The organism is Janthinobacterium sp. SUN033 (assembly GCF_030397595.1).
In the GTDB taxonomy this organism is placed as follows: domain Bacteria; phylum Pseudomonadota; class Gammaproteobacteria; order Burkholderiales; family Burkholderiaceae_D; genus Janthinobacterium; species Janthinobacterium kumbetense.
Window position 1 is genome coordinate 1,538,410 of the sequence record NZ_JAPQNV010000001.1, and the last position, 54,305, is coordinate 1,592,714.

56 protein-coding genes (2 of these 56 only partly in view) are annotated in these 54,305 nt (G+C 66.5%); 23 read left to right on the forward strand and 33 right to left on the reverse strand.

The features are described 5' to 3' along the window. The 3 genes in view from OX460_RS06940 to OX460_RS06950 are tightly spaced (at most 8 nt apart) and all read right to left on the reverse strand, a layout consistent with a single transcriptional unit that may run on beyond the window. On the reverse strand, positions 1-668 hold the 5' portion of the coding sequence (locus OX460_RS06940) for a FecR domain-containing protein (RefSeq protein ID WP_289898187.1). Its footprint begins 310 nt before the window's first position; the window shows 668 of its 978 coding nt (coding positions 1-668); the start codon lies at positions 666-668; the stop codon falls past the left edge of the window. 8 nt (positions 669-676) lie between these two features. After that, positions 677-1,252 carry an RNA polymerase sigma factor gene (locus OX460_RS06945; protein WP_289898188.1) on the reverse strand — a complete coding sequence of 192 codons (576 nt, stop codon included), beginning with the start codon at positions 1,250-1,252 and terminating at the stop codon, positions 677-679. After that, a complete protein-coding gene (locus OX460_RS06950; protein ID WP_289898189.1) occupies positions 1,249-1,992 on the reverse strand; it encodes a hypothetical protein in 744 nt (247 codons plus the stop codon). The genes OX460_RS06945 and OX460_RS06950 overlap by 4 nt, the downstream gene beginning before the upstream one ends. Before the next feature lie 209 nt (positions 1,993-2,201). Between OX460_RS06950 and OX460_RS06955 the strand changes: the two genes are divergently transcribed. From OX460_RS06955 to OX460_RS06965, 3 genes are read left to right on the forward strand one after another with little or no spacing between them, the layout of a single operon-like run. After that, a complete protein-coding gene (locus OX460_RS06955) occupies positions 2,202-3,218 on the forward strand; it encodes a M14 family zinc carboxypeptidase (RefSeq protein WP_251349043.1) in 1,017 nt (338 codons plus the stop codon). Beyond that, complete coding sequence (locus OX460_RS06960; protein WP_289898190.1) at positions 3,215-4,030, forward strand: alpha/beta hydrolase; 816 nt, start codon at positions 3,215-3,217, stop codon at positions 4,028-4,030. The genes OX460_RS06955 and OX460_RS06960 overlap by 4 nt, the downstream gene beginning before the upstream one ends. Next, positions 4,021-5,070, forward strand: a complete 1,050-nt coding sequence (locus tag OX460_RS06965; protein ID WP_289898191.1) for a serine hydrolase domain-containing protein — start codon at positions 4,021-4,023, stop codon at positions 5,068-5,070. The genes OX460_RS06960 and OX460_RS06965 overlap by 10 nt, the downstream gene beginning before the upstream one ends. A gap of 3 nt (positions 5,071-5,073) precedes the next feature. On the opposite strand, the gene OX460_RS06970 is transcribed toward OX460_RS06965, so the two are convergent. Then, on the reverse strand, positions 5,074-6,204 hold the full coding sequence (locus tag OX460_RS06970; protein WP_289898192.1) for a YbfB/YjiJ family MFS transporter: 1,131 nt from the start codon (positions 6,202-6,204) through the stop codon (positions 5,074-5,076). Continuing rightward, on the reverse strand, positions 6,201-7,073 hold the full coding sequence (locus OX460_RS06975) for a LysR family transcriptional regulator (RefSeq protein WP_289898193.1): 873 nt from the start codon (positions 7,071-7,073) through the stop codon (positions 6,201-6,203). Before OX460_RS06975 ends, OX460_RS06970 begins: the two co-directional genes overlap by 4 nt. Before the next feature lie 87 nt (positions 7,074-7,160). Between OX460_RS06975 and OX460_RS06980 the strand changes: the two genes are divergently transcribed. Further along, positions 7,161-8,222: a nitronate monooxygenase gene (locus tag OX460_RS06980; RefSeq protein ID WP_289898194.1), complete on the forward strand. Its 1,062-nt coding sequence runs from the start codon at positions 7,161-7,163 to the stop codon at positions 8,220-8,222. 20 nt (positions 8,223-8,242) lie between these two features. Here OX460_RS06980 and OX460_RS06985 read toward each other — a convergent pair whose 3' ends face one another. Beyond that, positions 8,243-9,331, reverse strand: a complete 1,089-nt coding sequence (locus tag OX460_RS06985; RefSeq protein ID WP_289898195.1) for an agmatine deiminase family protein — start codon at positions 9,329-9,331, stop codon at positions 8,243-8,245. Positions 9,332-9,341: 10 nt separating this feature from the next. Next, positions 9,342-10,499 carry an agmatine deiminase family protein gene (locus OX460_RS06990; RefSeq protein ID WP_289898196.1) on the reverse strand — a complete coding sequence of 386 codons (1,158 nt, stop codon included), beginning with the start codon at positions 10,497-10,499 and terminating at the stop codon, positions 9,342-9,344. Between the two features lie 124 nt (positions 10,500-10,623). Here OX460_RS06990 and OX460_RS06995 point away from each other — a divergent pair, with 124 nt between their 5' ends. After that, positions 10,624-11,508 (forward strand): LysR family transcriptional regulator, encoded by an 885-nt coding sequence (locus OX460_RS06995; RefSeq protein ID WP_289898197.1) that lies wholly within the window; start codon positions 10,624-10,626, stop codon positions 11,506-11,508. Here OX460_RS06995 and OX460_RS07000 read toward each other — a convergent pair whose 3' ends face one another. From OX460_RS07000 to OX460_RS07025, 6 genes are all read right to left on the reverse strand, one after another. Further along, on the reverse strand, positions 11,509-12,060 hold the full coding sequence (locus OX460_RS07000) for a phospholipase D family protein (RefSeq protein ID WP_289898198.1): 552 nt from the start codon (positions 12,058-12,060) through the stop codon (positions 11,509-11,511). A gap of 239 nt (positions 12,061-12,299) precedes the next feature. Next, positions 12,300-12,833 carry a hypothetical protein gene (locus OX460_RS07005; protein WP_143451323.1) on the reverse strand — a complete coding sequence of 178 codons (534 nt, stop codon included), beginning with the start codon at positions 12,831-12,833 and terminating at the stop codon, positions 12,300-12,302. 229 nt (positions 12,834-13,062) lie between these two features. Next, on the reverse strand, positions 13,063-13,917 hold the full coding sequence (locus tag OX460_RS07010; RefSeq protein WP_289898199.1) for a hypothetical protein: 855 nt from the start codon (positions 13,915-13,917) through the stop codon (positions 13,063-13,065). Positions 13,918-14,064: 147 nt separating this feature from the next. Then, entirely contained in the window at positions 14,065-15,114 is a 1,050-nt protein-coding gene (locus OX460_RS07015) for a hypothetical protein (protein ID WP_289898200.1), read from the reverse strand. Between the two features lie 21 nt (positions 15,115-15,135). Further along, positions 15,136-15,933: a hypothetical protein gene (locus OX460_RS07020; protein WP_289898201.1), complete on the reverse strand. Its 798-nt coding sequence runs from the start codon at positions 15,931-15,933 to the stop codon at positions 15,136-15,138. 47 nt (positions 15,934-15,980) lie between these two features. Next, on the reverse strand, positions 15,981-17,513 hold the full coding sequence (locus OX460_RS07025) for an MFS transporter (RefSeq protein ID WP_289898202.1): 1,533 nt from the start codon (positions 17,511-17,513) through the stop codon (positions 15,981-15,983). A gap of 123 nt (positions 17,514-17,636) precedes the next feature. Here OX460_RS07025 and OX460_RS07030 point away from each other — a divergent pair, with 123 nt between their 5' ends. Beyond that, complete coding sequence (locus tag OX460_RS07030; protein ID WP_289898203.1) at positions 17,637-18,497, forward strand: LysR family transcriptional regulator; 861 nt, start codon at positions 17,637-17,639, stop codon at positions 18,495-18,497. On the opposite strand, the gene OX460_RS07035 is transcribed toward OX460_RS07030, so the two are convergent. After that, positions 18,477-19,874 (reverse strand): MFS transporter, encoded by a 1,398-nt coding sequence (locus tag OX460_RS07035; protein WP_289898204.1) that lies wholly within the window; start codon positions 19,872-19,874, stop codon positions 18,477-18,479. The two genes, OX460_RS07030 and OX460_RS07035, sit on opposite strands and share 21 nt — an antisense overlap. A gap of 93 nt (positions 19,875-19,967) precedes the next feature. Here OX460_RS07035 and OX460_RS07040 point away from each other — a divergent pair, with 93 nt between their 5' ends. Both OX460_RS07040 and gstA read left to right on the forward strand, forming a co-directional pair. Beyond that, entirely contained in the window at positions 19,968-20,864 is an 897-nt protein-coding gene (locus OX460_RS07040) for a LysR family transcriptional regulator (protein WP_289898205.1), read from the forward strand. Between the two features lie 108 nt (positions 20,865-20,972). After that, positions 20,973-21,587, forward strand: coding sequence for a glutathione transferase GstA (gene gstA, locus OX460_RS07045; RefSeq protein ID WP_289898206.1), 615 nt, complete (start codon positions 20,973-20,975; stop codon positions 21,585-21,587). A gap of 22 nt (positions 21,588-21,609) precedes the next feature. On the opposite strand, the gene OX460_RS07050 is transcribed toward gstA, so the two are convergent. Further along, complete coding sequence (locus OX460_RS07050; protein ID WP_289898207.1) at positions 21,610-22,062, reverse strand: PaaI family thioesterase; 453 nt, start codon at positions 22,060-22,062, stop codon at positions 21,610-21,612. Positions 22,063-22,213: 151 nt separating this feature from the next. Between OX460_RS07050 and OX460_RS07055 the strand changes: the two genes are divergently transcribed. Continuing rightward, a complete protein-coding gene (locus OX460_RS07055) occupies positions 22,214-22,786 on the forward strand; it encodes a DUF4337 domain-containing protein (protein WP_251349074.1) in 573 nt (190 codons plus the stop codon). 11 nt (positions 22,787-22,797) lie between these two features. On the opposite strand, the gene OX460_RS07060 is transcribed toward OX460_RS07055, so the two are convergent. The 3 genes from OX460_RS07060 to OX460_RS07070 all read right to left on the reverse strand — a co-directional run bounded on the left by OX460_RS07060 (position 22,798) and on the right by OX460_RS07070 (position 25,484). Continuing rightward, positions 22,798-23,418: a ParB-like protein gene (locus OX460_RS07060; protein ID WP_289898208.1), complete on the reverse strand. Its 621-nt coding sequence runs from the start codon at positions 23,416-23,418 to the stop codon at positions 22,798-22,800. Positions 23,419-23,466: 48 nt separating this feature from the next. Continuing rightward, positions 23,467-25,128 carry a SulP family inorganic anion transporter gene (locus OX460_RS07065; RefSeq protein ID WP_289898209.1) on the reverse strand — a complete coding sequence of 554 codons (1,662 nt, stop codon included), beginning with the start codon at positions 25,126-25,128 and terminating at the stop codon, positions 23,467-23,469. Positions 25,129-25,190: 62 nt separating this feature from the next. Continuing rightward, positions 25,191-25,484: a hypothetical protein gene (locus OX460_RS07070; RefSeq protein ID WP_289898210.1), complete on the reverse strand. Its 294-nt coding sequence runs from the start codon at positions 25,482-25,484 to the stop codon at positions 25,191-25,193. A gap of 119 nt (positions 25,485-25,603) precedes the next feature. Between OX460_RS07070 and OX460_RS07075 the strand changes: the two genes are divergently transcribed. Then, positions 25,604-26,710, forward strand: a complete 1,107-nt coding sequence (locus OX460_RS07075) for an acyl-CoA dehydrogenase (protein ID WP_289898211.1) — start codon at positions 25,604-25,606, stop codon at positions 26,708-26,710. A 27-nt stretch (positions 26,711-26,737) separates the two neighbouring features. Here OX460_RS07075 and OX460_RS07080 read toward each other — a convergent pair whose 3' ends face one another. From OX460_RS07080 to OX460_RS07090, 3 genes are read right to left on the reverse strand one after another with little or no spacing between them, the layout of a single operon-like run. After that, complete coding sequence (locus OX460_RS07080) at positions 26,738-27,229, reverse strand: cupin domain-containing protein (protein WP_289898212.1); 492 nt, start codon at positions 27,227-27,229, stop codon at positions 26,738-26,740. A 36-nt stretch (positions 27,230-27,265) separates the two neighbouring features. After that, positions 27,266-27,652, reverse strand: coding sequence for a carboxymuconolactone decarboxylase family protein (locus tag OX460_RS07085; protein WP_289898423.1), 387 nt, complete (start codon positions 27,650-27,652; stop codon positions 27,266-27,268). A gap of 20 nt (positions 27,653-27,672) precedes the next feature. Beyond that, positions 27,673-28,758 (reverse strand): alpha/beta hydrolase, encoded by a 1,086-nt coding sequence (locus tag OX460_RS07090; RefSeq protein ID WP_289898213.1) that lies wholly within the window; start codon positions 28,756-28,758, stop codon positions 27,673-27,675. Positions 28,759-28,964: 206 nt separating this feature from the next. Here OX460_RS07090 and OX460_RS07095 point away from each other — a divergent pair, with 206 nt between their 5' ends. From OX460_RS07095 to OX460_RS07105, 3 genes are all read left to right on the forward strand, one after another. Then, entirely contained in the window at positions 28,965-29,831 is an 867-nt protein-coding gene (locus OX460_RS07095; RefSeq protein ID WP_289898214.1) for an HDOD domain-containing protein, read from the forward strand. A 92-nt stretch (positions 29,832-29,923) separates the two neighbouring features. Next, positions 29,924-30,355 carry a hypothetical protein gene (locus OX460_RS07100; protein WP_099664287.1) on the forward strand — a complete coding sequence of 144 codons (432 nt, stop codon included), beginning with the start codon at positions 29,924-29,926 and terminating at the stop codon, positions 30,353-30,355. Further along, positions 30,352-31,278 (forward strand): DUF2145 domain-containing protein, encoded by a 927-nt coding sequence (locus OX460_RS07105; protein ID WP_289898215.1) that lies wholly within the window; start codon positions 30,352-30,354, stop codon positions 31,276-31,278. Before OX460_RS07100 ends, OX460_RS07105 begins: the two co-directional genes overlap by 4 nt. A gap of 20 nt (positions 31,279-31,298) precedes the next feature. Here the strand turns inward: OX460_RS07105 and OX460_RS07110 are convergent, their stop codons facing one another. The 4 genes from OX460_RS07110 to OX460_RS07125 all read right to left on the reverse strand — a co-directional run bounded on the left by OX460_RS07110 (position 31,299) and on the right by OX460_RS07125 (position 35,190). Then, positions 31,299-32,579, reverse strand: a complete 1,281-nt coding sequence (locus OX460_RS07110) for a nucleotide disphospho-sugar-binding domain-containing protein (protein ID WP_289898216.1) — start codon at positions 32,577-32,579, stop codon at positions 31,299-31,301. A gap of 159 nt (positions 32,580-32,738) precedes the next feature. Then, positions 32,739-33,188 (reverse strand): GNAT family N-acetyltransferase, encoded by a 450-nt coding sequence (locus OX460_RS07115; protein ID WP_099664290.1) that lies wholly within the window; start codon positions 33,186-33,188, stop codon positions 32,739-32,741. A 45-nt stretch (positions 33,189-33,233) separates the two neighbouring features. Continuing rightward, a complete protein-coding gene (locus OX460_RS07120; RefSeq protein ID WP_289898217.1) occupies positions 33,234-33,863 on the reverse strand; it encodes an NAD-dependent dehydratase in 630 nt (209 codons plus the stop codon). A gap of 46 nt (positions 33,864-33,909) precedes the next feature. After that, the gene (locus tag OX460_RS07125; protein WP_289898218.1) at positions 33,910-35,190 is read right to left on the reverse strand and encodes an arsenic transporter; all 1,281 of its coding nucleotides are present in this window, start codon (positions 35,188-35,190) and stop codon (positions 33,910-33,912) included. A gap of 257 nt (positions 35,191-35,447) precedes the next feature. Here OX460_RS07125 and OX460_RS07130 point away from each other — a divergent pair, with 257 nt between their 5' ends. The 3 genes from OX460_RS07130 to OX460_RS07140 are packed head-to-tail and all read left to right on the forward strand — an operon-like array spanning position 35,448 to position 36,895. Beyond that, positions 35,448-35,735: a DUF6150 family protein gene (locus OX460_RS07130; RefSeq protein ID WP_251349087.1), complete on the forward strand. Its 288-nt coding sequence runs from the start codon at positions 35,448-35,450 to the stop codon at positions 35,733-35,735. A 22-nt stretch (positions 35,736-35,757) separates the two neighbouring features. Further along, positions 35,758-36,351, forward strand: a complete 594-nt coding sequence (locus tag OX460_RS07135) for a type VI secretion system tube protein Hcp (protein WP_289898219.1) — start codon at positions 35,758-35,760, stop codon at positions 36,349-36,351. A gap of 4 nt (positions 36,352-36,355) precedes the next feature. Then, a complete protein-coding gene (locus OX460_RS07140; protein WP_289898220.1) occupies positions 36,356-36,895 on the forward strand; it encodes a contractile injection system tape measure protein in 540 nt (179 codons plus the stop codon). Positions 36,896-36,938: 43 nt separating this feature from the next. Here OX460_RS07140 and OX460_RS07145 read toward each other — a convergent pair whose 3' ends face one another. From OX460_RS07145 to OX460_RS07155, 3 genes are read right to left on the reverse strand one after another with little or no spacing between them, the layout of a single operon-like run. Further along, the gene (locus OX460_RS07145; RefSeq protein ID WP_289898221.1) at positions 36,939-38,327 is read right to left on the reverse strand and encodes an efflux transporter outer membrane subunit; all 1,389 of its coding nucleotides are present in this window, start codon (positions 38,325-38,327) and stop codon (positions 36,939-36,941) included. After that, positions 38,327-41,473, reverse strand: a complete 3,147-nt coding sequence (locus OX460_RS07150) for an efflux RND transporter permease subunit (protein ID WP_289898222.1) — start codon at positions 41,471-41,473, stop codon at positions 38,327-38,329. Before OX460_RS07150 ends, OX460_RS07145 begins: the two co-directional genes overlap by 1 nt. A gap of 33 nt (positions 41,474-41,506) precedes the next feature. Beyond that, positions 41,507-42,664, reverse strand: coding sequence for an efflux RND transporter periplasmic adaptor subunit (locus OX460_RS07155; RefSeq protein WP_289898223.1), 1,158 nt, complete (start codon positions 42,662-42,664; stop codon positions 41,507-41,509). Between the two features lie 133 nt (positions 42,665-42,797). Between OX460_RS07155 and OX460_RS07160 the strand changes: the two genes are divergently transcribed. Together OX460_RS07160 and OX460_RS07165 are read left to right on the forward strand one after the other, a co-directional pair. After that, positions 42,798-43,547, forward strand: a complete 750-nt coding sequence (locus OX460_RS07160) for a response regulator (protein ID WP_289898224.1) — start codon at positions 42,798-42,800, stop codon at positions 43,545-43,547. After that, the gene (locus OX460_RS07165; RefSeq protein WP_289898225.1) at positions 43,547-44,632 is read left to right on the forward strand and encodes an ATP-binding protein; all 1,086 of its coding nucleotides are present in this window, start codon (positions 43,547-43,549) and stop codon (positions 44,630-44,632) included. Before OX460_RS07160 ends, OX460_RS07165 begins: the two co-directional genes overlap by 1 nt. Here OX460_RS07165 and OX460_RS07170 read toward each other — a convergent pair whose 3' ends face one another. Continuing rightward, positions 44,633-45,520: a LysR family transcriptional regulator gene (locus tag OX460_RS07170; protein ID WP_289898226.1), complete on the reverse strand. Its 888-nt coding sequence runs from the start codon at positions 45,518-45,520 to the stop codon at positions 44,633-44,635. A gap of 103 nt (positions 45,521-45,623) precedes the next feature. Between OX460_RS07170 and OX460_RS07175 the strand changes: the two genes are divergently transcribed. Continuing rightward, entirely contained in the window at positions 45,624-46,622 is a 999-nt protein-coding gene (locus OX460_RS07175) for an aldo/keto reductase (protein ID WP_289898227.1), read from the forward strand. Between the two features lie 120 nt (positions 46,623-46,742). Then, positions 46,743-47,381 carry an NAD(P)H-dependent oxidoreductase gene (locus OX460_RS07180; protein WP_099664303.1) on the forward strand — a complete coding sequence of 213 codons (639 nt, stop codon included), beginning with the start codon at positions 46,743-46,745 and terminating at the stop codon, positions 47,379-47,381. Between the two features lie 61 nt (positions 47,382-47,442). Here the strand turns inward: OX460_RS07180 and OX460_RS07185 are convergent, their stop codons facing one another. The 3 genes from OX460_RS07185 to OX460_RS07195 form a co-directional block, all read right to left on the reverse strand. Further along, entirely contained in the window at positions 47,443-48,753 is a 1,311-nt protein-coding gene (locus tag OX460_RS07185; RefSeq protein WP_289898228.1) for an ATP-binding protein, read from the reverse strand. After that, positions 48,747-49,412 (reverse strand): response regulator transcription factor, encoded by a 666-nt coding sequence (locus OX460_RS07190; protein WP_289898229.1) that lies wholly within the window; start codon positions 49,410-49,412, stop codon positions 48,747-48,749. Before OX460_RS07190 ends, OX460_RS07185 begins: the two co-directional genes overlap by 7 nt. Before the next feature lie 77 nt (positions 49,413-49,489). Then, the gene (locus OX460_RS07195) at positions 49,490-49,666 is read right to left on the reverse strand and encodes a hypothetical protein (RefSeq protein WP_289898230.1); all 177 of its coding nucleotides are present in this window, start codon (positions 49,664-49,666) and stop codon (positions 49,490-49,492) included. 249 nt (positions 49,667-49,915) lie between these two features. Here OX460_RS07195 and OX460_RS07200 point away from each other — a divergent pair, with 249 nt between their 5' ends. Further along, on the forward strand, positions 49,916-51,781 hold the full coding sequence (locus OX460_RS07200; RefSeq protein WP_289898231.1) for a LodA/GoxA family CTQ-dependent oxidase: 1,866 nt from the start codon (positions 49,916-49,918) through the stop codon (positions 51,779-51,781). Further along, positions 51,778-52,878, forward strand: a complete 1,101-nt coding sequence (locus tag OX460_RS07205; protein ID WP_099664307.1) for a tryptophan 7-halogenase — start codon at positions 51,778-51,780, stop codon at positions 52,876-52,878. Before OX460_RS07200 ends, OX460_RS07205 begins: the two co-directional genes overlap by 4 nt. A 52-nt stretch (positions 52,879-52,930) precedes the next feature. Here OX460_RS07205 and OX460_RS07210 read toward each other — a convergent pair whose 3' ends face one another. Next, the gene (locus OX460_RS07210; RefSeq protein WP_289898232.1) at positions 52,931-53,509 is read right to left on the reverse strand and encodes a TetR/AcrR family transcriptional regulator; all 579 of its coding nucleotides are present in this window, start codon (positions 53,507-53,509) and stop codon (positions 52,931-52,933) included. A gap of 92 nt (positions 53,510-53,601) precedes the next feature. On the opposite strand from OX460_RS07210, the gene OX460_RS07215 reads away from it, so the two are divergent. Continuing rightward, positions 53,602-54,305, forward strand: the 5' portion of a protein-coding gene (locus tag OX460_RS07215) for an SIP domain-containing protein (RefSeq protein ID WP_289898233.1). It continues 145 nt past the right edge of the window; 704 of the gene's 849 nt are visible here — the first part of the coding sequence; its start codon is at positions 53,602-53,604; its stop codon lies off the right edge, out of view.

Below are 54,305 nucleotides of genomic sequence, written 5' to 3' on the forward strand. Positions count from 1 at the left end.
GTCTGACGCCGCTGCTGCCAGACCACGTCCACGGCGCCCGCCAGGCAGGTGACGCAGACGGCGTCGTCCGTGTGGCGCACGTTGAAGCGGGCCGACTGCGCCAGCAAGCGCCCCGCGCCTGCCACCACTGTGACGGGCTGGCGCGCGCCGCTGGCGAGGATTTCCGCTTCGCCACCCAGCAGTTCGATGGCTTCCGGCGCCCGCACATCGATGCGCGTCTGCGTATTCATCTGCACCGTCATCTGCTGCGACACGGCCACCTGCCGCTGCTCGCCCGTGCCCGTGCGGTAATCGGCGCTCCATTCCTGCAGCGACGGCCAGGCGCCCAGGGGCGGGCGCAAGGCCAGCACGGCCACGCCGGCCGCCAGCGCGCCGCCCAGGAAAGCCCGGCGCCCGGGGCGCGCCGGGAACGCCAGCACGTTCGCCCGCTGCGGCGCGGCGGCGCGGCTCAAGGCGGGATCGAGCGCCTGCCACACTTGCTGGAGTTCGCGCCAGGCGCGCGCATGCGCGGAGCTGCGCGCGCACCAGGCGCGCAAGGCGTCGGCGTCCGCCTGCGTGAAATCGTCGCCGCGCAGCCGCGCCCACCAGGCAGCGGCTTGCCGGCCGATGTCAGCGTCGCTGTCGGCGGTATGGGAAGGGGCGCGTGGATCGCGGTCAGGAGCAGTCATGAGATTCATCAATATTTACGGCGGCCCGACACATCGCTACGCTGGGCGGCGTCGGCGTCGGCCATGCACGTTTTACAGTGTTGCATGGCGGCCTGCAATTCTTTCTTCACCATCGCCACGGAAATGCCGAAGCGCTCGGCAATGTCCGCATTGAGCAAACCATCGACCCTGGCGGCCGTCAGGATGGCGCGGCGGCGCGGCGACAGACCCGCCAGCGCCGCGTCGAGCGCCTGCACGTCGAGCCGCGCCGAGACGATGCGGGCCGGGTCGCTGATGTCGTCGCCCACCTCGTCGGCCATGTGCATCAGTTCTTCGCGCTCGCGCTCGGTGACGATGATGCGGTCGCGGCGGTAGGCATCGGTAGCGATATTGGCCGCCATGCGCAGCAGATAGGCGTCCGGGTTGTGGACGGGCGCGGCGGCGGGACCGGGCGCCACCATCACTTCGAGGCGCAGCCACGTTTCCTGCAGCGCATCGGCCGCATGGTGCTTGCAGCCGACCACGCGCTCCAGGCGCCCGCGCAGCACGGCGTAGCGCGAACTGAGGTGGCGTTTCAGCTTGGTGCGCAGGTCGGGCATGCTCATGGCGCGAGCCTTCCCATTGTTCCGGGGGCGCAATCGACTTCGCTGCCCGGCCCTTGCGGCAGCAGCAGGATGGAAACGGGTTGCGGCATCGAGGGCTGCGGCGCCGCGCCCACGCGCATGCCCAGCACCAGGCGCGCGATGGCCGTGTCGCGCGCGCGCAAGCCCGTGCTGTCGAGCAGGTGCACGCGGTCCACCACGCCGGCGCGGTTCAGATACAGTTGCAGCGCCAGCCGGTAGCCGCCGGGACGCGTCTGCGCCGCGCGGCACAGCAAGCCCAGCAGCACGTGCTGCAAGCGGCTGACATAGGCCGCATGGTCGCCGCCGCCCTGCACGGCGCCCGGGATGTCGGCGGCGGCCACGACGGCGGCCTGTGGCAGCTCCGCCGTGGCGGCAGCGCCAGCGCCGGCCGGGGCGTACACGATGACGGCTTGCGCGTCGGACAGGCGCGATTGCAGGCCCGTGCCTTCCAGCAAGGCTTGCAGGGCCGCGCCGGCCGCATGGGCGCCGCGCACGGCCCCCGACTGGCGCTGCGCGTAGCGCTGGTCCATCAGCACGGCGATGCCCGTGCGGCGGCTGTACAGGTCCAGCGCGTCGCCCAGGTTTTGCGCGGCGATATCGAACTGCAGCACGGGGCCGTCGGCCGGCTGCGCCCGCACGGGCCCCACCGCGGCCAGGAAACCCAGCAAAACCAGGTATCCTGCCAGCGCAAGCACATGGACGGATGCCGGGCTGCCTGTCATATCGCTATCGAGTCGCTATCGTGTGAGGGGGGAATTGCGTGGAAACAAGGCATTGCCAAGTAACAACTCTTGCATCAACTGCAATAGCCTACACAGAAAAAATGACGGCTTCGTGACATCGTCAGCGTGCATAAATTTCGCCATGCGGGACGTCCGGCGCGCCACCTATTTCGGCTACACTGGCTGTCACTTTCCCTTTCAGACGCCTGATGATCGAAAAGAATCTGCCCGAGCTGGTCATGCTGAAGCGCCTCATCGACGAGGGCGGCAGCCACCTGGAAGTGGCCGCGCCCTGCAGCATCGCCATGGATGGGCGCGAGTTTCCCGTGTACTCCATCGCGCTGGGCAATCCGAGCCCAGACGTGCCCGTGCTGGGCTTTTTCGGCGGCATCCATGGCCTCGAGCGCATCGGCACGCAAGTCATCCTGTCTTTCCTGGAAAGCCTGGTCGCGCGCCTGCGCTGGGATGCCACCCTGCACCAGCAGCTGGAAAGCATGCGCCTCGTGTTCATGCCGCTGGTGAATCCGGGCGGCATGTGGCAAGCCACGCGCTGCAATCCGCGCGGCGTGGACCTGATGCGCAACGCGCCGCTGAGCGCGCGCGAAAAAGTGCCGTTCATGCTGGGCGGACAGCGCTACAGCGCCCGCCTGCCCTGGTACCGGGGCGCGGCCGGGGGGCCGATGGAGCTGGAAAGCGCCGCCGTGTGCGACCTCGTCGAGCGCGAACTGCTGTCGCGCCAGTTCAGCATCGCCCTCGATTGCCATTCCGGCTTCGGCTTGCGCGACCGCATCTGGTTTCCCCACGCGCACACCAAGGTGCCCATCGAACACCTGGCCGAAATCGGCGCGCTGGAAGAGCTGTTCAGCCAGAGCTACCCCAACCACAACTATGTATTCGAGCCGCAAAGCCGGCAATACCGCACGCATGGCGACCTGTGGGACTATCTGTACCTGAACGGCACCAGCTATACCGGGCGCGTGTTCCTGCCGCTGACCCTGGAAATGGGTTCATGGCTGTGGGTCAAGAAAAACCCGCGCCAGCTGTTCAACCGGGTCAGCATCTTCAACCCCACGGCCGCGCACCGCCTGCAGCGCGTGCTGCGGCGGCATCTGGTGTGGTTCGATTTCCTCATGCGCGCCGCCAGCAGCCACGGCCGCTGGATGCCGGAAGGCTTGCTGCGCAAGGCACAGCGCCGGCGCGCCCTGGCGCAATGGTATGAATCATGACGCAGATCAACACGCACGATAACTGGGTCTTGCTGCGCGGCCTGATGCGCGAACAGCGCCACTGGGGCAGCTTCCCCGCCACCCTCGCGCGCGCCCTGCCCGGCGCCCGCATCGTCACGCCCGACTTGCCCGGCAACGGCACGCGCCATCTGCAAACGAGCGCCACCCGCGTGGCCGACATGGTGGAAGACTGCCGCCGGGAGTTGCTGGCGCGGGGCATCCCGGCGCCCTACCACTTGCTGGCCCTGTCCCTGGGCGGCATGGTGGCCGTCGAATGGGCCAGCCGCTATCCGCAGGAAATCGCCCGCTGTGTGCTCATCAACACCAGCATGCGGCCGTTCAATCCCTTCCATCAACGCCTGCGCTGGCAAAACTACGGCGTCCTGCTGCGCCAGCTGCTGCTGGGCGATGCCGCCAGCCAGGAAGCATTGATATTGCGCCTGACGAGCCGCCGGCATGCTGGCGGCACTCCCGCGCTGGTGGCCGACTGGTTGACTTATCAGCAAGAGTACCCGGTGAGCCGCCGCAACGCGCTGCGCCAGCTGCTGTCGGCCGCCCGCTACCGCGCCCCCCTCGTGCGCCCCACCATGCCCGTGCTGGTGATGGCCGGCGCGCAAGACCAGCTGGTCGACCACCGCTGTTCGCAGCGCCTGGCCCGCGCCTGGCAAGCCGATTGCCTGATCCACGGCGATGCCGGGCACGACTTGCCGCTCGACGAGGGAGAATGGCTGGCGCAGTCGGTGGCACGCTGGCTGGGGGTGGCAGCGGCAGGCGATGAGCAGACCAATACGGCACAATCATCATGCCGATAGCCCATAGCACGGAGCAACTGACGGCGCTGGCAAATACTGGGGTGCGCGAACACATTTTTCCAGGCGCGGCGTGGGCCGTCGGCACCGTCGACCACGGTGTGGCGGGCGCGGCCGGGCGGCTCACGCCGGAGCCCGCCAGCGCCGCGATGCAGGTCGACACCCTGTTCGATATCGCTTCGCTGACCAAGATCGTCAGCGTCTGGTCGCTGATCGGCAGGCTGATTGGCCAGCAACGCCTGCGCCTGGACGACCGGCTGGACGACCTGCTGCCCGGCACGGCGGGCTACGCGCTGGCGCCCATCACGATTTTCCAGCTGCTCACGCATACGGCCGGCTTGCCGCTGCGCGCCCGCCTGCGCGCCAGCTATGGCGAGGTATACGACGATATCGTGCGCGGCGTGCTGCGCGAGCCGCTGGAAGGCACGCCGGGCCAGGCTGTCGAATACACGGACCGCGCCGCCCTGATCCTCGGCTTTGTCATCGAGCGCCTGCTGGGCCAGCCACTGGAACAGGCGCTTGCAGAGCATGTGCTGCAGCCGCTGGGCATGACCGCCACGGGTTACGGGCCGCTGGCGCCACGCCACGGCCAGTTAATCGCGCCGACCGAGTATTGCGAACAGGCGGGCGCCCACCTTGCCGGCGTGGTGCATGATTTCTCGGCCCGCCTGCTGGGCGGCGTGTGCGGCATCTCCGGGCTGTTTTCCAACGTGCCCGACTTGCAGCGCTTCCTGCAGGCGATGCTGGCGTCGGGCCTGCATGGCGCAGGCCAGGTGTTTGACGCCGGCTGGGTGCACGCTTCGCTGACGGTGCAGACGGGTTCGTTAAATCCCTCGCGCGGCCTGTTCTGGCACCCGGCGGCAGGCACCGGGCCGGCAGACGACGTCTGGTGCCACCAGGGGTTCACCGGCACGGCCATGTGGCTCAGCCCCCGGCGCGGCCGCTATGCCGTGCTGCTGACGAACAAGCTGTATTACACGCGCGATTCCGCCCGGGTCAACGCGCTGCGGGGCGACTTCATGCGCTGCGCATTCGGCCTCTGAGGTTTACAGGCGCAAGCTCACCGCGATGGCCAGCAGCAGCGCGCCGGCCGCCGCCAATAATGCACCGTTGAAATTGTGCGACTGCGCATACAGGCTGCCGGCCAGCACGGGGCCGATGATCTGTCCGATGCCATATACCACCGTCATGATGGCCATCATGCTGGCGCCCGCCTTGACTGCTGCCCGCTGCGCGGCCGGCATGGCGATGGTCACCGTGCCGACAAACGTGCCGCCGACGAGGATGGCGCTGAGCAGATAGCCGGCGGCCGAGGGCGCCAGCACGGGCAGCGCCACGCCCAGCGCCTGCAGCAGCAAGTTCAGCCGCAGCGCCTGGCGCGTGCCCAGGCGCTCGTGCAGCCGGTGCCACAGGAAACACGAAGGCGCCGCGCCCAGGCCGAACACGGCCCACACGTGGGCGGAATTGAGATTGGGCAAGGCCACACCCACCAGCACGGGCAGATACGTGGCCGTGACGATGTAGCCGAGTCCCGCCAGTCCATAGATCAGCACCAGCGGCCAGGGCGCCACGGGCGCCAGCGCCGGCGCGGCGGATGCAGGCGGCGCATCCGGGGTCGCCTGGCCGCTCACGGCAAGCGCTGGCGCGGCCGCCAGCCCCGCCAGCGCCGTGACGCCGGCCAGCAGCAGCCACATGCCGGCGCTGCGCCAGCCCAGGTGCGATGCCAGCACCAGCAATTCGGCCGAGACGGCGATGCCGGCGCCCACGCCCGCGTACAGCAGCGGCGCGCCGCGCGCCTGCCCGCGCTGCACCAGCAGCCACAGCGACGCCGCCACCATGGCCAGCGCGCTGAAGACGCCCGCCACGCCGCGCACCGTCACGATGAGCCAGACGGGCATGGACAAGGCCAGCACGCCCAGGCACAGGGCCGTGCCGGCCACCGACCATAAACACAGCCGGTGCGCGCCATTCGCCCGCGCGCGCATGGCCAGGATGGCGCCCAGCAAGTAACCGGCATAGTTAGCCGAGGCGGCGAGGCTGCCGTCGCGCAAGGTCAAGACGCCTTCCTCGAGCATATGCGGGTAGATGGCCGTGAAGGCGAAGCGGCCGAAGCCCATGCCGATGGCGAGGATGACGGCCGCAGCGATGGCCGCGCGCAGCCTGGCCGGCCCGCTCACGCCGCCTCGCCGAGCTGCGCCAGCAAGTGCTGGAACGCGGGTACGTCGAATCCCGCGCGCCACACCAGCACGGTGTCAATTTGCCCTGCGGAAATAGTCGCCAGGGTGGCCGGCGCGCCGGACAGCGCCAGCACGCTGGCGGGCAGCAGGGTCACGCAGGCGCCGGCCGCCACGCAGGCGATCATGCAGTGATACGAACTCATTTCCTGCACCCGCCACTGCGTGCTGCCGGCCACGCCCAGCACCTCTTCCGCGATGCCGCGGTAGGTGCAGCCCTGCGGAAACGCCGCCAGCGAGCGCGTGCGCACATCCATGGCGCGGCGCGCCTGCGCTTCGCTGGCCGGCAGCAGCAGGCACAGTTCCTCGCGCCACACGGGCCTCGATGCCAGGCCCAGCTCCGCCAGCGCGGCGGCGCCGCCGAATGCTGGCGGCAAGGCCACGAAAGCGCAGTCGAGCAAGCCCGTGCGCACTTGCTCGATCAGGGGCCGCGACGGCCCCGTGCCCAGCGCCAGGCGCGTCGCCGGATAGCGCGCGTGATACGCGGCCAGCAAGGCCGGCAAACGGCTGGCCGCCGTGCTTTCCATGCTGCCGACGCGCAAGGTGCCCCCCTCGCGCCCGCCCGTGACGACATGCCGCGCTTCGTCCGCCAGCGCCAGCAGGCGCTGCGCATACTCGAGAAAGCGCTCGCCCGCCGCCGTCAGGGCCATGCGTTTATTGGTGCGCACGAACAGTTCCGCGCCGATATCGGCTTCCAGCTGCTGGATGCGCGTGGTGACGCTGGACGGCGCGCGGCCCAGTCGCGCTGCGGCCTGGGTGACGCTCAGTTCACTGGCGACCGAGCAAAAAATCCGCAATGATTCCGAATCCATCGCATTCTCTTTTTGAAAATGATTATGCTATTATATTCTTAAAATACGAATCAAATGCAGCATCCTCAACTTCATGAAGGAATCATCATGACGTCAATCCAGCGTTTCCTCGACCGTCTCGGCTTGCAATTGCCCATCATCCAGGCGCCGATGGCGGGCGTTTCCACGCCGCGCCTGGCCGCCGCCGTCTCGAACGCGGGCGGCCTCGGTTCGCTGGGCATCGGCGCCGGCACCGTAGCGCAGGCGCGCCAGATGATCGCCGACACGCGCGCGCTGACGGACAAGCCCTTCAATATCAATGTGTTCTGCCATGCGCCTGCCGTCAGGGATGCGCGGCGCGAAGCGGCTTGGCTGGCCCATCTGGCGCCCCTGTTTGCGGAGCTGGGCGCGGCCGCGCCAGAGGCGCTCGACGAGATCTATCAGACGTTCATCGGCGACGAGGCGGCGTTTGCCCTGTTGCTGGAACAGCGTCCCGCCGTCGTCAGCTTCCATTTCGGCTTGCCGACGCAGCAGCAGATCGCCGCCCTGCGCCAGGCCGGCATCTACACGATGGCCACGGCCACCAATGTGCGCGAAGCAGCACTGATCGAACAGGCGGGCGTCGACGCCATCGTGGCGCAAGGCGTGGAAGCGGGCGGGCATCGCGGCGTCTTCGACCCGCAAGCGCCGGACGAGCGCCACAGCACCACCGTGCTGCTGCGCCTGCTGGCGGGCCGCACCGCCCTGCCCCTCATCGCCGCCGGCGGCATCATGGATGGACAAGGCATCCGCGCCGCGCTGGATCTGGGCGCCGTGGCCGCGCAGCTGGGCACGGCGTTCGTGCTGTGCCCGGAATCGTCGGCCAATGCGGGCTACCGGGCCAACCTGAAAAGCGAACGGGCGGCCAGCACCCGGCTGACCAGCGTGCTCTCGGGCCGCCTGGCGCGCGGTATGGTGAACCGTTTGATCGAACATGGCGAAGCGCCGGGCAGCCCGCCGCCGGCCGACTATCCCGTCGCCTACGATGCCGCCAAGCAATTGAACGCGCTAGCCAGCCAGCATGGCGACAGCGAATTTGCCGCGCAGTGGGCCGGCCAGGGCGCCCCGCTGGCGCGGGAAATGGGGGCGGAGGAATTGATTGCCACCCTGGCGCGGGAAATGGCGGCCTGACTTTTCCGGGGCCATCCGCCTCACGCCGGCTGCTGCTGCGTGGTGCAATGGATGCCGCCGCCACCAGCCGCGATGGCGTCGATGTTCAGTTGCACGATGTCGCGCCCGGGGAATTGCTCGCGCAGGATGGCCTTGGTATTGCGGTCGGCTGCCGCATCGCCGAATTCCGGGCACAGCACGGCGCCGTTGCAGACATAGAAATTGATGTAGCCGGCGGCGAAATCCTTGTTTTCATAGCGCGGGCGGACTGACCCAGGGGCCGGCAAGACCACCACCTGCAGCGCACGGCCGCGCGCATCCGTGGCCTTGCGCAGGATGTCGAGGTGGCGCTGGGTGACGGCGCGCTCGGGCGAAGCGGGGTCGTTTTCAAAGCCAGCCACGACGACGCCGGGGGCGCAGAAGCGCGCATAGAAATCCGTGTGGCCATCGGTGATGTCCTGGCCGGCGATGCCGGGCAGCCAGATGACTTTCTCGATGCCCAGCAGCCGGCGCAGCTCCCGTTCGCATTGCGCCTTGCCGACGCCGGGATTGCGGTTGGCGTTGAGCACGCAGCTTTCCGTGATGATGGCCGTGCCCTGCCCATCGACTTCGATGCCGCCCCCTTCCAGCACCAGGCTGCTTTCCAGCACGGCCACGCCGGCGCGTCCGGCAACAAAAGGGGCCACCCGTGCATCGTCGTCGCAGTCCTGCTTTTCGCCCCAGCCATTGAAATTGAAGTTCACGCCGGCCAGCGCGCCGCCCGCCTTTTTCACGAAGACGGGGCCCGTATCGCGCATCCACAGGTCGTCGATGGGCTGCACCAGCAGCTTGACCTTGTTGCCGCACAGGCGAGCGGCTGCGTCGTAATCTTCCTCGTTGACGAGCATGTGCACGGGTTCGACGCTGGCGATCGCTTGCGCGATGCGCGCCAGGTCCGCCTGCGCGCCCGCCTTCAGGCGCTTGCCCCAGACGTCGTCATTCGCGCCGAAAGCCATCCACGTGGCCGCGTGGCGCTCGCCTTCGTCGGGCATGCGCCAGCCGGCTCCAGCCGCCAGCACGGGCAAGGCTGGTAAAGCGGCGGCGCCTGCCGCCAGGCCCAGGGCGCTGGTCAGAAAATGTCGTCGTTGCATGCTGTTCTCCTTATGCCACTTCCTGCTGCGTGGTGCAATGGATGCCGCCGCCACCGGCCGCGATGGGGTCGATATTGATCTGGATCACGGCGCGTCCCGGATACAGCTGCGCGTACTGCGCCCTGGCGCTGGCGTCCGCTTGCGCGTCGCCGAATTCTGGCAGGAAAATGGCGCTGCTGGTGGCATAGTAATTGATGTAGCCGGCGGCGAAGGTGTTCGGGTTGTTTCCAGGCCGAATTTTCTCGGGGCCATCGATGACGACGATCTGCAGCGGCTGCCCATCCGCATCGGTGGCGCTGCGCAGGATGTCCAGGTGGCGCCGGGTCAGCGCGTAATCGTACGATGCCGTGTCCATCTCGCGGTGCGCCACCACCACGCCGGGACGCACGAAGCGGGCGTAGAAATCCGTATGGGCATCCGTGATGTCCTGGTTCTTGATGCCTGGCAGCCAGATCACCTTGCGGACGCCCAGCAGGCGTTGCAATTCCGCTTCGCAGTCGGCCTTGCTCCAGCCCGGATTGCGGTTGCTGTTGAGCACGCAACTTTCCGTGATGATGGCCGTGCCCTTGCCATCGACTTCCAGGGCGCCCCCTTCGAGCACCAGGCGCGTGGCCAGCAGCGGCACCCGGGCCTGGGCGGCGACCACGTCGGCCACCTGGCCATCCTTGCCGGACTGCTGCTTGTTGCCCCAGCCATTGAAGTTGAACTTCACGCCGGCCCGCTCGCCATTCGGCTTGCGCACGAAGACGGGCCCCGTGTCGCGCATCCAGACATCATCCATCTCGGCGGGAATCAGGTTCACGCGGGCGTCCAGCAACTGCCGCGCACTGGCCAGCTCGGCAGGACGCACCAGCATGTTGACGGTTTCATACGCGGCGATCGCGTTGGCGATGCGCACCAGCGCCAGCTGCACTTGCGGCACTTGCGCGCGCGTCCAGACGGCGTTCGAGGCGCCATACGCCATCCACGTCGCCTTGTGGGCTTCGGCCTCGTCGGGCATGCGCCAGCCGTCGGCCTGGTTGACGCCACCGCCGCTATTGATCGGAGGCAATGGCGCCACCGGGCCCGTTTCCGGCGTGCCGCCGCCACAAGCGGCCAGCATGCCGCCCATGGCCAGCGCGCTGCCGCCCAGCATGCAATGACGCAAGAAATATCGACGTGTGTTCATATCCATCCTTGATTAGTTAGTCAGAGCGCCGCGCAGTCGATGCGCTGGCATGGACGGCATTGTGGAGCGATCAAGATATGAAAACAAATGATATGATTTACACCAATTCATTAGGTTTTCTCATATGTCAGAACATCGCATTCCCTCGCTGAAGTTATTGATGGGCTTTGAAGCGGCCGCCCGCCACGGCAATTTCTCGCGCGCGGCCGACGAGCTGCACGTGACGCAGTCGGCCATCAGCCACCAGGTGCAATTGCTGGAAGAACAGGTCAAGCAGCCGCTGTTCCGCCGCGCGGGACGGGGCGTGGAGCTGACGGTGGCGGGCGAAGTGCTGCTGCGCAGCGTGCAGCGCTCGATGACCGTGCTGCGCAGCGGCCTGGGGCGCATCGCCACCTATCTCGATCCGGGATTGGTCGTGCTGGTGTGTCCGGCGCCCGTGCTGCACGGCTGGCTGCAGCCCCGGCTGCGGGCACTGGAAGCGCGGCTGCCCGAGCTGTGTCTGCTTTTGTCGGTCGATGAAAGCGCCCGCTTCGTCGATGAAATCGACGTCGATATCGCCATCGGCGAGCGCCCCATCCTGCAGCCGGACTTGCAGGAAATCCCCCTGCTGCGCGATGAATGGGTGATGGTCGCCAACAGCGGGCTGGCGGCGCGCCTGGCCGGCGTGCCGCAGGATGCGCATCACCTGCACGCGGATCTGGTTTGCCTGGAAGAAAGCTTGACGGGCGACACTACGGCGCCATTGTTCCTGGGGCCGCTGGCACGCTTTCGCAAGCGGGCCATCTATGACGATGCGCGCCTGTTGCTGGACGCTACGCTCGACGGGCGCGGCATCGCCTGCCTGCCGCGCCTGCTGGTCGATGCCAGCCTGGCGCGCGGCCTGCTGCACATCCTGCCCGATTATCCGCGCGTGCCCGGCGCCACGTGGTGGCTGTCGGGCGTGGCGGAACATCCCCGTTCGCCCATCGTCGGGCAAGTGTTCGACTGGCTGCGCGCGCAAGGGCAATGATCAGGGCCGCGGCACGCGCGCATAGTCGATGCCGCTGGCCCAACGGTTTTCCCAATGCGCCAGGTACGACTGCGCCAGGCGCTCGCTGTGCCACACGACGAGCACGTTTTCGCTGTTGGCGGTGGCTGCATCGGCCGTGTAATTGAAGCTGCCGTTCTGCACGGTCACGCCATCTGCCACGATATACTTGTCGTGATGCAAGGCGTAGCGGGCAATCAGGCGCGTGGGAATGCCAGCGCCGACGAGCCGGTCCAGCGCGGCCCGGCTGTTCTTGCGCGCGTTGCGCCGCGCATCGACCAGCACCCGGACATCCACGCCCCGCTGCCGCGCCCGCAGCAAGGCCTCGACCACATGGGACGAGCTGAACGAATAGGCGGCCAGCCGGATGCTCGACGCCGCGCTATCGATGACCTTGAGCACCAGCGCCTCCGCCCCGCCATCGGGAGAAAACGCGTTCTCGATGGTCACCACGGGCGCGGCGTCGGCGGCAAGCGCCGCTGGCGAAACGCCGTTAGCCAGGCACAACGCAACGGCAAGTACGAGATTCTTCATCGCTGGCATTTCCCTGCTTCAATAATCGGGGGTGGACGAACAAAAAATGTGGACACAGCCTGCAGGCAGACTCGGAGCCTGGGCGACCGTCCGCTGTCGCCCCAAAGCGGACAACGGTTACTGAGCGCAGATTACTTTGCTCGCGGTCAAGCACAGCGTTCAAAGGCCTGAAGGGCTGTTTCACCAGATATTTTCTGAGTGGGCAGCATTGGGCCTTTTCTCGTCAAATGTGCCAATACCTATTTTCCAACCACTGGACTAAAACGAGCGTTGCGAATTGACTGTTCAATAAACGAAATGTCAGATGCAGTCCTTTCGGACTTTTCCTGAGAGCTCAAAATCGAGTAGCTGAAACTAGCGACACGCACATGGTCTGGCTCCACAACATTTGCGACGTACCACCAATATATGGTGATGGGAGCGCCACGATCCACTTCCCGAGAAACATGCTTAGATATGGCGCCTCCAGTCGGTAGGTTTTCCGCATGCGGATATCCAATTTTCGCGAGCACTTCACCACTAGCAGATGATGATACGGGACTTGGGGACTTGGCAGTAATAACGTCTAAGCGGAGGGTGCCCGTGTCGTCGCCTGGCGCATAAAACACGCCGCCTCCCTCTGGCTCATACTCTTCCACCCACGCATCTGGCAGGGAGAACACAACGATTCCGCCACGGTAAATGATCTGTTTTAAATTTGATGGAGACTCTTGGCCAGCCATGGCGCCTTTCAAACTCAGTAATGCAATGATGCTCGCTATGACTTTGCGCATGAAGCGCCCCCTAATTTTTTGTAAGCGACCGCTTGTGGCCGGTAGCGGCACCAGAGCATAGCGGATTGCCAATCAGAAAATCTCACACATTGTCACGCTGCTTCGAATGGCCGCTTCTGGCCGATTTCAGCCAACCACTCCACCTTCAAAACGAACCGGAACCCCACGACGTCGTGCATCACTGCTACGTCTCTCTACATACTCTGGGAGCCTGGCACACCGCATCAGTTCATTTTTTCGACTTCTGACCATTTGAATACACCAGCACACCTTGCTCGTTGAACTGCTGGGTACTCAGCAGCACGCCCTTATCACTGTAAACCTGACGAATGCTTACCTTACCGTTGAGATGGTAACTATTTTGCACACCCACGGGCTGGCCATCGCGCCATTGCCCCTGCGACTCCAGCTTGTCATGACTAAAATACGTAGTTGCTACGCCGTGTTCGCGGCCATGCTCATCTAGCTCTACCTGCGATTTGATATTGCCATCTCGATCATAATAGTGGTAACCGCCAACCATCTTGCCAGAAACAAAATCGGCTGCATTGGTCTGTCCGGAGATTCGTATCAGATCGCTCTTGATGGTATCGAAAATCTCCACCTTCCAAGTGCCGGGCAACGCTGCTTTTGGTAAGGGCAGCACCAGCACATAAGGCGAGCGATGCTTGACCTGCGGCATCAGCTGTTCGTCCAGGTAGAGGCGCGCCTTGCCGTCGGGACAGGAGTCCGGGCCACAGTCGGTCATCATGCGCGCAAACGGAATGGCCTCATCGCCGGCTTTCCCGACAGGGCAGCCAAACAAGGTCACGACCATTGCTGTCTTGTCACGGATGCGCTCGGCGAGTGCGAGTCTGAGGCTCGCATACTCATCTTTGTTTTCCAGCATCCCCTCTTTTATGCGCAGCTGATTGCCGCCGCAGGCCGTAGATTCCGCCACGGTCAGCACATCGGCGCCTTTGCTATCTTTCTCGTTAGAAATAGCCGTAAACACGTGTCGCTGAATAATATCGGCCTGCGCCACTACTGGCCACAACAGCATCGCACCTAGCGCCACGCATATCATTTTCTGATGTTTTTTCAAGTACATCTCTAATCAAGTGCAACTGTAATATTGACTGGGTTAGCGGAAAAGTGCTTTCCCATAGCCGCTTGTGGCTGCTGTCGTTGGCAGCTTACGCCCCATTGTGCCGCTCGAAATCACATTCAACGTCAAAGTGATCGCCGCGCTTCAGCGCGTCAAATGCGCCATGGTGTTATCCATTTGCTTCAACTTTGCTTCGATCTGATCCAAAGCATGTAGCTTTTCTTCGCGATGAGACCAGTCACCCGCGGCCAGCGCCTGGGCTCTTTGCTGCCCGATAGCGTCCAATGCCAGTTGTCGCGCCTGTTGGTTGCATGCCGCTCTTAACTTGATATCCGCAAATGCGAGAGCAATCGACGCTTCGCAGCGCACGTCATCGTCCATGGCGTGTATGTCGGCGTATCCCCACTGCTTTGCCAGTTTCTCGAGGAATCGAATTGGCGTGACATCCTTGTGCGTCTTGTGCCAATCGCGATAGCTCTCCAGAAGATCAGCGCCAGTATCATTGCCGTTCGGCGAGAAATCATCCGTGCAATTCCAAAAAAATGGATCATCCAATATCTCGCGTGCATTGGGATGAAAGTCTTCCCAGTCGATTCCCAACTGCTCCCAGGCCGACATTCCATCACGCTTGGCTTGTGCCGCTGCCTCCAGCCCGGATGCCAGGAGTTGCAGAGCTTCCTCGGAATCCGGGACGCGTTTTCTGGCAGCTTCACAGTGGTCCAGAAATTTCTCCAGGCTAAAATCATCAGTGCGCTTCAATCGCTTGCTCAATAGCCCTAATGCATGGATGACTTCATCCACACCTGCCTTAAAAAGTGGCAAAGACAATATTGAAGAACGCGTCCAGTCCCGGCCTTCCATCAATTCGCTGGCGATGTCGATCTCGACCTTGCCCTTTGCTCTTCGATAAGTGATCTTCGGTAGCGTTGCGCGGAAATTATTGTGCGCCTCCAACAGAGATTCCAGCGTCTTCTTTGCCGGACCAGAGTCCCTGAAGTGAAGCGTGACCGCAATTTCCTGGATCGCGTCGCCAAAACTGCCGCTGCCCGCGAGAAGAAAATCCCCGATCGGAGACAACGTTGTGTGACCACCGTAGCAATTATAGGAATTTGCGACTACATGGAAATCCATTGAATACTGCCTTTCATCCGAAATTTCAATTGTTCTGAATGTCGATATATATTGCTTGTTCACCTCAAGCCAGCCATGCCGTGGCTACGGCAACCGGTGCCGGAACGTCGGTTCGATGTTGCGCGCATGCAGCCAGCGCACGATGTCTTCCAGGGTGGCGTCCTGCAACAGCAAGCCTGGCGCGGTGGCGGAAGATGCAACAGGCGATGCGGCCACGGGAACAGGCGCTGGCGAAGACTCCGAAAGGCCCGCATGTCCCTGCAATTTCGCCAGCGCCTGCGCGAACTGGGCCGGATTGATGCTGCGCAAGCTTTCCAGGAAGCCCAGCTGGGCGGCGGGCGGCGGCGGCATGTCCAGGCCAGGTTCGTCGACGAAGGCGGCGCCCATGCTGGGGTGGATGAAGGCGGCCCACTTGCCCGACGGCTGCAGGCCTGGCGGCAGCGCCACCTGTTCCACGTCGGCGGGCGGCGCGGCGGCGAGGATGTCGGTCGAGGCAGGCAAAAAGGTCGAGCGCAGCAGTTGCACGAACTGGCGCGCCTGGGCGACGGGCACGGGCGTGGCCAGCGACAGCCATAACTGGAACGCCGTGCCCGAGATGCTGACGGCGGGCGCCGGCAAGTCCAGCTCGTGCTGCACGGCATTGGCGATAGCGCACAGCGCGCTCCAGTGCGCCTCGCCGCCGCCCTTGCCGCCAAACTCCAGCACCAGCGCGCGCGTCAGGCCGCTCCCGGTCACGAGTCGCACCGCTACCGTCTGCTCGCCCGACAGATGGCGCGCCAGCACGGCCGGCGTCAGCGGCTGCACGCCGCCCTCGCCATCGACATAGTGCTGCTGTTCATCGAACAGGTACAGGCGGGTGAGTTCGGAAATCAGTTTATGCATGGACGGCCTCGTAATGACGTTGAGCAACACTTGTCAACGTGCCCAGATTATAGCCTCCCAAGCCTTGGCGCACCCGCACGTCCAACGCCAAACACGAGCCAGCTGGCCACGGCGAACAGGCAGGCGGCAACGCCGCCGTACAGCATCACGGCGCCAAAACCTTGTGCCAGCGCAAGCTTCGCCACGCCGGCCGGCAGCGCGCCGCCCTTGCCTGCCGACACTGCCTCCGCCAACGCCCGCAATGCCGCCCCGTCAATCCCGGCAGGCACATGCCGGCGCAAGGCGGACTCGATGGCTGCGACGAGGATAAAACCCATCAGCGCGATATTGATGGACAGGCTGACCATGCGCGCGCTGATGTCGATGCTGGACGCCATGCCCGCCCGTTCGCCCGGCACGGCAGCCGTCGTCGTGTTGGTGACGGGGGTATTGGTCAGCCCCAGGCCCGTGCCCGCCAGCAGGCAGCCGGGCAAAATCGTCAGCCAGCTGGCGGCGTCCGCGCGGCTGCCCCACAGCATCAGCAGCAAACCCGTGCCGATGGCCAGCAAGCCGGCAGGAATGACGGCATCGGCCCGGTAGCGCAACGCCAGCCGCTCGGCCAGGGGCGGCACGAGCAAGGTGGGCAAGGTGTAGGCCAGCAAGGTCAGGCCCGTGTCCAGACTGCTGTAGCCGAGGCCATATTGCACGTACAGGGGCAGATAGATCATGAACGGCCAGAAACTGCAATTCATGCCCGCCGAACCGAGCAGCGCGCCCGAGAAGCGGCGGATGCGGAAGACGGAAAAGTCGACCATCGGTGCCGCCTGGCGCCGTTCGATGACGGCAAACGCGGCAAAACCGGCCAGCGCCACGGCCAGGCTGGCCAGCGCACGGGGATCATCGAAACCCAGCGCCGGCCCCTGCGTGAGGCACCACGCCAGGCTGAACACGGCCAGCGACAGCGTGGCGATGCCGGCCACGTCCAGCCTGCGCTGCTGCGGGTCGCGCGATTCGCTCACGCCCAGCGCCACCAGCAGCAGGGCCGCCAGCGCCAGCGGGCCGTGCACGAGGAATACCCACTGCCAATTCGACAGCGCGACGATGGCGGCGCCGATGATGGGGCCGAAGCCCAGGCCCAGGCCAAACACGATGCCCCAGGCGCCGAACGCCCGGCCCCGCGCGGCGCCGGCCGGGAACTGCTGCGACAGCACGGCTACCTGGCAAATCAGCATGGCGCCGCCAGCCATGCCTTGCAGCGCGCGCGCGGCGATCAGCACGCCCGTGCCGCCGGCCCAGCCGCAGGCCAGCGAACTGAGGCCGAACAGCGCCAGGCTGGCCAGCAGCAGGCGCTTGCGGCCATAGCGGTCGGCCAGGGTGCCCGTGGCCATCAGCACGGTGGTGCAAGCCAGGGTGTAGGCATTCATGATCCATTGCAAGTCCTTGAAGTCGCCATGCAGCACGGTTTCCAGGGTGGGCAGGATGACGGGCACACTGGAAATTTCCAGGCCGAACATGAGCGAGGCCAGGCAGACGGCGGCCAGGGTCACTGCATTTTGTTGCGAAGTATTAAGTAGCATCGAAGCCTTGAGTACGGTAGTCATGGAGGTGCGCGCGATGCCGGCGCACGGGGAGCCACCATTCTAGAAAGCCGCGACTCATGAGGGAAATGATAAAATTTTGTACAATTCATTCATTTTCATCATGAATCACGGGAGCGTCACGCCATGGACTTCGATACCGCCCTGCTGCGCGCCTTGGTCGCCGTACAGGACACGGGCGGCTTTACGCGCGCCGCCGAACGGCTGCACCTGAGCCAGTCCGCCATCAGCCACCAGATCCGCCGCCTGGAAGAGCAAGCGGGCACGCCCTTGCTGGTGCGCACGACGCGCAGCCTGCGCCTGACGGAAGATGGCGAGGATTTTCTGCGCCACGCGCGGCAGGTGCTGGCGGCCCAGGATGCGCTGTCACGCCGCTTCCAGCGTTCCGCGCTTGCGGGCGCCGTGCGCTTCGGCGTGCCGGAAAATTTCATGGGCGCACGCCTGCCTGCCCTGCTGGCGCAGTTCGCCCACCTGTTTCCCGCCGTGCGCCTGGATGTGACGGTCGGCACCTATCTTGACTTGCAAAAACTGGTCGCCGCCGATGCGCTGGACCTGGCCGTCGTCATGGTCCTGGCGGACGGGCAAGATGAAGCGGCCGTGCTGCGCCGCACGCGCTTCGTCTGGGCCGCGGCGCAGGATTTCCGGCACGACGGCGCGCTGCCGCTGCCGCTGGCGTTTTCACCGGCACCCTGCATGCACCGGCATGTGGGCGTCGACGCCCTCGATGGCGCCGGCCTCGACTGGCGCGTGGCGTTCACCTCGCCCAGCCAGCAGGGCTTGCGCGCCGCCGTGCTGGCTGGGCTGGCCGTCACGGCCCTGCCGCAAGGCGACCTGGAGCCGGGCATGATGGTCATCGATGGCCAGCACGGCTTGCCCGCCCTGCCCGCCGCCCAGTTCCAGCTGCTCTGGCGCGCCGCCGGCAGCACGGCGGCGGCCGACGCGTTCGGACAATTGCTGCGCGAGTGGTCAGCCGCCGCGGCGGCTTGACAGCACCAGCAGCAAGGCCAGCGCCAGCATGGCGGCCGCGCTGCCCAGGGCCAGCGTCACGCGGTGCGCCAGCAGCGGCACGCCAACGAGCTGGTGCGCGCCAAAGGCCGAGATCGCCACCAGCGCCGCCAGCCCCAGCGAACTGCCCAGCTGGTGCGCCACGCTGACGACGCCCGAGGCGGCGCCCGCATCCTGCGCCGGCACGCCGGCCACGCCGGCCGCCGTCAGGGGACTCAAGGCCATGCCCTGCCCCGCGCCGATCAGCACCATGGGCAGGGCCACGCCCAGCCAGTAGGCCGTGCCAGCGTCGACACGGCTCAGCCAGGCCATGCCCAGCAGGGTCAAGCCCAGTCCCATCGCCAGCAAGCGCGCATTGCCGAGCCGGCGCGTCAAGCGCGGCACGCACAGGGCCACGCCGAAGTTGACCAGGGTCATGGGCAGGAAAGCGAGGCCCGTCAGCGAGGGCGGATAACCGAGCACCACTTGCAGCAATTGCGTGGTGAAGAAGAAAAACCCGATCATGGCGCCCATGAACAATACCCTGGCCCCGTACGCGGCATTGCGCTGCCGATCGGCAAACAGGCGCAGCGGCAGGATGGGCTGCGCGGTGCGCCGTTCGATCAGGATGAAAGCGGCCAGCAACAGCACGCCCGCCGCCAGCGCAGCTTGCGTCAAGGCATCCCCCCAGCCGGCGCCGGCCGAGCGGATCAAGCCGTACACGAGGGCCGACATGCCGAGGGTGGAACTGGCCGCGCCGGCCACGTCGAAGCGGCCCCGGATGGTTTCACTGTCGGCGATATAGCGGCGCGCGGCCACCAGCATGGCGGCGCCGATGGGCAGGTTGATGAAGAACCCCACGCGCCACGACAGCCATTCGGCCAGCACGCCGCCCAACACCAGGCCCACGCTGGCGGCGATGCCCGCCACCGCGCTGTACAGGGCGATGGCCCGCGTGCGTTCGCGCCCTTCCGCAAATGTGGTTTGCAGCAAGGCCAGGGTGGATGGCGCCAGGATGGCCGCGCCCACGCCCTGGATGGCGCGCGCGGCGATCATCATGGCCGGCGACTGCGCCAGGCCGATGGCCAGCGACGCCAGCGTGAACAGCGCCAGGCCCAGCTGCAGCAGGCGGCGCCGGCCAAGCACGTCGCCGGCGCGCGCGGCCAGCAGCAGCAAGCCGCCAAACGTCATCAGCGTGTAGGCGCTTTGCACCCAGGCCAGGCCCGTATCCGTAAAGCCCAGTTCCTGGTGGATGTTCGGCAAGCCCGTCAGCACGATGGACGTGTCGAGCACGATCATCACGTAACTGACAAGAATGATGGCGAGGATGGCCGCCTTGTGCGGCGCGGCAGAGGGAGTAGCAACTGGCGGATTGTTCATGCCATCACTGTAAGCCGTATGCATTACCATGAATAGATGGTAAAGTCTGCATGAACTTATTAGCACAACTAATGAATTGAAAAGACATCCGCCATGGCACAAACCAACTTCAACGACATACTCGCCTTCGTGGCCGTGGCCCGCGAAGGCAGTTTTACCCGGGCGGCGGCCAAGCTGGGCGTGTCGCAGTCGGCGCTGAGCCAGACCGTGCGCGCGCTGGAAGAGCGGCTCGACTTGCGCCTGCTGGTGCGCACCACGCGCAGCGTCTCGCCCACGGAGGCGGGCGAACAGCTGCTGCGCACGGTGGCGCCCCGCTTCGACGAGATCGAGGCGGAACTAGCCCTGCTCAGCGCACGGCGCGACAAGCCGGCCGGCAACATCCGCATCAGCGCGGGCGAGCATTCGGCGCTGACGGTGCTGCAGCCGGCCATCGCCCGTTTGCTGCCGGACTATCCCGACATCCACATCGAAGTCATCGTCGACAATGGCATGACCGACATCGTGGCCGCGCGCTGCGACGCGGGCGTGCGCCTGGGCGAGCAAGTGGCCAAGGACATGATCGCCATGCCCATCGGCCCCGATTTCCGCATGGCCATCGTTGCCTCGCCCGCCTATTTCAGCCGGAATCCGCCGCCCGTCACGCCGCAGGACTTGATGGCGCACAACTGCATCAACATGCGCCTGCCCACCCTGGGCGGCCTGTTTGCCTGGGAATTTTCCAAGGATGGGCAGGAACTGAAGGTGCGCGTGGAAGGTCAGATGATCTACAACAACATGGCCATGCGCTTGCATTCGGCCCTCGATGGCCTGGGCCTGGCCTGCATGCCGGAAGACGTGGTGCTGCCTTACGTGGCCGATGGCCGCCTGGTCCGCGTGCTGGACGACTGGTGCCCCGCGTACGCGGGCTACAAGCTGTATTACCCGAGCCGGCGCCACCCTTCTCCCGCGTTTACCTTGCTGCTCGACACCTTGCGCTACCCCCGCGTTTGAGCCAGCGCAATCGTCCACCGGGCGTGGACAGTCGCCAAACGAACATGCGTTTACCGTGCGGCGGCGCAGGACTATAGTGGCTACTTTCCCACCTGTTCAAGGATCGCCATGAAACTCTTTTATTCGCCGGGCGCCTGCTCGCAGGCGCCGCACATCATCCTGCGCGAAACGGGCACGCCATTCACCCTGGTCAAGGTCGACCTGGGCCAGCACCGGACGCAGGAAGGCGGCAATTACTACGAACTCAACCCGAAAGGCCAGGTGCCGCTGCTGGCGCTCGCCGATGGAACGACCTTGAGCGAAGGCCCCGTCATCGCCCAGTACATCGCGGAACAGGCTGGCCGACAGGACTTGCTGCCGTCCGTGGGCAGTTTTGCCCGCTACAAGGTGCTGGAATGGCAGAACTACATCACGTCCGAGCTGCATAAATCGTTCAGTCCCCTGTTCGATCCACGCATCGACGCGGCCGCCAAGGCCTTGTTCGTCCAGCAACTGGGCAAGAAGTACAAATGGGTGGACAGCCGCCTGGAAGGCCGGGCCTACCTGACGGGCGACACGTTCACGGTCGCCGACGCCTATCTGTTCGTCATCACGGGCTGGGCGCCAGGCGTGGGCGTGGACTTGTCCGCGCTGGCGCATGTGCAAGCCTTCCTGGCCAGAGTGGCCCGGCGCGACAGCGTCAAGGCGGCTTTGGAAGCGGAAGGACTGGCCAAGGCGGCTTGAGCGCCATCGCCCGGTGCACGGCTCACGTCTTTTCCGACTTGCCGTGCATCACCATGATGGTTTGCTGCATCAGCGCGCACAGGATTTCCTTGCCATCGCGCACGGCGAATACTTCGGCTTGCGTGACGATCAGAGTGCGCCCCGGGCGCACCACCTTGCCGCGCGCGATCAGTTTCTCGCCATCGGCGGGCGCCAGCAGGTTCATCTTGTATTCCACCGTCAGCACGGACGCGCCGTCGGCCACCATGGTCATGGCCGCGTAGCCGGCGGCCGAGTCCGCGATCATGCCCACCACGCCGCCATGCACGAAACCGTGCTGCTGCTCGATGCCGCGCCAGTGCGGCACGTGGATTTCCGTGCTGCCATGCGCCACCACGGGCAGGCTGGCCTGGATCAGGGTCATGGCGTTTTGCAGATCGAAACTGGCGCGGACTTTCTCGGCGAAGTGCGGGTCGGGCAGACGGGACGTGCTCATGGGCTGTGCGCTTTCAAGGGGAGAACGCCTTACTGTACCCGCTTATGCCCGTTCGCACCATGTCGCGGCGCCCGCCAGCTTGCACGGCGGATGCGGTAGTATCGCCATGTCGACACATGATCCCTCCTCCTGCCCCCGCGAAAGGTCCGCCATGGAAGAAGAATACGAAGTACCCAGCCCCCATGAGCACGCCGTGGAAGAGGCGACGGAGAAGGAGCGCGATGGCCTGACGCAGAAAATCGCCCTGATGACGGCCATCCTCGCCACCATCGGCGCCCTGATCAGCTACCAGAGCGGCAACGCGCAGAACGAGGCCATGTTCCTGAAGAACGAGAGCATCCTGAAACAGGCACAGGCGAGCGACCAGTGGGCCTTGTACCAGGCGAAGTCGACGAAGGGACATATCGCCGAAGCGACGGCCGCGCTGGCCAGCGTACCTGAGGTGCGGGCGCGCTTCCTGGCGGAACAGGCGCGGCAGGAACGGGAAAAGCCCCTGGTGCAGGCGCAGGCGCGCCAGCTGGAAGAGCAGTCGAGGAAGCTGGGCGAGGCATCGGAAGCCAAGCTGCGCCCGCACGAACGGCTGGCCATGGCCCTGACCTTCATCCAGATCGCCGTAGCGCTGGCCGCCATCACCGTGCTGACGCGGCGCCGCTGGCTGCTGTGGGGCTCGGTGGGCGCGGCGGCGGCCGGCATACTGGCGGCCGGCAGCGCCTTCCTGCTGTAGCGGCAGGCGGTTCAGGCGGGCGGCACGATGCCGCTCCAGCCCGGCAAATAGCGCGCCTGCTGGCTGCGCGCCAGCTTCATGGCCTGTGCCAGTGCCTTGGCGAAATTTTTCTGCAGGCTGGCGGGCGCGATGCGGCTGCGCAAGAAATCGGCCCACAGGAATTCACTGAACGGCGTCACGTCCTTGGCGTAGCCGCCCGCGCTGCGCAATTCGCCGGCCAGGCTGCGGTAGGGATCGTCGTGCAAGCCGCTCAGGTGCCGGGGGATGGCGGAAAAATCGCGGCGCAAACCTTCGCTGTCGTACGGGTGCACCCACTGATGGTGGTCCATCACATGCCAGAAGTGCAGCGGCTCCAGCCAGGACAAATCCTTGAGGATCATCAAACTGACGCTTTTCACGCCTTCCTGGTGCAGCGCCAGGCCGAAATGGTGGTGGTCGACGATGTAGTGGCGCCCTTCCGGACCGATAATGCTGGGAAACCAGTGGTCGGCCAGCGCCGCAGCCCGCGCCTTCCGGCCCAGGCTGGCCCAATGCGCGCGCTTGAGCGCCACCTCGGCCATGCCCACCGTGATTTGCGTGGGCAGCAGCTTGTTCAGCCGTCCCTTGACCAGTTGCGGTTTCACGCTTGTCATACCGTCTCCCAGATGCATGGCCTGGCCGCCAGCGTAGCATAGTCGCCGCTACTTTTCAGGCGTGGCGCAGCCCAGCAGGCGCACGGCCTCGGCCACGCTCAATTCGCTGAGCAGCAGCGCCGGCCCCGCCTCGGCAGCCAGCATGTCGCGCAGCGCCAGTTGCAGCACGGCGCACGCCGGCTCCTTCAGCCGCGCCAGCGCCACGGCCAGCCCCCGCTGGCGCGCAAACGCGGCAAAGTCGCGCAAGGCTTCGACGCTGCTGCCATCGAGGTCGGGCGACTCTTCCAGGCTGAGGATCACCTTGCGCAGCGGACCGGCCCGCTCCTCCAGCAGGGTGCGCGCCAGGTGCAGGCTGCGCTCGGCATTGACGAAGAACAAGGGTTCATCGAGGCGCAGGATCAACGTGTCGGGCTGCGCGCGGGCCGCTGGGTACAACGCCAGTTTCACGTAATCGTGGCTGTCGCCCAGCCGGCCCAGCACGGACAGGCCCGGCCGCGACAGGCAGCGCAGCATCAGTAGCAGGCTCATGGCGATGGCTGCCAGCAAGCCGTCGAGTACGCCGAACAGCAGCACGCCGGCAATGGCCGCCAGCACCAGCAGGCGGTCGCGGCGCCAGGTGAAATAAGGCCGCAAGGAAACAGGGTTCAGCGTATGGCTGACGGCATGGATGACCACGGCAGCCAGCACGGGCACGGGGATCAGGGCCACCAGCGGCAGCAGGGTCAGCACGATGACGCCCACGACGGCGGCGGCCACCAGCCCCGCCAGGCGCGAGGTGGCGCCGGCCGCCTCGTTGGCGGAAGTGGCCGAATAGCCGGCGCCCACCGGCATGGCCTGGAACAGGCCCGCCACCACGTTCGCCGCGCCCAGCGCCAGCAAGTCGCGCTCGGGCGCCACGGCGTCGCCATGCTTCAAGGCAAAACTGCGGATGGCGCCATACGATTCCGCATACAGGATCAGCGCCAGCGCAAACGCCAGCTCGGCCAGGCGCGTCCATTCCGCCTGCGTCAGGCGCGGCAAGACAGGCATGGCCAGGCGCACATCGATGGCGCCCACCAGGGCCACGCCATGGCGCGGCAAGTCCAGCCATTGCCCGGCGGCGATGCCCAGCGCGATGACGATCAGGCCGGCAGGCCAGCGCTGCAGCCGCCGCAGCAGGAACAGCGACAGCAGCGCCGCCGCGCACAGGCCGGCGCCGCTGCCGTTCCACTGCCCTGCGCCTGCCAGAAGGCCTGCCAGCAGATGCGGCACATCGCCGTGCGCTGGCTGCACGCCCAGCACGCCGGGCAGCTGTTTCACGATGATCACGATGGCCAGGCCGAAGGAAAAGCCCCGCAGCACGGGCTTGGCGATGAATTCCGTGATGCTGCCCAGCCTGGCCAGCCAGGCCAGCAGGAAAAATGCCCCCGTCAATATCACCAGTCCCGCCATCAGCATCAGCCGGTGCCCCGCCGTGCCGCCTGGCATGGATGCCATGGCGGCGGCCAGCACGGCGGCCGAGGACGACGTGGCCGAGACGATGGCAAAGCGGCTCGTGCCCAGCACGCCGTAGCACAGCAAGCCCGCAAACAGGGCCAGGATGCCCGCCTGCGGCGCCAGGTTGCCGATGCTGGCATACGCCACCGCTTCCGGCAGCAGCAGGCCGGCGATCGACAGGCCGGCGCTGGCATCTTGCCAGCGGTTCATTTGCGTCGCAGCCGATGCGCTCATGGAAGCTCCTGGTGGGTGGCGCTAGTCCGCGCCATGATGCGGCAAAACGGCGGCATGCAGGCTTACGGCGCTGCGGCGCCCACTTCCGACACTTTCCTGCCGGCGCGGAAGATGGAATAGATCACGGCACCGACGCGCTCATACGGCACGTCCGGCTGTGTGCGCAAGGCAACGCTGGCAATATGCTCCTCGGACAGGACGGCCAGCATCTCGTCCACCGTGTGGACGCGCCGGCCCGCCACGGTGATGTCTTCCTTGCCCAGCATGACCACGGGCGGCGGTGGCGGCACGCTGGCGCAAGCCGCCAGGCACAGCAGCAATGCCGCCGCGCTTCCCGCATGGACGAATCTGCACATGTTTTTCCCCTTTTCCTGCAGCTTACAGGCGCGGGACTGGCGCCGCAACAGGCGCCGGCTACCGCCGGCACCCCGCGCTGTGCGAAAATGCCCGCCTTCGCCATTGCCGGATTCTACCCATGCCGCACGCTGCCCTCGCTACCCCTGCTACCCTTTCCGGGCGTGACGCGCGCCGCATCGCGCGCCATGCGCCGGCCGCCGACGCCGCCCGCTTCCTGCATCCGGCCCAGCAAGCCTTGCTGCACCGGCGCGGCTGGCTGACGATGCTGGCGCCGCGCGGCGCGGGCGGAGCCGAGCTGCCCTTGCCGCAAGTGGTGCGCCTGGAGGAAGCCGTGGCCGCCGTCGACGGCAGCATGGGCTGGGTGCTGACCCTGTGCGCGGGCGCGGGATGGTTTGCGGGCTTCCTGGCGCCCGACATGGCGCGGGCCATCATCGGCACGCCCCGCGTCTGCCTGGGCGGCAGCGGCGCGGCCACCGGTGATGCGGAAGAGGAAGGCGACGGCTACCGCATCACGGGCAGCTGGGACTACGCCAGCGGCGCGCCGATGGCGACCCACTTCACGCTGAACGCCCGGCTGCGGCGCGATGGCCAGCCCCTGCTCGATGCAGATGGCAAGCCGCGCATCCGCGCCTTCCTCGTGCCCGCCGCCCTGGTGCAGCTGGTGCCCTCGTGGAACAGCATCGGCATGCGCGCCAGCGCCTCGCACAGCTATCGCATCGACGGTCAATGGGTTGCCAAGGAACACGGCTTCACCATCGATCCTTCGGCCGCGACGGCCGACGGCCCCCTGTACCGCTACCCGTTCTATTCGCTGGCCTACGTGACCCTGGCCGCCAACGTGGCCGGCATGGCCAGCCATTTCATGCAACTGGCCGAAGAAGGCATGCGCCACCGCCGCCATGCGCGCGCCGGCTTGCCACTGCTGGACGTGCCGGAAGTAGCCGCCATGCTGCAAGCCAGGAAACAAACGTTCGCGGCCGCCCGCACCCGCTTCTATGCCGTGCTGGACGACAGCTGGGCGCAGGTGGCGGGCGGTGCGGCGCTCGGCGCGGACGCCATGCAAGCCGTGCAGGACCGTTCGCTGGACCTGGTCGCCGCATGCCGCGCGGCCGTCGGTGATGTGTATCCGTATTGCGGCCTGTACGCGGCCCGCGAAGACAGCGCCATCAACCGCGTGTGGCGCGATTTCCACACGGCCAGCCAGCATGCGCTGCTGCTGCCGTAATCTGCCTGAACGCCCGGCGCGGCATCGTCATTGAGCGCCTTGGCGCGGATAGCTGTCATCCATCACCTGTTCCAGCCACGTCACCGCCGTGCCATCTTGCGCCTCGGCAATGGCGACATGCTGCATGGCGGACGTGGCCGTCGCGCCATGCCAGTGCTTGACGCCGGGCGGTATCCACGCCACGTCGCCCACGGCCAGCTGCTGCAGCGGGCCCTGCCAGTGCTGCACCCAACCCTGGCCTTGCGTGACGATCAGGGTCTGGCCCAACGGGTGCGTATGCCACGCCGTGCGGGCGCCGGGCGCGAAGGTGACGATGGCGCCGCCCACGCGGGCCGGCGCCAGGCGCTGAAACCTGGCGTCGACTGCGACCTTCCCCGTAAAATAGGCGGCGTCACCGATGCTGCTGGGCATGGCGGCGGCGCGCGTGACGGTGACGGCCGCTGGCGCGGCAGCCGGCTCGGCGGAGACGGCCCCGGCGGGCAGGCAAAGCGGCAAGAGTGCCGCGGCGTATCGGTGCATATGGATATCCTTTCTTGCCGCGCGGGGCGGCGGTCGTTATTTGCGGAAGACTTCTTTCGCCACGGCCAGCGCCGAGACGGCATTCGGCCAGCCCGCATAGAAGGCCAGGTGGGTGATCGCCTCGACCAGCTCCTCCTCCGTCAAGCCGTTCTGGCGCGCCAGCAACAGGTGCGATTTCAGCTGCTCGGGACGGTGCATGGCCACCAGCGCGCTGACGGTCACCAGGCTGCGGTCGCGTTTGGACAGCTGGGGACGCTCCCAGATGTCGCCGTACAGCACCTTGTCCGTGAGGTCGGCCATCTTCGGCGCAAGGTCCCCCATCAATTGCTGCGCGCGCGAGGGCGGCTTGCTCTGCGCATCCAGCGTTTGCGCTGGCGCAAAGACGGGCAGCGCCAGGCAGGCCGCCAGGAAGCCCGCTTTCATGCCGTTCAAGAAAACGCCCATCACGCCCCCAGGTGCTGGCGAAAGAAGGCGTCCAGCCTGGCCAGCGACTGCGCGATGTAAGGCGGCCGGTCGTACAGGTCCACATGCGAGGCGCCGGGCACGACGAACAACTCCTTCGGCTGCGCCGCCCTGGCGTACGCATCCTCGCTGAAATATGCCGAGACGGCGCGCTCGCCGACGATCATCAGCAACGGGCGCGGCGCGATCGTCTCAATCTGCGCGAACGGGAAGAAATTCATCATCGGCGCCAGGCTCGTCAAGGCGTACAGGCTGGTCGAGTGCAGGTGCTGGCCCCGGGGCGTGGCGTAGTAGTCGAGGAATTCGCGCACGATTTCCGGCGCGTCCGGCCCGGCCGACTCGGGCAGCGCGCGGATGTCGCGCCGCGGTTCGCCGCGCGCCTCGCGCGTGCGCTGCTCGCCGACCTCGTCCAAGGTCTTCATGCGCTGCTCGTAGGTGAGCGTGTCGCCCAGCCCCTGGCGGCGCGCGCGGCCCATGTCGTACATGCTGACGGTGGCGATGGCCTTGATGCGGTGGTCGGCCTGCGCCGCGCTGACGGCATAGCCGCCGCCACCGCAAATACCCAGCACGCCGATGCGCGCCGGGTCCACGGCCGGATGATTGCTGAAGAAATCCACGCAGGCGCTGTAGTCGCCCACGCGCGTGCCCGGCACTTCCGTGTAGCGGGGCAAGCCGCTGCTGTCGCCGTAATGCGAAGCGTCGAACGCCAGGGTCACATAGCCCAGTTCCGCCAGCTTTTGCGCGTGCAAGCCGGCCGTCTGTTCCTTCACGCCGCCGAACGGGTGGCCGATGACGATGGCGGGATATTTTTTGGCCGCATCGAAGCGGGCCGGCATGAACAGGTTCGCCGCGATGACCGTCTGCGCGCTGGTGTTGGGGAACGTGACGCGTTCGATAGCGACGCCGTTGCGCCGGGGATGGCCCACGACCATGGGCCGGGTGGGCGCGGACGCCGGCGCTTGCGCCTGGGCCGCGCCTGCCAGCGCCATGCCGGCGCCGCCGGCCACCATGGCCAGCGAGGTGTTCAGGAAGGTGCGCCGCTGCGGCTGGGGGACTTCATCACGCATCTGTATTTTCCTTGTAAACATTGATATGGAACAAGCCGCGTACGAGGCACGCTTGTGGCAGATCAAGCGTACCCGCCCTCGCCCACCGTGAATAGACAGGCAAATCCACTAAAGTCTATAAGTACAGCTTATGAATGGCACCATCGGCCAGCCGTGCCTGGCAGGATAGGCAGCCGGGCGCCATGTGGCCTGGATTGCCTGATAAGATGGGGACATTGCTACTTCCCGCTCCCCTATCCATGCACGTCAACACGCTCAGCAGCCTGGCGCAACTTTTGGCCAGCGCCGAAACGGAAACCCTGGCTTTTCCCACCAGCATCAATACGGCCCTGCTCCTGCAAAAGGAACTGGCCAATCCGGATTGCCACTCGGCCGACATCAGCCGCTTGCTGCTGTGCGAACCGACCTTGTCGGCGCGCGCCGTGGCGCTGGCCAATTCGGCCCTGTTCTCGCCCGGCCAGGCGCCCGCCATCACCAGCGTGCGCGCCGCCGTCGAGCGACTGGGCCACCGCAACCTGTATGCGCTGGCGACGGCGGCCGTCATCCGCCAGCTGAACGCGGGCATCCGCGACGAAGCCTTGCGCGCCCGCGCCACCCAGCTGTGGGCGCACACCGTGCACGTGGCGGCGCTGGCGCACGGGCTGGCCACCACCGTCACGCAGACGGACGCCGATACGGCGCTGTTCGCCGGCATCGTGCATGAAGTGGCCGGCTTTTATTTGCTGGCCCAGGCCGACAAGACTCCGGGCCTGTACGCCCAGCTGGAAACGCAGATGGCATCCACGCTGGAAGTGATCGGCCGCGCGCTGATGCGCCAGCTGGGCGTGCCGCTGCCGGTAGCCGACGCCGTCAACGCCTTGCCCGGCTCCACCATCATGCTGCCGCCCGAGGGCTTGCGCGACACCCTGCTGCTGGCCAAGGCGCTCTCTCCCGTCCCGTCGCCGCTGCCGCAGGCCGGCGTCACCGTCAGCGAGGCGCTGCAAGCCTATCTGGAACACGATCCCGTGCTGCAGGCGCTGCGCACGCAGCCGTCGGCCGAAGCGAAGGGCCTGATCGAGGTACTGCTCAGCTGATGGCCGATCTGCTATGATGGCGCGAGCCGGGATGGACCCGGTCCGCTTTCATTGATGCTCACTGGAAAACTGCCTTGACTACCTCCTTACGCATGCTCGGCCTGGCCGCAGCTCTGACCATGGCGTGCAACGCCAACGCCGACAGCTTCGTTTCCTCGGCCTCCAGCGCCGGTTCCCAGTCGAGCGGCAGCATTTCCGATTCGCTCAACGGTTCGAGCAACAGCTCTTCGCGCGACAACAAGGTGGCCAATGGCCCCTACCGCATCATCGACGTGGCCGCCGTGCCGGGCCGCGCCGGCATGACGCGCTTGACGATGCAGGCCGACGCCACGGCCACGCCGCTGGTGCTGGACTTGCCGCAAGCGGCGCTCGACAAGCAGCAGCTGGCGCAGGGCGACGTGGTGCATGCGCAAAACCGCGCCTACGGCATCGAATTCTCGCGCAACGACACGCGCGCCGCCTTCTTCCTCGTGCTGGCCGACGACTGGTACGGCGAAATGGCCACGCGTCCCGTCAGCCTTTGATCTTGCGCAAACTGGCGCCGCTGCTGGCCGGCTGCGCCGCGCTCGTCCTGGCTGGCGCGGCCCAGGCGGGCACCTCCATGTCCTCCTCGCGATTTTGCGACCGCGCCCAGGAACTCACGGCCACGGAACAGGACCGGCTCTTGCGCTTTGCCGCCGTCGTGCGCGAGGAACTGGCCGCCAGCGAAGGCAGCGTGGCCCTGATCAGCCGTTCCGGCCTGGACCTGGCCCGCTTCGGCATCCGCTATTCGCACGCCGCGCTGGCCTGGCGCCACGACAATGACAGCGGCTGGTCCGCGCGCCAACTGTACTACGCCTGCGACGAAGGCCGCCCGCGCATCTTCGACCAGGGCACGGCCGGTTTCGCCATGGGCACGGAAAACCCGGCGCTGGGCTACATTTCGCTCGTGAAATTGCCGGCCGAAACCGTACCGCCCCTGCGCCGCGCCCTGCTCGACCCCGTGCGCGTGCAGCAGTTGCTGGCGGGCCGCTACAGCGCCAACGCGTATGCTTTCAATTTGACATACCAGAATTGCAATCAGTGGGTGGTGGAAATGCTGGCCTCGGCCTGGGGCGAACTGGCGGCAGGCGGCGACTTGCGCGTCCGCGCCCAGGACTGGCTGCGCGCCGCCCAATATGCGCCCGCCCCCGTCGACGTGGGTGCGCGCTGGCTGATGCTCGGCTCCATCTTCGTGCCCCTCGTGCACATGGATGACCACCCGCCTGAGGCAATTCGCTCGATGCGGCTGGCGGTGAGCCTGCCGGCCAGCCTGGAAGCGTTCGCGCGCCAGCGCCTGCCCGCCAGCGAACGCGTGGAAATCTGCCACGACGGCAAGCAGGTGGTGGTGCACCGGGGCTGGGAACCGATCGCCGACGGCTGCGTGCCCGGCGCAAACGACCGGGTCATCGCCCTCGACGATACCTAGCGCAGCATTCCCCAGGCAGACTAAACGGCCAGGGCCGCTTCGACGTGATCCAGCAGGCGCGCTGATTCGAGCCCCTGTCCCATCCGGCGAGCCACCTCGCCGCACGCCAGCCTGACTTCGGGCGCGGCCAGCAGGCGCGCCAGCTGCCGCTGCATGCGCCCGGCAGACAAGCGCTTGGCCAGCAAGACTTCCCCCACACCGAGCCGTTTGGCGCGCCAGCCGTTGTCGAACTGGTCGTACGCGAACGGCACGATCAGTTGCGGGATGCCCGCGCGGAAAGCGTCCGCGCTGGTGCCGATGCCGCCGTGGTGCACCACGGCCGCCATGCGCGGCAACAGCGCCGCGAACGGCGCGTGCGCCTGCCACAGCACGCCAGCCGGCAAGTGCTGCGGCACTTGCGCCGCATGGGGCGTGAGGAACAGGCCGCGCCGCCCCAGCCGCCGCAAGACGTCCAGCGCGATGCTGAAATAGCGTTGCGCATGCTGGTGGCCGGTGCCGGGCGTAAACACGATGGGCGGCTTGCCCTCGCCCAGAAAACGTTCCAGTTCCGGCGGCAGCGCTGCGGCGCCAGGCATGGCGGCGGCGGTGAAATCGGCTTGCGCGAAGTGCGGCGGCCAATCCGCCTGCGGCGCGGCGAACCAGGCGGGAAACAGTCCCAGTGAGGCGTCCGGCGCGGCCAGCATGTGTCCAAAAAAATGCGCTTCCGGCGGCAAGCCGTGCTGCGCGCGCGCGCCGTTCAGCCCAGGCAGCAGCACCGGGTCGATCATGGCGCGGTGGATCATCCGCCACAGGGCTTGGCGCCAGGCCAGCGGCACCCAGGCGGGAATGCGCAGCGAACCGGCCGTCAGGAAATCATGGCTGCTGCACAGGTTCGATGGCGCGAGATACGCCGCGACGATGCGCAAATCCGGGCGCACGGACCGCGCCAGGGCCGCCATCGGCACGAGGATGGGATGGCACAGCACCACGCAAGCCTCATCGTCCGGCAAGCCTTGCACGATGTCGCGCACGGCGCCCAGGTGCGGCACGAGGCCATTCCACACCACGCCCCAGCCCTTGCGTTCATCCCACAGGCCGGGGTTGCCCAGCATGGCCTGCCCCTCTTCCGCGCTGCCGAAGGTGCGATACGGCAACTTTGACGCCTGCGCGACCGCTTCCTGCCAGCCCGGCACCAGCAGCAGCACGCGCCGGCCCCGTTGCTGCAAGCCCTGCGCCAGCGCGATAAACGGCTGCATGTCGCCACCGGTGCCGCTGCTGGCGATGATGACGAGCGGGGATGGCGGCAGGTTGTCATCCGCCATGCAGCCATCCGTGCCTGGCGACAATTTTCAGCGGAAAATCAAGCAAGAACGAGGGGGGCATGGGCATCTTTCCTAGTTGAAACACCCAACGATAGTAAGCGATTAACGTTAGCATTTCAATCAATTATTGAGCGCGGCACGGCGCCATGCCTGCCGCTGCTACAGCGGCAGTTGCAGCACCATGTCCCATTGATCGATGCCCGGCCCGAAGCCGTCCGGCGTCACGTTGACCGTCACGAAACCGTAGCCCGCATAAAAGCCTTGCGTGTGCTGGCTGGTATTCATGCGCACGCTGGCGATGCCCGGCACGGCGCGGATGGCGTCCAGGCGCGCCTGCGTCAGCGCCCGGCCCAGTCCCTGGCCATGCGCATCCTGCGCCACCATGCCCCAGCACAGGCTGGCGACGCTGCCGCCCGCCTCGATGGCATGGCCGCCGCAGGCGACGATGCGGCCGTCGCGCAGAATGACCAGGTAGGGATGCGTCGAGGTATCGAGCCAGGCGGCAAAGTCCGCGCGCTCGGACGGGTCGAAAAAGCGCGGTGTATTGCCGTCGAACAGGGCCAGGCAGGCATCGCGGTCGCCGGCCTGGTAAGGACGTACAGTCTGCATTGCTATCCTTTCAGAAACAGGAAGGGAAATTACACGGGCGCGCACTCACAGCAGCTGCTCCGACGTCACCACATGCACGCCCGGCGCGGCGACAAGCGCCGCTTCCAGCAAGGCGCTGGCGATGCGCGGCGCGGGATTGATGCGCCAGCGGCGCGGCAGCACGGGACCGAGCACGCGCAGGATGCGCAAGGCGACGCCCTCGCCCGCCCGCGCCACGGCGCGCTCGCCGCCGATCAGGCCCGGCCGCACGTACGTGAGCGAACGAAAACCCAGCGCTTGCAGGTCGCGTTCCAGCTCGCCCTTGACGCGGTTATAGAAGATGCGCGAAGCGGCGTCGGCGCCGGCCGCGGAATTGAGCACATAGACTGGCGTGCCGGCCGCCAGCGCCAGCCGCGCCACGGCCAGCGGATAGTCGTGGTCCACGCGAGAGAATATTTGCCGGGTGCCGGCCACCTTCATCGTCGTGCCCAGGGTGCAGATGACGGCGTCCGCCTGCCACCACGATGCGTCCGGCGGCAATTGATCGAAATCAATGACAGGCGCGGACAGCTTGGGATGCGACGGCAAGGGCTTGCGCACGGGCGCCACGATGGCCGTGATCCGCGCATCCATCAACGCCAGGCGCAGCACTTCGCTGCCGACGAGACCGGTAGCGCCTACGAGCAGTAATTTCATTGCATCCCAGTATAAAGTTGCTCACAGCCACCACCATACACGGAACTCAGGACAGGCGCAGCGCCAGCGCGGCCAGGGTCACCAGCAGCACGGGCACGGTCAGCACGATGCCGACGCGGAAATAGTAGCCCCAGGAAATGTGGATGTTCTTGCTGTCGAGCACGTGCAGCCACAGCAAGGTGGCCAGGCTGCCGATCGGCGTGATCTTCGGCCCCAGGTCGCTGCCGATGACGTTCGCGTAAATCATCGCTTCGCGCACGGCGCCCTGCGCCGTGGTCGGGTCGATGGCCAGGGCGCCGACGAGCACCGTCGGCAAGTTGTTCATCACGGACGACAATAACGCCGTCAGCACGCCCGTGCCCATGGCCGCGCCCCACACGCCGTACTGCGCAAAGTGGTTCAGCATGCCCGTCAGATAAGCCGTCAAGCCCGCATTGCGCAAACCGTACACGACCAGGTACATGCCCAGCGAAAAGACGACGATGTGCCATGGCGCATGGCGCAGCACGTAGCGCGTGGAAATCACCTGGCCCTTGCCGGCCACGCCCAGCAGCAGCGCGGCGCCCACGGCGGCGATCAGGCTGATGGGTACGCCCAGGGATTCCTGCGAGAAAAAGCCCACCAGCAGCAGCGCCAGCACCAGCCAGCCGGCGCGGAAGGTGGCCAGGTCGCGGATGGCGGCGTCCGGACGTTTCAGCTGCGCCACTGCATAGTCGCGCGGAATATCCTGGCGGAAAAAGAGCAGCAAGGCCGCCAGGGTGGCCAGCACGGCGACGACGTTGACGGGCACCATCACGGACGCATACTCGGCAAAGCCGATCTTGAAGAAATCGGCCGAGACGATATTCACCAGATTCGACACCACCAGCGGCAGGCTGGCCGTGTCGGCGATGAAGCCGGCCGCCATCACGTAGGCCAGGGTGGCCTTGGCGGAAAACTTCAGCGCCCGCAGCATGGCGATGACGATGGGCGTGAGGATCAGCGCGGCGCCGTCGTTGGCGAACACGGCGGAAACCAGGGCGCCCAGCAAGACCAGCAGCACGAACAGTTTTCTGCCGCTGCCGCCGCCCCAGCGCGCCACGTGCAAGGCGGCCCATTCGAAGAAACCGGCCGCGTCCAGCAGCAGGCTGATGATGATCACGGCGATGAACGTGCCGGTGGCGTTCCACACGATGTGCCAGACGACGGGGATGTCGCCCCAGTGGATGACGCCCGCCAGCAAGGCGACGCAGGCGCCGATGACGGCGCTCCAGCCGATGCCCAGGCCACGCGGCTGCCAGATGACGAGGATGAGGGTGGCGAGGAAGATCAGGAAAGCGGTCAGCATGCGGTAATGGTCCCGTGCAATGCGGCGTCGCGGGCACCATGCGCCGCAGCCTGTGAAATAGAACAATACTTCTATATTACTGGAATTATTGAATCAAAGCAAAACCGCAGTGCTTGGGCCTCACTGCAGCGCCATGCCAGCCGGGAGGCCGGCGGCACAAAAAAAAGTGGGCGCCACCATTTATGATTGTCTTTAAGCAACTTAATCGGTGTATAGTCGCAGCACCGTTGACACCAGGAACGAACAAGGAAGCATACATGGCGCGCATTTACCAGACCAACAATATGGGCGAAGCGGACGTGCGCGTGGCCATCGTGCAGCGCGGCAACGCCGACTTGCTGGTGCAACGCGTGAGCAGCTGGGGCCTGGCGCATGGCGACGCCCATTGGTTCCTCACCCGTGAGCGGCAGGACGCCTCGGCCAGCGTGTATTTCACTTCGCAAGGCTTCGCGCAACTGACCATCTGCTTTGTCGACCACCCGGGCGAGGCAGGCTGGGCCCGGCCACACCGATTTAAAGGTTGCCTGTCGCACGGCGGCACCTGACCATCAAGCGGAGGAATTCGTCATGGATTTGATCTTACTGGAACCCGGCGACGGGGAACTCGTGTTCGGCAAGGCGCAGGACGGTGAAAGCAAGAGCGGCGGTATCGACGCCATCTGGCGCGACGACGCCATCTGGCGCGACGACGCCGCGCTGCGGGGCATGGGCCGGTGCATCGAGCTGGTGTCATTACATCAAGGCATGAAGCAGCAAATAACGACCGACGTCAGCAACTCTGCGCGCACGTCTGGCCGGCCCGTCATCACCGAATTTACCTGCGTCAAGTATGTCGATGCGACCTCGGTCAAACTGTACGATCTGTGCCTGCGGGCGAAGCCGCTGGGCAGCGGCCCGGACCAGCCGACCAGGCTGTACATCACCCGCCAGACGGGCGACAAGACGGCCAACATCATCACCATCGCCCTGCGAGACGCCCTGATCAGCGAAATCCAGCTGCAAACCCATCCCGACGACATGCCCACCGAGCAGTTCAAGCTGAACTTTACGGAAATCCTCTGGACGTACAGCGTGCAGCAGGCCGACGTCCAGCTCGGCGACCAGCAGACGACGGGCTGGAGCCTGGCGCGCAACCGCCCGATCGGGGCATTTACAGGATAAGCACATGAACGACGCTGTACACGCGACTGACATCGCCGACATCGGCAACGCCGGCCTGGCGCTGCTCCACCCGTTCCTGCCGGCAATGTTCCAGCGGCTGGACTTGCTCGCCACTGGCGGCGATGGCAGGCCGCAGCTGCGCGGCGAACACGGCGCGCGCGCCGTTCACTTGCTGCAATACCTGGTCGATGGCAGGAGCGACGCGCCGGAGCAGCAATTGCTGCTGAACAAGCTGCTGTGCGGCCTGGAACCGGACTTCCCTGCTCCCCCCGTCGACCTCGGCGAAGAAGAACGGGCCCTGTGCGAACAAGTGCTGGCCGCCGTGATGCGCCATTGGCCAGCGGTGGGACAAACCTCGCCCGAGGGATTGCGCCAGGTCTTTCTGCAGCGCGAAGGCCGACTGCAAAAAGGCGACGGGAAATGCACGCTGGCTGTCGCGCGCAATCCCTTCGATGTACTGCTGAGCCGCTTGCCGTGGAACCTGGCTGCCATCCGGCACCCGTGGATGCCGCAACCGCTGTTGATCGACTGGCCCGGCGCGTAGCCTGGCAAGCCCACGCCCGGCTGGCCGCCCTCCGCAAAGCGGGCTACTCTTCCAGCCCGCCCCCCAGCGCCTTGTACAGGGCCACGGCCGACTTGAACTGGTCGCGCCGCGCGTCGAGCAAGGCTTGCTGCGCCGCATACGACTGGCGCTGCGCGTCGAGCAATTCCAGCCGGCTGTCCTGGCCCGCGTCGTAGCGCAGCTGCGACAGGCGCTGGCGCTGCTGCGCCGCCGTCACCACGCGTTCCTGCGCGGCGATCTGCTGCGCATACGTGGCGCTGCCCGCCAGGCCGTCGCGCACGTCGCGAAACGCCGACTGGATCGCTTGCTCGTATTGCAGCACGGCCACGTCCTTGCGCAGGCGCGACAGCTGCAATTCCGCGCGCAGCTGGCCGCCCTGGAACAGCGGCTGCGTCACTTGCGGCGCGAACGACCAGCTGCGCGCGCCGCCTCGGAACAGGTCGCCCAGTTCCGGGCTGGCCAGGCCCAGCTGCGCCGTCAGCGACAGGCGCGGGAAGAAGGCGGCGCGCGCGGCGCCGATTTCCGCATTCGCCGCCATCAGCGCGTATTCCGCCTGCAGGATGTCGGGACGGCGCGCCAGCAAGTCCGACGGCAGGCCGGGCGGCAGCTGCGTCAGCACGGGCTGGCCATCGAGCGGCCGGCCCGCCGGCAAGTCGGCGGGCAACGGCGCGCCCAGCAACAGTTCCAGGTTGTTGCGCGCCAGGGCAGTCGCCCGCTCGCGTGCCTGCACGTCCGCTTCCGCCGTGGCCGCCTGCCCTTCCGCTTGCGCTATATCAAGACCGCTGCCCTGCTGCGCGCCGTGCAGGCGCTGCGTCAAGACGAGGGCCTGGCGCCAATCGAGCAGGGTTTGCCGGGCCAGCGCCAGCTGCTCCTCGGCCAGCCGCAGTTCCAGGTAGGCGTCGGCCACGGCACCGATCAGGGCCATGTGGGCGGCCCGCTGGCCCTGCTGCGTGGCCAGGTAGCGCGCAAAGGCGGCCTCCGACAGCGAGCGCAGGCGGCCGAACAGGTCGATTTCGAACGCGCTCATGGCGATGCCGGCCGTGAACTGGTTTTGCACCGTGGGATTTTGTCCCGTGGCATCGGCAGCGCGCTGGCGCGTGCCACCGCCGTTGAGACCAATCGCCGGATAGCGGCCCGCATCCTGGATCTGGTACTGGGCCCGCACGGCTTCCACGTTGAGGGACGCCACGCGCAGGTCGCGGTTGTTTTCCAGCGCGATGTCGACCAGGCGCTGCAGGCGCGCGTCCAGCAGCATCTGGCGCCAGCCCAGGTTGGCCGCCGTGTCGGCCGTGCCTGGCGCGGCGGCCTCGGCATACGCGGCGGGAATCGGCGGCGCCGGCTTGACCAGCGGCGGCGTCAATGAACAGGCCGACAAGGCCAGCGCGGCCAGCGGTGTGATAAAAATCAAACGCATTACAACTCTCCTTCCACTGCCTTGACGGCGATGCGATTACTGCGTTTGTTGAAATAACGGTCCATCTTGTCGACGGCGCCCAGCACCACGACAAAGAACACGGGCACGAAAAACACGGCCAGCACGGTGGCGGTGATCATGCCGCCGAACACGCCCGTGCCGATCGCGTGCTGCGTCTCGGCGCTGGCGCCCGTGGCCAGCATCAGCGGCACCACGCCCAGCGCGAACGCCAGCGACGTCATCAAAATCGGGCGCAAGCGCAACCTGGCCGCTTCCACCGTCGCCTCGACCAATCCCTTGCCCTGCGCCTGCAGCTGGCGCGCATATTCGACGATCAGGATGGCGTTCTTCGCGGACAGGCCGATGATGGTGATCATGCCCACCTTGAAGAACACATCGTTCGGCATGCCGCGCAACATCACGGCCAGCACGGCGCCCAGCAAGCCCAGCGGCACGACCAGCATGACGGAGACGGGAATCGACCAGCTTTCATACAGGGCCGCCAGCACGAGGAAGACCACCAGCATCGACAGCGCCATCAGCATGGGCGCTTGCGACGCCGATTCCTTCTCTTGCAGCGACTGCCCCGTCCACGCCAGCGCGAAGCCGGGCGGCAGCTGTTTCACCAGGCGCTCCATTTCCAGCATGGCGTCGCCGCTCGATACGCCCGGCGCCGCGCTGCCCGAAATGCGCGCCGCAGGATAACCCTGGTAGCGCACCAGTTGCAGCGGCGACTCGCTCCACACGGGGCGCACCAGTTCGCCCAAGGCCACCATGCCGCCCGCGTTATTGCGGATGCGCAGGGCCAGCACGTCGTTCAACTGCATGCGCGACGGCGCATCGGCCTGGATGATCACCTGCTGCATGCGACCCGCATTCGGGAAATCGTTGACATAGGTCGACCCCATCGCCGCCGTCAGCATGTCGGCGATGGCCGTAAACGACACGCCCAGCGCTTCCGCCTTGGTGCGGTCGATATCGAGGCGCACGCTGGCGCCCGGCGGCAAGCCGTCCGGATACACGCCCGCCACCTTGCTGCTTTGCGCGGCCAGGCCCAGCAGCTGGTTCTGCGCCGCCTGCAGGGCAGCGATACCCTGGTTGGCGCGGTCTTGCAAGCGCATGGAAAAGCCGGACGAGTTGCCCAGTTCATCGATGGCGGGCGGCATCAGGCTCATGATCACGCCCTCCTTCGCCTGCGACATGGCTTCCTGCGCCAGCGCCACTTCTTCCTGCGCCGTGGCGCCGTTGCGCTGTTTCCAATCCTTCAGCATGGTGAACGCCAGGCCCGCGTTCGGTCCCGCGCCGGAAAAGCTGAAGCCGAGGATCGACTGATTCACTTCGATGCCGGGCCGCGTGGCCACGTGCTGCTCGTACAGTTTGACGACATCGAGCGTGCGCTCCATGGTGGCGTCGGACGGCAGCTGGATCGAGGTGATGAAGTAGCCCTGGTCTTCTTCCGGCAAAAAGGCCGAAGGCAGCTGCATGAAGGCCACGCCCAGCGCCGCGACGATGGCGCCGTACAGCACCATCGAGCGCCCAGCGCGTTTGAGCATCGCCACCACGCCCTTTTCATAGCGCGCCGTCATGCGCTCAAACTGGCGGTCGAACCACAGGAAGAATCCCTTCTTGTGGTGGTCGTGCGGACCGATGGGTTTCAACATCGTGGCGCACAGGGCCGGCGTCAGGGTCAGCGCCAAAAACGCCGAAAACAGGATCGACACGGCCATGGCCAGGGTGAACTGGCGGTAGATGGCGCCCACGGAACCGCTGGCCAGCGCCATCGGGATGAACACGGCCGTCAGCACCAGGGTGATGCCCACCACGGCGCCCGTGATTTCGCGCATGGCTTTGGATGTCGCTTCCTTCGGCGACAAGCCTTCGGTCGCCATCAGGCGCTCCACCGCTTCCACCACGACGATGGCGTCATCGACGATGATGCCGATGGCCAGCACCATGCCGAACATGGTCAGCACGTTGACGGAATAGCCGGCCAGCAGCATCACCGTAAACGTCCCCATCAAGGCGATCGGCGCGACGATGGCGGGAATCAGGGTGTAGCGTATCTTTTGCAGGAACAGGTACATGACGAGGAACACCAGCACCATCGCCTCCAACAGCGTGACGATGACCTTTTCGATCGAGATCTTGACGAACGGCGCCGTATCGAAGGGCACCGAATACTTGATCCCGGCCGGCATGGTGTGCGCCAGTTCGGCCATGCGCGCACGCACGGCGGCCGCCGTCTGCACGGCGTTGGCGCCCGGCGACAGCATGATGGCGGCGCCCGAGGCGGCTTGCCCGTTTTCGCGGATGCTGAAATTGAAGCTTTGCGCGCCCAGCGACACTTTCGCCACGTCGCCGATGGTCACTTTCGAGCCGTCGGGATTCGCGCGCAGCACGATGGCGGCAAATTCGGCCGGCGTTTGCAGCTGGCCCTGCACCGTCAGCGGGATGGTCACGCGCTGGCCGTGCACGGCGGGCGAGTCGCCCAGGCGGCCCGGGGCGATCTGCGCATTTTGCTGTGCGATGGCGGCCGTCAGCTCGCCCATGGCGATGTTGTACGACACCAGCTTGGCCGGATCGACCCAGATGCGCATGGCCCGCTCGGAACCGAACAGCTGCACCTTGCCCACGCCGGGAATGCGGCGCAGTTCTTCCGTCACGTTGCGCGCCAGGTAGTCGCCCAGCGCCACCTCATCGTGCTGGCCATTGTCCGAGATCAAACTGACGATCATCAAAAAGCCGGACGACGCCGACTCCACCGTCAAGCCGTTTTGCCGCACGGCTTGCGGCAGGCGCGGCTCGATGGCTTTCAGGCGGTTTTGCACGTCCACCTGGGCCATTTCCGGATTCGTGCCCGGCTGGAAGGTGACGGTGATCGAGGCCGAGCCCGACGTATCGGTGGACGACTCGAAATACAGCAGGTGCTTGACGCCCGACAGTTCGCGTTCGATCAAGCCCACCACGGAATCGTTCATGGTTTGCGGCGTGGCGCCAGGGTAGTTGGCGCTGATGCTGACGCTGGGCGGCGCCACCGAGGGGAAGCGCGCAATCGGCAATTGCGGTATGGCGATCAGTCCGAACAGGACGATGAAGACCGCCACCACCCACGCGAAGACGGGGCGGTTGATGAAAAATTGAGGCATGTCATTAGGCTTTCATTGTATTCATATGGTGCATCAACGCGCCTTGGCGGCAGCCGCCGTTGCCACGACGGCTGGCTTCCACGGCTGCGGCGCGGCCGTGGCGCCCGGCTGCAGGCGTTCCTGGCCTTCGATGACGACGGTTTCGCCAGCCTTCAAGCCGCCGTTGACCACGTACTGGTGCTCGATCACGTCGCCCACGCTGATGGGTTTAAGACTTGCTTTGTTCGTGCCATCGAGCACCCAGGCCTGCGCCTGCCCGCCGCTGCTGTGCAAGACGGCTTGCTGCGGCAACAGCACGCCATTCGCCTGCACGGCGCGGGCGATGCGGGCGCGCACGAACATGCCCGGCAGCAACTGGCGCTGCGGATTGTCGACCAGCACGCGGATGACGGCGTCGCCCGTGCCCGCATCGACGCTGATGCCCGAGAACAGGATGCGCCCCGTGACGGGATGCGGCTGGCCATCGGCGCCCAGGATGGTCACGGGCAGCTTGTCCGCGCCGCCCGTGCCCGACGCTTGCAATGCCGCCAGCGCGGCGGCCGGCTGGCGCACGTCCACATACACCTTGTCGATCTGCTGGATGCGCGCCATCGGCGTGGCATCGGCCAGGCCCACCAGCGCGCCTTCCGTCACCAGTTCCGAGCCGATGCGCCCGGCAATGGGCGCCTCGATGCTGGCGAAGGCCAGGTCCAGGCGGCGGCGCGCCAGGCTGGCCCGCGCCTGGGCCACGGTGGCCACGGCTTGCTCGCGCTGGGCCACGGCGTCGTCATACGCCTGGCGGCTGATGGCGTCCGCCTCCACCAGCGGTTTCAACCTGTCGGCCTGACTGCTGGCGCGGTTGGCCGTGGCCACCGCATGCTGCAGGGCGGCGGCGGCCGAATCGACGTCCGCCTGGAACGGCGCCGGGTTGAGCTGGAACAATTTCTGTCCCGCCTTCACTTCGGCGCCCTGCTCGAACTGGCGGCGCAGCACGATGCCGCCCACTTGCGGACGGATGTCGGCCGTGCGGAAGGCGGCCACCCTGCCCGGCAATTCATCGCTGAGGACGACAGGCGCCGCTTGCAGCTTGAGTACCGTCACGGCGGCCGGCGGCGCCGCGCCTTCTTCCGGCGCGGGTTTGGAACAGGCGGCAAGGCTGAGCAGTGCCGCGGCGATCAACATGTTTTTCTTGGTGAGGTGGCTCGGATGCATGGTCTTTCTCTATGGCAGATCCCAACCGGCGGTCCGGTCGACAGATAACAAGAGCATAGAAGGCCAACATGGATGTTCCGTCAAAGAAATGTGGAGATTCGATGGAGAGCGCGAAGAATGCTAGACTATTTGCATGAACTATCATCACAGCGCCAGCCAGCCCTCGTTTCTTGCCACCACGCCCCCTTCCGCCCTCGTCCTGATCGCCGAAGATGAACCGCAAATCGCCCGCATCCTCGCCGGTTACCTGGAGCGCGACGGCTACCGCACGGCCTTCGCCCACGATGGCCAGGAGGCGCTGCAGCAGCACCTGGCGCTGGCGCCGGACCTGCTGCTGCTCGACGTGCAAATGCCCAGGGTCGATGGCTGGGGCGTGCTGGCGGAAGTACGGCGGCGCGGCGAGACGCCCGTCATCATGCTGACGGCGCGCGACCAGGATGCCGACAAGCTGGCCGCCTTGCGCGTGGGCGCCGACGACTACATCATCAAGCCCTTCAATCCGGCCGAAGTGGTGGCCCGCGTGGCCGCCGTGCTGCGCCGCTCGCGCGTGCACCACCACCCGGTGGGCGGCCAGCGCCTGCGCTGCGGCCCCATCGAGATCGACCAGGAAACGTATATGGCCAGCGTGCTGCGCGACGGCGCGCCCGTGCCCTTGAGCCTGACGTTGACGGAGTTCCGTCTGCTGGCCCACCTGGCGCGCACGCCGCGCCGCGTCTGCAGCCGGATGGAATTGCTGGAGTCGTGCATGCCCGAGAGCAATTCGCTGGAACGCACGGTGGACAGCCACGTCAGCAAGCTGCGCAAGAAGCTCGAGGAAGCGGGCGTGACGAACATGCCTGCCAGCCTGCGCGGCGTGGGCTATCGTCTGGAAAGCGACACCTGATGCGCCTCACGGGTTTGAACCGGCAGATCGTGCTGTCGATGTCCGTGCTGATGGTGTGCAGCATCCTGATCATCTGGATCGGTTCCTGGATTTTCTTCGCCGTCGCCTTCAAGATCGATCCCGGCATGCTGTCCGAGCCGGACGACTGGTCGCCCAGCACCGTCGAGTGGCTGTGGATCTTCGCCATCACCATCTTCGGCCTGGGCCTGGCCGCCTTTTTCGCCATCAAGCTGGCCGCGCGCATCTTGAAACCGATCAATTCCGTGATGGACAGCGTGCGCCGCGTGGCGCATGGCGACCTGTCCGCGCGCGCCTCCGCGGGCGACCGTACCCTGGGCGAGACGGCCATGCTGGTCGACGACTTCAACAGCATGGCCGAGCGCCTGCAGCGGGGAGCGCAGGAAAGCCTGACGTGGAATGCGGCCATCGCGCACGAATTGCGCACGCCCGTGACCATCCTGCGCGGCACCTTGCAAGGCGTCGTCGATGGCGTGTTCAAACCCGAGGAGGTGCCGTTTTCCAGCCTGCTGGCGCAAGTCGAGGACCTGGGCCGGCTGATCGAGGACTTGCGCACCCTGAGCCTGGCCGACAGCGGCCACATGCAGCTGCGCATGGCCTGGACGGACCTGACCCTGGAAATCGAGGAAGTGGGCCGCCTGCTGGCGCAGGAAATGGAAGCGGCCGGTTTTACCCTGCGCTTGCACCTGTCCGACCATCCCGTCTGCTGCGATGCGGCGCGCATCCGGCAAATCGTGCTGGCCCTGCTCGACAACGCGCGCCGCTATGCCCATCCGGGCCTGCTGCGCGTGCGAACGCGCGTGCAGGCCGGCCAGTATTACCTGAGCGTCGAGGATGCGGGTCCCGGCATTGCCGACGACCTGGCGCCGCACGTGTTCGAAGCGTTCCGCCGCGGCGACAGCGCCAGGGTCGACCTGAACGCGGGCAGCGGCCTGGGCCTGGCCGTGGTGGAAGCCATCGCGCGCGCCCACGGCGGCAGCGCCGTCTGCACGCGTGGCAAGGCGGGCGGCAGCCTGTTCACCATCAAGTGGCCGGTCGAACATGGCGCCCCGCCGCCCGCCGGCTGACTACGCGGGCGGCGCGCGCAGCATGTCGACGAAGGCGCGCAGCACGGGCGGCATCTGACGCCGGCCCGGGTAGTACAGGTAGTAACGGGGCGGCGGCGGCAGGCAGCGCTCCAGCACGCACGCCAGGCGCCCCGCCGCGAGATCGGCGCGCGCATCGGCCTCGTACACATACGCCAGTCCCGCGCCATCGCGGGCCGCGCGCAGCATCAGCTCATCGTCGTCGAACACCAGCGGCCCGCCGACGGCGATGCTGACGGCTTCCCCTTCCAGCTCAAACTCCCACGCATACTGGCGCCCGCTGGGAAAACGCCGGCCGATGCAGGCATGGTCCAGCAAGTCGCGCGGCGTGCTTGGCGCCCCATGCGCCGCCAGGTAGGCGGGCGACGCCACCACGACGAACGGTTGCGGCGCGCCCACGGGCACGGCGATCATGTCGGCCGCCACCTGCTCGCCAAAGCGGATGCCCGCGTCAAAACCGTCGCGCACGATATCGATCATGCCGTCATCCGTCACCAGTTCCACCTGCACGCGCGGATAGCGGGCGACGAAGCTGGCCAGCATGGGCGCAAGCAGCAGCCGCGCGGCCGGACGGGGCACGTTCAGGCGCAACTTGCCTGCGGGCACATCCTGCAAGGCGCTCAGGTCCAGCAAGGCATCGTCGATTTCGCGCATGGCCGGCGCCAGCCGCGCCAGCAGCTGCTGCCCCGCCTCGGTCGGCGTGACGCTGCGCGTGGTGCGGTTCAGCAGGCGCACGCCCAGTCGCTCTTCCAGCGCGCGCAATGCGTGGCTGAGGGCGGACGCGGAGACGCCCCGTTCGAGGGCCGCCTTGCGAAAGCTGCGCAGGCGGGCGACGGCGGCAAAGGCCGTCAATTCGTTGAGGTCAGTCATTATTCATGAGGAAAATTCAGTAATGCATGCAGGATTAGGCATCTTATCGCATGCTGTTGCTTCATCCATACTCCTCGCATCTTTTTTTGAAGAGGAGTGAAAAATGGAACACAGAACACTGGGCAACTCCGGCTTGCGCGTCGCCCCCATCGGCCTGGGCTGCATGGGCATGAGCTTTGCCTACGGCGGCGCGGACGAAGCCGCCTCGCTGCGCGTGCTGCACCGCGCCGTGGAACTGGGCGTGACCCTGATCGATACGGCGGAAGTCTACGGCCCCTACGCCAACGAGGACTTGGTAGGCCGCGCCGTGAAGGAGCTGCGCGGCAAGGTCAGCATCGCCACCAAGTTCGGCTTCAAGATCTTGCCTGAAGGAAAAGGCGTGGCACGCATGGCGGGCGTCGACAGCCGCCCCGAACACATCGTCCAGGCGGTGGAGGCGTCGCTGTCCCGGCTGGGCATCGAATGCATCGACTTGCTGTACCAGCACCGCGTGGACCCCGCCGTGCCCATCGAGGACGTCGTAGGCGCCATGGCCGGCCTGGTGCGCGCAGGCAAGGTGCGCCACCTGGGGCTGTCGGAAGTGTCGGCCGCCACCCTGCGCCGCGCCCACGCCGTGCACCCGATTGCGGCCGTGCAGTCCGAGTATTCGCTGTGGAGCCGCGACGCGGAAGCGGAGGTGCTGCCCGCCTGCCGCGCCCTCGGCATCGGCTTCGTGCCCTACAGCCCGCTGGGCCGGGGCTTCCTGACGGGCCAGCTCACGTCCAGCGCGATGCTGGCGCCCGACGATTACCGCCACAGCCTGCCCCGCTTCCAGCCGCAGGCGATGGCGGCCAACGCGCACCTGGTGACAGAATTGCAGCGCCTGGCGGCGGCGCGCGGCGTCACGGCGGCCCAGCTGGCCCTGGCCTGGCTGCTGGCGCAAGGTGACGACCTTGTGCCAATACCCGGCGCCCGCAGCCTGGCGCACCTGGAAGAAAACGTGGCCGCCGCGCGTATCACCCTGGGCGACAGCGAGCTGGCCGCCATCGGCGCCGCCATCGCACCCGCCAGCGTGCAAGGCGCGCGCTACCCGGATGTGGAACTTGCCATGCTTGGCCTGTAGACAACCGTGCTGGAGTCCGCTAAGTTGAGCACGCCAAGCAATTCTTTGCCCCTCAGCACTTGAAATGCCTGAATCCGCTATCATTTCCAATCTGAACTATTCATTATGAAAGGGATTTACATGTCCGCACTGCTCGAAACACTGCAATGGCGCTATGCCACCAAGAAAATGGACCCGACGAAAACGGTGCCGCAAGACAAGGTCGAGCGCATCCTGGAAGCCGTGCGCCTGACGGCCAGCTCCAGCGGACTGCATCCTTATGAAGTCTTCGTCGTGACGAATCCGGCCCTGCGCGAGCAGATCAAGCCGCATGCGTGGAACCAGGGCCAAGTGACGGATTCCTCGCACCTGCTGGTGTTTGCCGCCTGGGACAATTACACGGTGGAACGCATCAACGCGCGTTTCGACCTGGTCAACGAGGTGCGCGGCTTCAAGAATGAAGGCTGGGAAGCGTACCGCCAGCAAATCCTGGCCACGTATCCGCAGCGCGATGCCGAGACCAACTACCAGCACGCGGCGCGCCAGGCCTACATCGGCGTGGGCACGGCCCTGATCGCCGCGGCGCAGGAACAAGTCGATTCGACGCCGATGGAAGGTTTTGATCCGGCCAAGGTCGATGAAATCCTGAACTTGCGCGAAAAAGGCTTGCGTTCCGTCGTCATGCTGCCGCTCGGCTACCGCGCCGACGAAGGCGACTGGCTGGTGGACTTGAAAAAAGTGCGCCCTGCGCGCGAGCAATTCATCACCGAGCTGGCGTAAGCGCTACGCCAGTGACTGAAAAGCGGATGCCCTGACCGGCATCCGCTTTTTTTTTGTCCGTTCAGGCCGCCTGCGGGAAGCGCACCGTCACCTGCAATCCCCGCCCCGCCTCGCCGTCGGCCAGCGCGATATCGGCCCGGTGGTGCTCGGCGATGTGGCGCACGATGGACAGGCCCAGGCCGCAGCCCCAGGCGTCGTTGCCGTCAGGACGGAAGAAGCGGTCGAACAGGCGCGCATGGTGCTGGCGCGGCACGCCGGGGCCGTTGTCGGACACGCGCAGCAAGGGCCTGCCCTCTTCCACGGCCGCCTGCAAGTCGACCCGGCCGCCCTGCTGCGTGTAGCGCAAGGCGTTGTCGATCAAGTTGTTCAGCAATACTTGCAAGCCGTCGGGATCGGCCTGCACCAGCACCCTGGCGGGCGGCGCTTCCACCACGCCCAGGTCGATGGCGCGGCTGTCGGCCAGCGCGCTGTGGTCGCCCACGGCCGCTTCCAGCAATTGTCCCAAGTCCACCGTGTGCAGCTGGCTGGCCGTGAGCGCCGTTTCATGGCGCGCCAGACTGAGCAGTTGCCGCACCAGGTGCGTGCTGCGGTCCAGCCGTTCGTGCAGCCGCGCCAGCGCAACGCGCCGTTCTTCCTCGCTGCCGGCCCGCTCGGCCACCTGCAGCTGCAGTTTCAATGCCGTCAGCGGCGAACGCAATTCATGCGCGGCATCGGCGACAAAGGTGCGCTGCGCCGTCAGCGCCGCCTCAAACTGCCCCATCAGGCTATTCAACGCCAGCGCCACGGGCCGCAGTTCGGGCGGCATGTCGTCGGCCGCCAGCGGCGTCAGCGCGTCCGGCGAACGGCCCGCCACGGATTCGGCCAGCCGGTGCAGGGGCGCCAGCGCGCGTCCCACGACGGCGACGATCAGCAGCGCCAGGATCAGCGCGAACACCAGCAGGGGCGCGCCGGCCCGCATCGTCATCCGCCAGGCCAGCTGGTCGCGCACGGCCTGCGCCTGCGCTACCTGCACGTAGCGGCCGCGCCGGGTTTCGCCGTACAGGCGCCAATCCTCGCCGTGCAGCTCGACATCGGCGAAACCGGCCAGCGCATAGCGCGGCAGTGCCGGCTGCTCCTGCAGGACGGGCAAGGGCTGGCCATCCTCGTCCCACGCCTGCAGCACGAACGCTTCTTCCGGCTCTTGCGCGGCGGCCAGGCCCTCCTGCGGCTCGAACTCGTCGGGCAAGGCCACGGCCAGCTGGCGCAGCTGCAAGTCGGCCAGCTCATTGGTTTCTTCCAGCAGCGAACGGAACAGAGAAATACCGGCGCCCAGCACGCACAGCAGGGTGGCGGCCAGCAAACCGAGCAGCAATTGGCGGCGGATGGTCAGCATGGCGCCAGTCGCATCTTGTAACCAACGCCGCGCACGGTCTGGATGCAATCCGCACCGAGCTTCTTGCGCAGCTGGTACACGTACACGTCGACGGTATTGCTTTCCACTTCGCTATCCCAGCCGTACAGCTTTTCGCTCAGCTGGCGCTTCGACACCACCTTGCCCGGATGGTCGAGCAAGGCGCGCAGCACGGAAAACTCGCGCGGCGGCAGCTTGATCTGCTCGCCCTCGAACGTGACGTCGTGGCTGGCCAGGTCGAGGATCAGCGCGCCATGCTCGATGACGGAGCGCGAACGGCTGACGCGGCGGCGCAGCAGCGCGCGGATGCGCGCCAGCAGCTCGTCGAGGTCGAACGGCTTGACCAGGTAATCGTCGGCGCCGCTGTCGAGCCCTTCCACGCGGGCCGGCGTGCCGTCGCGCGCCGTGATGATCAGCACGGGCAACTCGGCACCCCGCGCGCGCATGGCGCGCAGCACGTCCATGCCCTCCTTGCCGGGCAAGCCCAGGTCCAGCAGCATCAAATCGTAGGCGAAGCCGGCCAGCGCCAGCTCCGCATCGTGGCCATCGCGCACCCAGTCCACGGCATAGCACTCGCCGCGCAAGCCCTCGACCAGGCTTTCCCCGATCATCGGATCGTCTTCCACCAGCAACACGCGCACGCGGGCCTCTCAAAGTCTTGAAAAAGCCACCATCTTACCTTGACTGGCGCCGCGCCGCAGGGGCTGCCGCGGTAGCCTTACCTGGACCCGGACCCGCGGAACGGCGGGATATTGCCTTCTTGCGGATACAGCGCCACGCCTGTCGCAAGCGGTGCCGCCGCAGCGAGCGCCTCGCCGGGCTGGGCCGCTTGCGATACGGGCAGAACGGCCAGCAGGGATACCGCGCCAACACAGAAAATAGCCTTGATTTTCATATCATTCCTTCAAAGGTTGCATAGAAAAATATCGGATCAATACATTATTTCGTATATTGATAAACAGGCAATGCCAGTCCAAGATAGCTACATGCCGGCAACAAGTCAATCTCCGCAGCAACTGAATTGCCCGCGTGTCCGCCCATGCCATGCATGGCGTGAATTCGCGATACCGTGACTATGTGCGCATTTGGCGCGTTTTTTATGCGGTATATTTTCCTTCCCTCCACGCATCTGGAAAGGCATGCCATGTCCAGTTCCACCCAAGATACCGTCATCGTCAAGGCGGCGATTTATCCGCCCATCGGCATTGCCCGCGTGGGCAACAGCCCCAGCGAATACTTTATGGGACCGGAGGTGCCGGAACCGGCGCCGCGGCCGGCCGGCTATTACCGCGATGCGTCCGGGGCCATCAAGCGCCAGGCGGCGGGCTTTCGCATCTACGGCTTGAACGCCGCCGGCGTGGCGGTGGCCGAGTTGAACGCCAGCAATGCCGACATCGAATGGTCCGTCACGCTGGCCAACACCAAGGCGGCGTGGTATCAGTTCCAGATCGCGCTCGACATTCCCGAGGCGAATGCCACCCAGCCCTCGTTCCTGCGCAACATGGCCGTCACCGACCGCGCGCAACTGTCCATCACGCCGGGCGAGCGCAAGATCGGCGGCAGCGAACAGCCGGCCGTCGCCTTCGACAGCGGCCGCTTCATGGGCACGCCCGTCTACCTGGGCGAGTTGCGCACGGACGCCATGGGACGGCTGATCGTGCTGGGCGGCCATGGCAAGTCCGCCTCGTGGAATGGCGCGCGCGCCATCACCTTTGCCAACAACGAAGGCTGGCATGACGACACGGCCGACGGCCCCGTCTGCGCCACGGTGCACTACCAGGGCCAGGCCTTGCCCGTCGACATGGCCTGGGTGGTCGTCGCGCCGCCCGACTACGCGCCGCAGCAAAAGTCGGTGCGCACCATGTGGGACTTGATGCGCGACTTGTTTGTTTCCGAAGACAAAATTACCGCGCCTGCCGTTCCCTCGTTCCAGGACGATATCCGTCCCATTTTCGAGCGCCTGTCCAACCTGCAATGGGTCAACGCCGGCTTCGCGGCCGCCTTCGGCTGGGATGGCAGCACGCCGTTCAGCCGCGACGAATGGATGGCGCGCCTGGCCAGCCCGTCCGAAAACCGCAAGGAGTGGCGCAACGTCATCTATAACCAGTTCCGCCAGTTCGAGCGCGACGCCTGGGCGCCGTCGCCGTGGCCGTGGCTGTATGGCGATGCGATGGCCATCCCGCCGGCAGACACGCCGCGCCAGAACTGCGCGCTGAGCAATTTGCAGTTGCGCTTCCTCAAGCAATGGGCCGACGGCAAGTTCACGGACGACTACGCGCCCGGCAAGACGCCGCCGCAAAGCCTGGCCGACGTGGAAGTGGCGCAGCAACCGGACACCCTGCTGCGCGCCGCCATGGAATTCTGCCTGGCAGACGCCTTCCACCCCGGCTGCGAAATGACCTGGCCCATGCGCCAGGCCAGCATGTACAGCGCGCCATTCCGCCTGGCGCACCGGCCGCCCGGCTGGGTGGAGCCGGATTACGGTGCCGTATTGACGCCGGACAATATCAGCAGCCCCTGCTCGGCGCAGATCGCCGGCGGCGTCACGCGCTGGATGGCCGTGCCTTGGCAAACGGACACGGCCAGCTGCCGCTCCGGCTACCAATCCGACTACGATCCCTACGTGCCGACCTTCTGGCCCGCGCGCGTGCCGAACCAGGTGATGAGCAAGCTCGCCTACGACACGGTGATGAACCGGGAAGCCCCCACCGACGACCGCCTGGCCGCCTTCGCCCGGCGCGCCGCGTGGATACGTCCGCTGGGCAACATCAGCTATGAAGAGCAAATCAACAACATGATCGCCGACCTGGCGCAAGTGGGCGTGGTCGAGGTGCGCCCCGGCCCCACGGACGTGAGCGGCTTCCCCGCCTTCCTGCAGGTGGAAAACCTGCCGCAAGCGATCGCCGGCAAGCATACATTGCGCGCCGCGGCGCCCATACCGGACGAGTTTGTCGACGTCGACCTGGAAGGCACGGAAAAAGCGCGGCATCTGCAGCGGCACCGCTTGTGACGGTGCTGCAGGCCGACGTGCTCGTCGTCGGCGCCGGTCCGGCCGGCGCCACGGCCGCCCTGAACCTGGCGGGGCGGCACCGGGTTTTGCTGGTCGACCGGCTGGCCGCGCCGCTGGCGCGCATCGGCGAATCGCTGCCGCCCGCCGCCGCGCGCCTGCTGCAAGACATGGGCTTGCTCGACGCCTTCCTGCGCCAGGGCCATGCGCCCTACCACGGCAACCGCGCGTGGTGGAACGGCGCCTGGGCGGAACACCACTTCCTCAGCGACCCCGATGGCCACGGCTGGCACCTGGCGCGCGGCACATTCGACCTGTGGCTGCGCGACGAAGCGCGCCAACGCGGCGCCGCCCTGCTGGCCTCGGCCAGGGTCGCGGACATCGCGCCGGACGATGGCGGCTGGAGAGTACGGCTGGAAACGCGGCACGGCACCTGCGACGCGGCGGCGCGCATCGTCATCGACGCCACGGGACGCAGCGCCCGGCTGGCCCGCAAAGCGGGCGCGCAGCGCCGGCACAGCGACCGGCTGATATCTATATGGCAATACGGACATGAACGCACGCCCTCCGCGCGGGGCTTTGCCCACATCGAGGCGTGCGAATACGGCTGGTGGTACAGCGCGCCCCTGCCCGGCCAGCGCCGCGTGCTGGCCCTGCATACGGATGCGGACTTGCTCGGCAACACCTCCCTGCGCGATGCCGGCTGGCTGGAAGCGGCGGCACGGCGCTTGCCGGCCACGCGGGAATTGCTGGAGCAGCAAGGTTACGGGGCCGATACACCGGCCCTGGCCACGCCCGCCCATACGGCCGCCCTGGACGCCGCCGCGGGACCGGGCTGGTTTGCCGCCGGCGACGCGGCCTTGAGCTTCGATCCGCTGTCGTCGCAAGGCATCTTCAACGCCCTGTACACGGGCCTGGCCGCCGCCGAAGCGGCCGACCGCACGCTGCAGGGCGACGCCACGGCTTGCCAGCAATACAATGCGGAACTGGCGGCCATCGGCGCGGCATACGGACGCCACCTGGCATACTGTTACGGCCAAGAAACACGCTGGCCATCGGCGCCATTCTGGAGCCGGCGCCGGCCGCTCGCGGCCCGCTGACCCGCTGGCCCGCAAAAAAATCGCCGCGCCGCCGTGCTGCCACGCGCTGCCGCTATGGCTGCATGGCCAGCGCCCCGATCACCAGCGCGCGCATGCCCAGGTCGAACTCGGCCTCGATGAGCGCATCGTCCTCTGCTTCCCAGGCGTCGCCGGCCGGCGCATACACGGTGTCGGCCAGGGCCACGCAGTGGAAGGCCACGGTCGACAGCAGCCAGCGGGCGCGCTCCCTGGGCAGCCGGTAGCTGTCCGCCACTTGCGCCTGGTGGGCGTCGATCCGGGCCAGCATGGCCGGCGTCGTCGCTTTTCTGCGCAGCAAGTACGGCGCCAGCCCCGGATGCGACTTGACCAGCGCACGCAGCGAGGCGCTGAAACGCAGCAGATAGCCCTCCAGGTCGTCGTTGCCCGTCGCCGGAAGTTTCCATCGAACAAAAATTTCCTCGGCCACCAGCAGCTTGAGCGCCGCCAGGTTCGCCACATGCTTGTACAGCGCCACATGGCTGACGCCGAGCAAGGTGGCGACACCGGTAAACGTCATGGCGGGCAGGCCCAGCGCCATGCCGGCGTCGGCGATGCGTTCGCGCGTGATGCTGGGGGGACGCCCGGGGCGGGGCGAAGTGCTTGCAATAGTCATCGTTATTGTCCGTGGCGGCAGCTGCGTTGTCGGTTTCAGTTAATTAGTTTAGCATGGTGAAACTAATTACCCAATACCAAGGAGTACTTACCATGGCAACACCCGTAGAACAGCAATCCGGCGGCCAGCTGCGCAATGCCGAGCATGACCGCAGCCTGCATGACGTCACGGCCGCCGTCAGCGCCATCGCGCACCCCGTTCCCAGCGTGCTGCGCGTCACGGCCCGCCTGGACCGTTCCGGCGACGATCCCCAATGGGCGTTGCCCAACGTGGCTTTCCGCATCCACCTCGACGGACCAGCGTATGGCGGCGCGTCGCGCATCTACACCGTGCGCAGCTTTGACGCGCAGGCAGGCGCGTTTACCTTCGATATCGTGCGGCATGCACACGCGAGTCCGATGATGCACTGGGGTAACAGCCTGCGCGTGGGCGAGGTCTTCCGCCTGACGGGGCCGCGCCCGCAGTTCGTCGTTCCTGCTGGTACCGAAAAGAAAATCGCCCTCTTCCTCGACGAAACGGGCATACCCGCGCTGTACGCCATGTTGCAGCAGTGGCCCGCCGGCGTGAGCGGCATCGGCTGGGTGGTGACGGATGATGCGGCCGCCTTTGCCGAGCTGCCCACCGTGCCGGGCCTGGCATTGCAACGCCTCGGCACGGCCCACGTGGCGCCGGACGGGCCGCTGGCGGCCCAGGCCAGGGCCTTGCAAGATCCGCACGATTACGCGATCTGGGGCGCCGGCGAGCGCGATGAAATGCGCGCCATCCGCCAGCATTTTCGCGTCGACGCGGGCCTGTC

Excerpts from the sequence above, each read along its gene's own strand:
- OX460_RS06945 (WP_289898188.1), bottom strand. The coding sequence starts at position 1,252 with ATGAGCATGCCCGACCTGCGCACCAAGCTGAAACGCCACCTCAGTTCG.
- OX460_RS06950 (WP_289898189.1), bottom strand. The coding sequence starts at position 1,992 with ATGACAGGCAGCCCGGCATCCGTCCATGTGCTTGCGCTGGCAGGATAC.
- OX460_RS06955 (WP_251349043.1), top strand. The coding sequence starts at position 2,202 with ATGATCGAAAAGAATCTGCCCGAGCTGGTCATGCTGAAGCGCCTCATC.
- OX460_RS06960 (WP_289898190.1), top strand. The coding sequence starts at position 3,215 with ATGACGCAGATCAACACGCACGATAACTGGGTCTTGCTGCGCGGCCTG.
- OX460_RS06965 (WP_289898191.1), top strand. The coding sequence starts at position 4,021 with ATGCCGATAGCCCATAGCACGGAGCAACTGACGGCGCTGGCAAATACT.
- OX460_RS06975 (WP_289898193.1), bottom strand. The coding sequence starts at position 7,073 with ATGGATTCGGAATCATTGCGGATTTTTTGCTCGGTCGCCAGTGAACTG.
- OX460_RS06980 (WP_289898194.1), top strand. The coding sequence starts at position 7,161 with ATGACGTCAATCCAGCGTTTCCTCGACCGTCTCGGCTTGCAATTGCCC.
- OX460_RS06985 (WP_289898195.1), bottom strand. The coding sequence starts at position 9,331 with ATGCAACGACGACATTTTCTGACCAGCGCCCTGGGCCTGGCGGCAGGC.
- OX460_RS06990 (WP_289898196.1), bottom strand. The coding sequence starts at position 10,499 with ATGAACACACGTCGATATTTCTTGCGTCATTGCATGCTGGGCGGCAGC.
- OX460_RS06995 (WP_289898197.1), top strand. The coding sequence starts at position 10,624 with ATGTCAGAACATCGCATTCCCTCGCTGAAGTTATTGATGGGCTTTGAA.
- OX460_RS07000 (WP_289898198.1), bottom strand. The coding sequence starts at position 12,060 with ATGAAGAATCTCGTACTTGCCGTTGCGTTGTGCCTGGCTAACGGCGTT.
- OX460_RS07005 (WP_143451323.1), bottom strand. The coding sequence starts at position 12,833 with ATGCGCAAAGTCATAGCGAGCATCATTGCATTACTGAGTTTGAAAGGC.
- OX460_RS07020 (WP_289898201.1), bottom strand. The coding sequence starts at position 15,933 with ATGCATAAACTGATTTCCGAACTCACCCGCCTGTACCTGTTCGATGAA.
- OX460_RS07025 (WP_289898202.1), bottom strand. The coding sequence starts at position 17,513 with ATGACTACCGTACTCAAGGCTTCGATGCTACTTAATACTTCGCAACAA.
- OX460_RS07030 (WP_289898203.1), top strand. The coding sequence starts at position 17,637 with ATGGACTTCGATACCGCCCTGCTGCGCGCCTTGGTCGCCGTACAGGAC.
- OX460_RS07035 (WP_289898204.1), bottom strand. The coding sequence starts at position 19,874 with ATGAACAATCCGCCAGTTGCTACTCCCTCTGCCGCGCCGCACAAGGCG.
- OX460_RS07040 (WP_289898205.1), top strand. The coding sequence starts at position 19,968 with ATGGCACAAACCAACTTCAACGACATACTCGCCTTCGTGGCCGTGGCC.
- gstA (WP_289898206.1), top strand. The coding sequence starts at position 20,973 with ATGAAACTCTTTTATTCGCCGGGCGCCTGCTCGCAGGCGCCGCACATC.
- OX460_RS07050 (WP_289898207.1), bottom strand. The coding sequence starts at position 22,062 with ATGAGCACGTCCCGTCTGCCCGACCCGCACTTCGCCGAGAAAGTCCGC.
- OX460_RS07055 (WP_251349074.1), top strand. The coding sequence starts at position 22,214 with ATGGAAGAAGAATACGAAGTACCCAGCCCCCATGAGCACGCCGTGGAA.
- OX460_RS07060 (WP_289898208.1), bottom strand. The coding sequence starts at position 23,418 with ATGACAAGCGTGAAACCGCAACTGGTCAAGGGACGGCTGAACAAGCTG.
- OX460_RS07065 (WP_289898209.1), bottom strand. The coding sequence starts at position 25,128 with ATGAGCGCATCGGCTGCGACGCAAATGAACCGCTGGCAAGATGCCAGC.
- OX460_RS07070 (WP_289898210.1), bottom strand. The coding sequence starts at position 25,484 with ATGTGCAGATTCGTCCATGCGGGAAGCGCGGCGGCATTGCTGCTGTGC.
- OX460_RS07075 (WP_289898211.1), top strand. The coding sequence starts at position 25,604 with ATGCCGCACGCTGCCCTCGCTACCCCTGCTACCCTTTCCGGGCGTGAC.
- OX460_RS07080 (WP_289898212.1), bottom strand. The coding sequence starts at position 27,229 with ATGCACCGATACGCCGCGGCACTCTTGCCGCTTTGCCTGCCCGCCGGG.
- OX460_RS07085 (WP_289898423.1), bottom strand. The coding sequence starts at position 27,652 with ATGAAAGCGGGCTTCCTGGCGGCCTGCCTGGCGCTGCCCGTCTTTGCG.
- OX460_RS07090 (WP_289898213.1), bottom strand. The coding sequence starts at position 28,758 with ATGCGTGATGAAGTCCCCCAGCCGCAGCGGCGCACCTTCCTGAACACC.
- OX460_RS07095 (WP_289898214.1), top strand. The coding sequence starts at position 28,965 with ATGGGGACATTGCTACTTCCCGCTCCCCTATCCATGCACGTCAACACG.
- OX460_RS07100 (WP_099664287.1), top strand. The coding sequence starts at position 29,924 with ATGCTCGGCCTGGCCGCAGCTCTGACCATGGCGTGCAACGCCAACGCC.
- OX460_RS07110 (WP_289898216.1), bottom strand. The coding sequence starts at position 32,579 with ATGGCGGATGACAACCTGCCGCCATCCCCGCTCGTCATCATCGCCAGC.
- OX460_RS07115 (WP_099664290.1), bottom strand. The coding sequence starts at position 33,188 with ATGCAGACTGTACGTCCTTACCAGGCCGGCGACCGCGATGCCTGCCTG.
- OX460_RS07120 (WP_289898217.1), bottom strand. The coding sequence starts at position 33,863 with ATGAAATTACTGCTCGTAGGCGCTACCGGTCTCGTCGGCAGCGAAGTG.
- OX460_RS07125 (WP_289898218.1), bottom strand. The coding sequence starts at position 35,190 with ATGCTGACCGCTTTCCTGATCTTCCTCGCCACCCTCATCCTCGTCATC.
- OX460_RS07130 (WP_251349087.1), top strand. The coding sequence starts at position 35,448 with ATGGCGCGCATTTACCAGACCAACAATATGGGCGAAGCGGACGTGCGC.
- OX460_RS07135 (WP_289898219.1), top strand. The coding sequence starts at position 35,758 with ATGGATTTGATCTTACTGGAACCCGGCGACGGGGAACTCGTGTTCGGC.
- OX460_RS07140 (WP_289898220.1), top strand. The coding sequence starts at position 36,356 with ATGAACGACGCTGTACACGCGACTGACATCGCCGACATCGGCAACGCC.
- OX460_RS07145 (WP_289898221.1), bottom strand. The coding sequence starts at position 38,327 with ATGCGTTTGATTTTTATCACACCGCTGGCCGCGCTGGCCTTGTCGGCC.
- OX460_RS07150 (WP_289898222.1), bottom strand. The coding sequence starts at position 41,473 with ATGCCTCAATTTTTCATCAACCGCCCCGTCTTCGCGTGGGTGGTGGCG.
- OX460_RS07155 (WP_289898223.1), bottom strand. The coding sequence starts at position 42,664 with ATGCATCCGAGCCACCTCACCAAGAAAAACATGTTGATCGCCGCGGCA.
- OX460_RS07160 (WP_289898224.1), top strand. The coding sequence starts at position 42,798 with ATGAACTATCATCACAGCGCCAGCCAGCCCTCGTTTCTTGCCACCACG.
- OX460_RS07165 (WP_289898225.1), top strand. The coding sequence starts at position 43,547 with ATGCGCCTCACGGGTTTGAACCGGCAGATCGTGCTGTCGATGTCCGTG.
- OX460_RS07170 (WP_289898226.1), bottom strand. The coding sequence starts at position 45,520 with ATGACTGACCTCAACGAATTGACGGCCTTTGCCGCCGTCGCCCGCCTG.
- OX460_RS07175 (WP_289898227.1), top strand. The coding sequence starts at position 45,624 with ATGGAACACAGAACACTGGGCAACTCCGGCTTGCGCGTCGCCCCCATC.
- OX460_RS07180 (WP_099664303.1), top strand. The coding sequence starts at position 46,743 with ATGTCCGCACTGCTCGAAACACTGCAATGGCGCTATGCCACCAAGAAA.
- OX460_RS07185 (WP_289898228.1), bottom strand. The coding sequence starts at position 48,753 with ATGCTGACCATCCGCCGCCAATTGCTGCTCGGTTTGCTGGCCGCCACC.
- OX460_RS07195 (WP_289898230.1), bottom strand. The coding sequence starts at position 49,666 with ATGAAAATCAAGGCTATTTTCTGTGTTGGCGCGGTATCCCTGCTGGCC.
- OX460_RS07200 (WP_289898231.1), top strand. The coding sequence starts at position 49,916 with ATGTCCAGTTCCACCCAAGATACCGTCATCGTCAAGGCGGCGATTTAT.
- OX460_RS07210 (WP_289898232.1), bottom strand. The coding sequence starts at position 53,509 with ATGACTATTGCAAGCACTTCGCCCCGCCCCGGGCGTCCCCCCAGCATC.